The 41,459-nt window shown below is 40.1% G+C and carries 31 protein-coding genes; 10 read left to right on the top strand and 21 right to left on the bottom strand.

Annotated features, from left to right (window positions below; genetic code table 11):
* Positions 1–186 precede the first annotated feature (186 nt).
* The 3 genes from VB654_RS15240 to upp all read right to left on the bottom strand — a co-directional run bounded on the left by VB654_RS15240 (position 187) and on the right by upp (position 1,671).
* The gene (locus VB654_RS15240; RefSeq protein ID WP_323214625.1) at positions 187–465 is read right to left on the bottom strand and encodes a YggT family protein; all 279 of its coding nucleotides are present in this window, start codon (positions 463–465) and stop codon (positions 187–189) included.
* 127 nt (positions 466–592) lie between these two features.
* On the bottom strand, positions 593–943 hold the full coding sequence (locus VB654_RS15235) for a hypothetical protein (RefSeq protein ID WP_323214624.1): 351 nt from the start codon (positions 941–943) through the stop codon (positions 593–595).
* A gap of 77 nt (positions 944–1,020) precedes the next feature.
* Positions 1,021–1,671 carry a uracil phosphoribosyltransferase gene (gene upp, locus VB654_RS15230; RefSeq protein WP_323214623.1) on the bottom strand — a complete coding sequence of 217 codons (651 nt, stop codon included), beginning with the start codon at positions 1,669–1,671 and terminating at the stop codon, positions 1,021–1,023.
* Between the two features lie 454 nt (positions 1,672–2,125).
* Between upp and crtH the strand changes: the two genes are divergently transcribed.
* Entirely contained in the window at positions 2,126–3,634 is a 1,509-nt protein-coding gene (gene crtH, locus VB654_RS15225) for a carotenoid isomerase (protein ID WP_323214622.1), read from the top strand.
* Positions 3,635–3,638: 4 nt separating this feature from the next.
* On the opposite strand, the gene VB654_RS15220 is transcribed toward crtH, so the two are convergent.
* From VB654_RS15220 to VB654_RS15210, 3 genes are all read right to left on the bottom strand, one after another.
* Positions 3,639–4,886, bottom strand: a complete 1,248-nt coding sequence (locus VB654_RS15220) for a DUF1176 domain-containing protein (protein WP_323214621.1) — start codon at positions 4,884–4,886, stop codon at positions 3,639–3,641.
* An 87-nt stretch (positions 4,887–4,973) separates the two neighbouring features.
* Positions 4,974–6,143: a formate-dependent phosphoribosylglycinamide formyltransferase gene (gene purT, locus VB654_RS15215; RefSeq protein ID WP_323214620.1), complete on the bottom strand. Its 1,170-nt coding sequence runs from the start codon at positions 6,141–6,143 to the stop codon at positions 4,974–4,976.
* A gap of 55 nt (positions 6,144–6,198) precedes the next feature.
* Positions 6,199–6,750: a pyridoxamine 5'-phosphate oxidase family protein gene (locus tag VB654_RS15210; protein ID WP_323214619.1), complete on the bottom strand. Its 552-nt coding sequence runs from the start codon at positions 6,748–6,750 to the stop codon at positions 6,199–6,201.
* Positions 6,751–6,862: 112 nt separating this feature from the next.
* On the opposite strand from VB654_RS15210, the gene VB654_RS15205 reads away from it, so the two are divergent.
* Both VB654_RS15205 and VB654_RS15200 read left to right on the top strand, forming a co-directional pair.
* Positions 6,863–7,783, top strand: coding sequence for a 1-aminocyclopropane-1-carboxylate deaminase/D-cysteine desulfhydrase (locus VB654_RS15205; RefSeq protein ID WP_323214618.1), 921 nt, complete (start codon positions 6,863–6,865; stop codon positions 7,781–7,783).
* A gap of 254 nt (positions 7,784–8,037) precedes the next feature.
* On the top strand, positions 8,038–8,526 hold the full coding sequence (locus VB654_RS15200) for a hypothetical protein (RefSeq protein WP_323214617.1): 489 nt from the start codon (positions 8,038–8,040) through the stop codon (positions 8,524–8,526).
* Positions 8,527–8,712: 186 nt separating this feature from the next.
* Here VB654_RS15200 and VB654_RS15195 read toward each other — a convergent pair whose 3' ends face one another.
* Positions 8,713–10,443 (bottom strand): ShlB/FhaC/HecB family hemolysin secretion/activation protein, encoded by a 1,731-nt coding sequence (locus VB654_RS15195; RefSeq protein ID WP_323214616.1) that lies wholly within the window; start codon positions 10,441–10,443, stop codon positions 8,713–8,715.
* Between the two features lie 711 nt (positions 10,444–11,154).
* Between VB654_RS15195 and VB654_RS15190 the strand changes: the two genes are divergently transcribed.
* Both VB654_RS15190 and VB654_RS15185 read left to right on the top strand, forming a co-directional pair.
* Complete coding sequence (locus VB654_RS15190; protein ID WP_323214615.1) at positions 11,155–14,805, top strand: NB-ARC domain-containing protein; 3,651 nt, start codon at positions 11,155–11,157, stop codon at positions 14,803–14,805.
* Positions 14,806–14,844: 39 nt separating this feature from the next.
* The gene (locus VB654_RS15185) at positions 14,845–16,644 is read left to right on the top strand and encodes a serine hydrolase domain-containing protein (protein WP_323214614.1); all 1,800 of its coding nucleotides are present in this window, start codon (positions 14,845–14,847) and stop codon (positions 16,642–16,644) included.
* An 88-nt stretch (positions 16,645–16,732) separates the two neighbouring features.
* On the opposite strand, the gene VB654_RS15180 is transcribed toward VB654_RS15185, so the two are convergent.
* From VB654_RS15180 to VB654_RS15120, 13 genes are all read right to left on the bottom strand, one after another.
* Positions 16,733–17,593, bottom strand: a complete 861-nt coding sequence (locus VB654_RS15180) for a type II CAAX endopeptidase family protein (protein ID WP_323214613.1) — start codon at positions 17,591–17,593, stop codon at positions 16,733–16,735.
* Positions 17,594–17,650: 57 nt separating this feature from the next.
* Positions 17,651–18,469, bottom strand: coding sequence for a cupin-like domain-containing protein (locus VB654_RS15175; protein ID WP_323214612.1), 819 nt, complete (start codon positions 18,467–18,469; stop codon positions 17,651–17,653).
* Between the two features lie 15 nt (positions 18,470–18,484).
* Positions 18,485–20,482, bottom strand: coding sequence for a RiPP maturation radical SAM C-methyltransferase (locus tag VB654_RS15170; protein ID WP_323214611.1), 1,998 nt, complete (start codon positions 20,480–20,482; stop codon positions 18,485–18,487).
* Between the two features lie 39 nt (positions 20,483–20,521).
* Positions 20,522–21,760, bottom strand: a complete 1,239-nt coding sequence (locus tag VB654_RS15165; RefSeq protein WP_323214610.1) for a tryptophan 7-halogenase — start codon at positions 21,758–21,760, stop codon at positions 20,522–20,524.
* Between the two features lie 25 nt (positions 21,761–21,785).
* Entirely contained in the window at positions 21,786–22,715 is a 930-nt protein-coding gene (locus VB654_RS15160; protein ID WP_323214609.1) for a UPF0489 family protein, read from the bottom strand.
* 54 nt (positions 22,716–22,769) lie between these two features.
* Positions 22,770–24,257, bottom strand: coding sequence for a radical SAM family RiPP maturation amino acid epimerase (locus VB654_RS15155; protein WP_323214608.1), 1,488 nt, complete (start codon positions 24,255–24,257; stop codon positions 22,770–22,772).
* Positions 24,258–24,295: 38 nt separating this feature from the next.
* Positions 24,296–25,750: a radical SAM family RiPP maturation amino acid epimerase gene (locus tag VB654_RS15150; RefSeq protein ID WP_323214607.1), complete on the bottom strand. Its 1,455-nt coding sequence runs from the start codon at positions 25,748–25,750 to the stop codon at positions 24,296–24,298.
* Between the two features lie 177 nt (positions 25,751–25,927).
* On the bottom strand, positions 25,928–26,266 hold the full coding sequence (locus VB654_RS15145) for an NHLP leader peptide family RiPP precursor (protein WP_323214606.1): 339 nt from the start codon (positions 26,264–26,266) through the stop codon (positions 25,928–25,930).
* A gap of 523 nt (positions 26,267–26,789) precedes the next feature.
* Complete coding sequence (locus VB654_RS15140) at positions 26,790–29,723, bottom strand: NHLP bacteriocin export ABC transporter permease/ATPase subunit (protein WP_323214605.1); 2,934 nt, start codon at positions 29,721–29,723, stop codon at positions 26,790–26,792.
* 3 nt (positions 29,724–29,726) lie between these two features.
* Positions 29,727–31,940 (bottom strand): NHLP family bacteriocin export ABC transporter peptidase/permease/ATPase subunit, encoded by a 2,214-nt coding sequence (locus tag VB654_RS15135; RefSeq protein WP_323214627.1) that lies wholly within the window; start codon positions 31,938–31,940, stop codon positions 29,727–29,729.
* A gap of 6 nt (positions 31,941–31,946) precedes the next feature.
* Positions 31,947–33,569: an NHLP bacteriocin system secretion protein gene (locus VB654_RS15130; protein WP_323214604.1), complete on the bottom strand. Its 1,623-nt coding sequence runs from the start codon at positions 33,567–33,569 to the stop codon at positions 31,947–31,949.
* Between the two features lie 38 nt (positions 33,570–33,607).
* Positions 33,608–34,714, bottom strand: a complete 1,107-nt coding sequence (locus VB654_RS15125; RefSeq protein ID WP_323214603.1) for a cyclic nucleotide-binding domain-containing protein — start codon at positions 34,712–34,714, stop codon at positions 33,608–33,610.
* 41 nt (positions 34,715–34,755) lie between these two features.
* Positions 34,756–35,937 carry a DUF7005 family protein gene (locus tag VB654_RS15120; protein ID WP_323214602.1) on the bottom strand — a complete coding sequence of 394 codons (1,182 nt, stop codon included), beginning with the start codon at positions 35,935–35,937 and terminating at the stop codon, positions 34,756–34,758.
* Between the two features lie 112 nt (positions 35,938–36,049).
* Between VB654_RS15120 and VB654_RS15115 the strand changes: the two genes are divergently transcribed.
* The 3 genes from VB654_RS15115 (at position 36,050) to VB654_RS15105 (ending at position 37,740) form a co-directional block, all read left to right on the top strand.
* On the top strand, positions 36,050–36,826 hold the full coding sequence (locus VB654_RS15115; protein WP_323214601.1) for a MinD/ParA family protein: 777 nt from the start codon (positions 36,050–36,052) through the stop codon (positions 36,824–36,826).
* Positions 36,827–36,892: 66 nt separating this feature from the next.
* Positions 36,893–37,324 (top strand): GAF domain-containing protein, encoded by a 432-nt coding sequence (locus VB654_RS15110; RefSeq protein ID WP_323214600.1) that lies wholly within the window; start codon positions 36,893–36,895, stop codon positions 37,322–37,324.
* A gap of 281 nt (positions 37,325–37,605) precedes the next feature.
* Positions 37,606–37,740 (top strand): hypothetical protein, encoded by a 135-nt coding sequence (locus VB654_RS15105; protein ID WP_323214599.1) that lies wholly within the window; start codon positions 37,606–37,608, stop codon positions 37,738–37,740.
* Between the two features lie 53 nt (positions 37,741–37,793).
* Here the strand turns inward: VB654_RS15105 and VB654_RS15100 are convergent, their stop codons facing one another.
* Positions 37,794–38,603 carry a DUF928 domain-containing protein gene (locus VB654_RS15100; RefSeq protein WP_323214598.1) on the bottom strand — a complete coding sequence of 270 codons (810 nt, stop codon included), beginning with the start codon at positions 38,601–38,603 and terminating at the stop codon, positions 37,794–37,796.
* A 542-nt stretch (positions 38,604–39,145) separates the two neighbouring features.
* On the opposite strand from VB654_RS15100, the gene VB654_RS15095 reads away from it, so the two are divergent.
* On the top strand, positions 39,146–39,928 hold the full coding sequence (locus tag VB654_RS15095) for a class I SAM-dependent methyltransferase (RefSeq protein WP_323214597.1): 783 nt from the start codon (positions 39,146–39,148) through the stop codon (positions 39,926–39,928).
* A 410-nt stretch (positions 39,929–40,338) separates the two neighbouring features.
* Positions 40,339–41,459, top strand: a 1,121-nt coding sequence (locus VB654_RS15090; protein WP_323214596.1) for a CHASE2 domain-containing protein, incomplete at its 3' end; no start/stop codon positions are given.

Genomic DNA, 41,459 nt, shown 5'->3' with positions numbered 1-41,459 from the left:
TATAAAGAGTGCTGAGTTAAAAACGACCTACGATATATAGGATATTTACTGAGTGTAGCATTTCTTAATATACTTCTGATGACTCAGCACTCAGCACTTTCCAGACTCAGCACTCAGCACTCAGCACTCAGCACTCAGCACTTTCCAGACTCAGCACTCAGCACTTTCCAGACTCAGCACTCTGCCCTAAAAAGCCTGGGCAAATGAAAGGGCGGTGAGGCTTCTCAGTAAGCCACCAACTAAATTTAGTGCTACAAAGGCTAAGATAGGAGAGAAATCCATACCACCCAATGGGGGAATGATGGAACGGAAAAGATTGAGGTAAGGATCGGTTATCTGCCCCAAAGCTGCAAACGGCTGGTTATACCAATTAATTGTGGGAAACCAGGTTAATAAAACTCGAATGATTAGCAAGTAGCTGTAGAAGGTGACAAAGGTAGCTAAAGTTGTAAACAGTAAATACATGGATAAGTTAGTTTCCTGCTAAGTGTCAAAAACAGTCTTATTATTGATTTTAATTGAGTCTATGTCACAAAGTGTGCGGTTTGCCGCATTCACTACTATTAGCACCCTAGATCAAGATAAGTCACCCTCAAGAGTCTTGTGTTAGGGAGCGATCATTAACTGACTGGGTGGAACTGCCGTTGACATTTCCCAACTGCTGCCTCACTTCATCAATTGTGGCATTAAGTTGGGCAATTTTATCTTCGAGCGATCGCCTAGCTGTTTCAATTTCCATAGCTTCATTTTCGGAAGCATACATCTGTCGCCGTTTGGGAGCAACTTTTTTACTTCCTGCTTGCCCATTCGTTAGTTCGACTTCTTCTGCTGTCAATTCTTCATTCTTTCGAGAGACAATCACAGCCCCCACAATACCACCAATTATACTACCAAAAATTGTCCCTGCTAAAAAGCCACTAGCAAAACCATCACGTTGACTCATACATTACCGCCTTGAAGAAATCTTGCAACTTTTATATATATAGTTCGGCTATTTTCCTTCCCTAGCTGCATAGTAGCTTAAGTGCCAAAGATGCGATCGCCTGCATCTCCTAAACCTGGTACGATATATCCCCGATCATTGACTATTTCATCAATGGTGGCAGTGTAAACATTTAAACCAGGATATGCAGAATTCAATTTTTGTAAAGCTGGCGGTGCAGCGACTACAGAAACGATTCGTGTCAAAGTTGGGTCAATACCCCGTCGTGTTAATTCTGACATAGCAAACATAATTGACCCGCCCGTTGCTAACATCGGATCAGTGACTAAAACTCTCGTTTGAGGGTCAAATTTTTCGGGCAGTTTATTCAAATAACATGACGCTTCTAGAGTTTCTTCATTGCGGACTAAGCCTAAATGGTAAATTGAAGCTAAAGGCAACAAAGATTGCGCTCCTTCTAGCAACCCTAGCCCTGCCCGGAGAATCGGTACAACTGCCACCGGGACTTCTGGGTTAATTAAAGTAGCTGGACAGGAATCTAAGGGACTCTGTACCATTGTTTCTAGAGTCGGCAGCCACTCTCTGGCTGCTTCATAAGTCAGCCATCTTCCCAATTCAGTTATGGCACTACGAAATAATACTGAAGGTGTAGCAGCATCACGGGCAACTGCCAGCCAGTGCTTGATTAAAGGATGGGGTGGAACATAAACACGCAATTGTGGTGTCATAGCCGGAATTAGGCAACTTTTTCGATGAGAACTGAAATCTCATAATACTCCTTCCAGTGTCCTACTGACAGCTAAAATCCGTACCACCAAAATTATTGAAAACTTTTTGCATTAATAGTTGACATATATTCTCAATCAAGGCTATATTAATATTTAGTGTTCTCCTCTCTTTAAGGATCGGCAGACGGGATTAGTCAGCGGCAGCAGGCTTGTCCCTCTTTTTATTTTTAGAGTGCTGAGTGCTGAGGTATGAGTGAGTAGGGGCGGGTTCAAGCAGTGAGTCCGTGGTTCGTCGAAATCCTTAGTAAACCCGCCCGTACAAGAGTGCTGAGTTTTGAGTGTAGTGAAAATAGATAAGACCTTGAGAAATATCAAGCATAAATCACGTATATTTTTGGTATCAAAGTTATATAAAATACTAACTAAACTAATTGATTATTGAGCATCTACCTCTATGTCTCCATCCCGGAATCCTTCATTTGATGTAATTGTTATTGGCTCTGGAATTGGTGGTTTGGTGACAGCAACACAGTTAGCAGCAAAAGGCGCTCAGGTGCTAGTACTGGAAAGTTATTTAATTCCTGGAGGTAGTTCTGGGTATTTTGAACGCCAGGGCTATCGATTTGACGTGGGAGCATCAATGATTTTTGGATTTGGTGAAAAAGGTACAACCAACTTACTTACCCGCGCTCTAGACGCAGTGAATGTCAGCCAAGAAACAATTATTGATCCTGTACAGATTCACTATCATTTGCCCAAAAAATTAGACTTAAAAGTTGAGCGAGTTTATGAGAAGTTCTTGCAAAATCTTATTGCTCATTTCCCCCATGAAGAAACAGGTATTCGTCACTTTTATGGCGAGTGCTGGAAGGTGTTTAATTGCCTCAACAGCATGGATTTACTGTCATTAGAAGAACCTCGATATTTGCTGCGGACATTTTTACAGCATCCTTTAGCCTGTCTGGGTTTAGTCAAATATCTTCCTCAAAATGTTGGGGATGTGGCACGTCGCCATATCAAAGACCCAGAATTATTAAATTTTATTGATATAGAATGTTATTGCTGGTCAGTGGTCAGCGCTGACATGACTCCTATGATTAATGCCGGGATGGTCTTTTCTGATAGGCACTATGGCGGAGTTAACTATCCTAAAGGTGGGGTAGGACAAATTGCCCAAAAATTAGTAGCCGGTCTAGAAAAGGCTGGGGGTAAAATTGAGTACCAAGCTAGAGTAACCAAAATTATCATAGAACAGGGTCAGTCCGTCGGTGTGCAGTTAGCTAATGGTAAAGTTTATCTTGGTAAACGGATAGTTTCTAATGCTACACGTTGGGATACTTTTACAAAATTATTACCTATAGAGAAAATACCACATAATGAAATTAAATGGCAACAAAGCTATGAAAAGTCGCCAAGTTTTTTCAGCTTGCATATAGGAGTAGAAGCGGCAGTATTGTCTCAGGGGACAGAGTGCCATCATATAATTCTGGACGATTGGCAGCAAATGACAGCACCAGCAGGTACACTTTTTGTTTCTATTCCCACATTGCTTGACCCAGATTTAGCACCGGAGGGATATCATATTATCCATGCCTTTACACCCAACTGGATTGATGATTGGCAAGGACTGTCTGCAAGTGAGTATGAAGCAAAAAAAGAAGCAGCAGCTTGGCAAATTATCGACCGACTAGAAAAGATTTTTCCTGGTTTAGATGCTGGCTTAGATTATTTGGAAATAGGGACACCCCGCACCCATCAACGCTTTTTAGGGAGAGAGGATGGTACTTATGGACCAATTCCTCGGCGCAAGTTGCGGGGATTATTGAGTATGCCATTTAATCGCACAGCCATTCCCGGACTTTATTGTGTGGGAGACAGTACTTTTCCTGGTCAGGGATTAAACGCAGTCGCATTTTCTGGTTTTGCTTGCGCCCATCGCATAGCTGTAGATTTAGGTCTGTGACTTTCTATCTGTCACCTATGGTAATTGCAGCAATAGCTGCATGATCATGGTACTTTTGGGTTTCGTTGAATTCTTGAGCATTAGGATAGATCCCGGCAAAATCTGTAACTGTCCACTGATTCGATCTTATCCATACTCCTGGATCTGCACCCAGTCCCCGCGCAAATTTAATATACTCTCTTGATTCATTATTTAAGTTGTAAGCTAAAGTCGCCTGTCCGTAGGCTGCAACGGCTTCTTTAAGAAGAGTTCCTGGCCCTACCCCAGCAGTTGTTCTGTAGTTGGGGTTCTCAACCCTAATCATGGTAATTTTAGAGTTATTTGTGATGGGCTGTTGTCCCTCTGCGAAACCCAGCAAATACTGCACGTTTCCATCCTGACTGACTTTAATTCCTTCCCCTAAATCAACCCCCAGAAGAGTTGGTTTAAATGTTGCACCCTCACCTAAATTTTGCTTAAGTTCTCCTAAAGTCATGCCCAATTTAGCAACTCCAACACTTTGATTAGTGATCAGCTGATTCTCTGAAGGCGATCGCGCTCCTAATTCTTTACAAGCATTGGGAACTTGATCTATTAGCTGAGAACTAATTAACCTGAGTCCGTCACCATTCCAATAGTATTGAGTTTCCTCAATACAAGTACCTGCACCGGTGAATTTATAAGCATTAGACAAAATGTTAGTCTTCGGGTCAAAATCAGGAAAACCCGCAATTTCTAATTCTAGTGGCTCAATTTTTATTTCCGGTTGGGTGGTATCTACTTGCAAAAAAGTGAATGCACCTTGATAAGCAGCCATAAAACAAAGCAGCTGTACTAAATGCTGGCCCCGGTCGTTAGTATAGACCTTTGACAATTCCCGTGCTGCCTCTGCATCAAAATTAAAATTGCAAACCTGCAAACTTTTCTGACGACTAATGATCTCATTCAGGATAGTTTCTGATTTGGGTTCACTCTTGTCAGAAACTAGAGATGAGTTATCTGATGTTAACTGTGACTGAGATTTCTGTGCAGAAGTTTCACTATTAGTAGTGTTAGTTGTTTGCAAAGACTGAGATGATTTAGACTCTGTGACGGATGTACAGGACATCAGACTAGAGGCAACAATGGCAGTAAATGGAATGATAATTCTGGATATATACATGGGATAAAATTTCTTGTGTTTATGACTATCCTTAAAGTTGAGTTCAGCGCAGCGAAGAAATTCATCAGGGCTGAGAAGAAATGACTTGCCAATTCGGGTAAAAAGTTCCATAACCAACCGCCATAAAACTATTCACCATATAACCAAACCCTCCGCGCCCCTTTGCGATTACCTCCGCGTTCCTTTGCGTTAAAAAAATTAAATCATTTTCACCTGATTAGCTGCATTTTTAGCCTTCTCCCTTGCCTCTGGAATATTTTCACCCTGAGCCAAAGCCACACCCATACGTCGATAAGGATGGGCGCTAGGTTTGCCAAATAGTTTAATATCTACATTGGCGACTGATAAAGCCTTATCTACACCTGTAAAAGCCACAGTATCAGACTTTTGATCAGCTAAAATGACTGCACTAGCCGCAGATCCTAACTGTTCTATATGAGGAATGGGCAATCCTAAAATAGCACGTAAATGTAGTTCAAATTCATTTAAGTTTTGCGAAATCAATGTTACCATTCCTGTGTCATGGGGTCGGGGAGAAAGTTCAGAAAAAATCACTTCATCCTGAGTGATAAAAAATTCTACACCAAATATACCTGCTCCTCCCAAAGCATCGGTCACTTTTGTGGCTATGGCTTGAGCTTGCAGTATTTTTTCTTGACTAATACCTGCTGGTTGCCAAGATTCTTGATAATCTCCTCTTTCTTGACGATGACCAATAGGAGAACAGAAAATTGTCGGGGCATTCCACTGTTTAATAGTCAGCAAAGTTATCTCTATTTCAAAGTTAATAAATTCCTCAACAATTACCCTTTGACTATCACCTCTAGAGTTAGCGATCGCATAATTCCATGCGTCTGCAACTTCACCCACTAATTGAACAACAGATTGACCTTTACCAGAAGACGACATCACCGGTTTAACCACATTCGGAAAACCAATTTTTTCAGAAATACTCATTAATTCCTCTAGAGTAGAAGCATAACCATATTTAGCAGTTCTAATCCCTAATTCTTGATGTGCTAAATCCCTAATTCTATCACGATTCATTGTATAGTTAGTCGCTGCTGCTGTGGGGATAACTGTAATCCCACGTTGTTCAAATTCCAGTAACTTTTCTGTTCTAATCGCTTCAATCTCTGGTATAATAAAATCAGGTTTATACTTATTCACAATTGCTTCTAATTCATCAGCATTCAACATAGAAATAACTTCAGAACAATCAGCAACCTGCATGGCTGGAGCATTGGGATATCGGTCAACAGCAATTACATAATTCCCCAGACGTTGAGCAGCAATCACAAATTCTTTACCGAGTTCACCGGAACCCAACAGCATTAATTTTTGGGGTAGCTGAATTGAACTGTTCATAAATTTATCCTAATTACTTGTAGATGGTTATGGTAATAAAAACTTGTAGATTTTTTCAGGATTTATGTAGTGGCGTTGATAAACCATCAATACTGATGATATTTTTTTGCTGTTGATACTCTTGGATGCCCTGTTTACCTTTTTTACTAGCCCAATTAACTAAAGACTGCCTCTGACCTTGATATTCATAAAGTGGTACACCCATACCACAGGAAGTTTGCACCCTTTCAATATCAGCTACAATAATTTGACGAGTTCCTGGTATCTGTGGCAATAAAGAGTCAAAATCATTCCAGTCTGGTGAATCTGGCAAAACAGTGTATCCCTGACCATAAAGCCGCAAAATTCGGGGAGGTTCCTCAAAAGCGCAAAACATGAAAGTAATTCTCCCATTTTCTTGCAAATGGGCTGAGGTTTCGTTACCACTACCTGTAAGGTCGAGGTAAGCCACTCGATGAGCAGAAAGAATGCGAAAACATTCTAAGCCCTTGGGAGATAGGTTAACATGACCCGTAGCAGTCAGAGGCGCAGAACCAACAAAAAAAATGTGTTGATGAGCAATAAACTCTTGCAATTCTTCCGTAATACAGTCAAAAACTTTAGCCATAGACTATTGAGATGGTTGAGCAAATATGTTATGTTCTCAGCCTATTTCTTAACTGACAATCAAGCAAGACAACAGAATAAATATCTCTCTTCTCTGCGTGAATTTTTTCTCTATGTCCTCACTCTTTCTTCCCCCTTTTACCCAACATATAGAAAACGAAATTTCCCGCCGTGCTGGTGTGGAATTGTCTGTACTGCGCCTCGATATCATGCACCCATTAGTGAATGGTAACAAATGGTTTAAATTGAAATACAACCTCTTAGAAGCCAAACACCAAAACCTGAGAACTTTACTTACCTTTGGGGGTGCTTATTCTAACCACATATTTGCTACTGCCTCTGCGGGTAATCTCTTCGGGTTCCGCACTATTGGGGTAATTCGTGGAGAGGAAAGATTACCACTCAATCCTACGTTGAGTTTTGCCAAACAACAAGGTATGCAACTTGTCTATCTCAACCGTGAGACTTACCGACAAAAACACACCAGAGAATTACAAGAAGATTTAAAACAACGTTTTGGTGATGTTTTCATTATTCCTGAAGGTGGTAGCAACTTAAACGGCGTGCGTGGTTGTACAGAAATAGTTAAAGATGCCGGAACTTTTAATACTATCTGTGTAGCCTGTGGTACAGGTACTACATTAGCTGGGATTGCGCTTTCGCTGAATCAAGGGCAACGAGTGATTGGTTTTCCCGTGCTGAAAAAGGGGGAATTTCTCGCCCAGGACATTGAGAATTTGTTGCGGAATTATTTAGGTTCTGGGCTACCTGTACCAAATAACTCTCCAGCCCCTTGGGAATTGGTGTGTGATTATCATTTTGGTGGTTATGCCAAGGTGAATAATGAGCTGCTAAGATTCGCTAAAGAGTTTGAACAAGAACATCAAATAACACTCGATTACACATATACCTCCAAAATGTTTTATGCTGTAATGGATTTAACACAGAAGGGAATGTTCTCAAAAGGCGATCGCCTGTTATTGATACACACAGGAGGTTTACAGGGTAATATCGGCATGGAGAAGCGGCTGTAACACACATCTTCTCAGCTTGGGGATGTGTACGTATTCCACTGAAAATACATATTCAGGTATATACCCTGATCAAAGGTAAAAAAAAAATTATGTAAATTTCACTGTAAATTTAATAAATTCACATTAATAATATAGATAATAAGATACCTAAAAAGCTAATATTTAAAGTCTAAATAAGCCTTTTAAAAATTTGTTTTATTGGGATGTACTTATCAATCCAGTTTTCCTCTGACTATAGGTCAATCCATAACAAAATGAAAAATTCTCAAAATTCTCCCTCTAATTTTGAGCAGCTTTATCAAAAAATTTCCCCCGAAATTCAAAAAACCTTAACTCATGAGCAATTACAAGCTATCAAAACAGCTTGCGAATCTAATGATTATTCTAATTCTAATCGCCACGCCTTAGATATCAGAGTTTCTTTACCCATTCCCGGATTAAGGTTTTATGTAGTTTTATTAGCAGGTAAAGAACGTCGTTCAAAAAAAAGATTGCAGTACGAAAAAGGTGTATATCCTTTGCGTAATCCTGTAAATATATTATTTCTATCTGTACTTTTCATCATATTATCAACTTCTAGTATCACTATTTTTCAGTTTATATTTTCTTCAATTTCTTTTCCATCCACTATATCTCATCCTGCATCTATTCCTTGGATTGATAATCAAGTTGAATGCCAAAATACCAAAAGAATTTGGCAGGATAATAAGTGTTGGGATGCAGAACACAACCCTACATTTTAATTGATTATATGTCAAATCTTGGAAAGAAAATTCCAGTTCTTTGACAACATTTGAATGGGTTCGACCACTTTTAAAACACATTTATGGACAGGAAGCTGTTAATCCCTTATTGATGAAATCTGGTTTAGCACGTTGCAAGCAAAAAGGCATAAAGTTTTTAATCTAACTGATATTATGTAAATACATTTAAAGACGATAACTCACACTAAAATGAAAGCCATCATCCTGGGCATTTGTCCCCCGATCATCTAAATTAATTAGAGGAAGGGCATAATCTAGCCTAATATCAAGGTTTTTTAATGGTTGATACAAAATACCCATTCCTAAACCAGCCAAAAAGTTTTGCCTCTGTAAAAGATTGGGATTATCATCAGTATTCCAGACGTAAGCTAAATCAAAGAATGGCGCGATTTGTAATGTAGAATCACCTGCGGCATCTCGTTGTACTGTAATGCGGTTTTCTACAAAAAATCTCACTCCATTGTCAGCTGCACGAGCGTTTTGCCGATATCCACGCACTGACTGACCACCACCAACTACAAATTGCTGGGAAGGTAATAAAGCATTCGGTGTTAATTGAATTTCTGCTTGGGCAATTAATAAATTATCTAAATTCAAGCGCTGCACTCGCTGGATTTGTCCAAACCAACTAAAAAAGCGGCCATCAGGGATAGGATTATCATTAACTGTAGCATCAAATACACCAATACCCAAACTAAAGAGCGATCGCAATGCCCAAGCACCTTGAACATCCCGGCGGACATAATCTTGTCCAAACTTAATCACACGGGTGCGGCTATTACCGTCAGCATCGGGGCCTAAACCAAAGGGTGTCGCACCAGCAAAGGTAAAAGTTTGACCATTCTGGATAGTAAAACCTAAAGATAAAGCAAATTCTTCCCGCAGCGATCGCACTAGTGGTTGTCTATAACTAATTTCATAAAGTTGAGATTCCCCACTAATATCCAGACTCCTAACTGCATCACTGCCCTGAATGATTTGATTATTATTAATTGAGGTTCGTAGTTGTAAAGAACCATTCATCGCATTTAAAGGGACTCGATAATTCAAATCATAAATATTTGAGCCTCCCTGCACTGTGCGATAATAAGACGCAGCAATTTCATCACCAATTCCTGTCAGATTACGATAAGTAGCGCTGATACCCAATCTTTCTGAACCGATGCTAGGTGGTGAGTAATTATCAACACTAAAAACGGCATTAAAAGCATTAGCCTCTTTGGTGCGAAGTATCAGAATACTTTTACCAATACCACTGCCAGGACGTAAACTAGCTTCTAAATTTGTCAGTAGCGGGTCAGTTTGGACTAACCTTAATTGGTCTTCTAATTTGTTTGTGGATAAAGGTTGGCCTACACCCAACGCTACACGCGATCGCACATATTCAGGATTTAACCGCTCAGTTCCTTGAATTTCTATTTTTTCGATACTGCCTTCAATTACCCGAATTTCCACCACACCATTAATAATTTTTTGATCTACTAAAATCGCTCTGGAAGTGATGTAATTATTGTCTAAATAAAGTTGGGTAATGGCATCGGCAACTTCTCTTAATTCTGCCAAAGTCACAGAACGCCCTTCCACAGAATTAATTATGGGATTCAGCGTTTCAGAGGTAAAAATTGTACTCCCTGTAACCAGGATTTTTTCTACCCGAATACTTTCAGACGGTTCGGTAGGTAAAACTTCTGGAGTAGGAGTTGGCTGTAAAAATGGTTCATCTAATGATGGTAACGGTTCTGGAATTGTCCCAGGCTGGGGAAAGCGGTCTAGGTTTCTTTCACCACCTGGGTTTGGTGCTTGTGCTAGTGTTGGTAGAGTTAAAAAAAATACAAAACTTAAAACAACGTAATGAGAAAATAAAATAAAAAATCGATTATTTATGGAATTTTGCATTGTTAATTTCGATCTATAGGAATCCGGTTTGGTTTCTGTAGCTGGGGTGGTGTAGCCATATTTACTCGTAGAGGTAGGGAACGGGAAAGAAGGAATCAAGGTATACAGAGTTTTGTATGGCTTACACCACGCCAGCTATCAAAATTCAAATAAGAATCATAATATAGCGGTTACTAATCTACGGAAGCACAAATTTATCTGTGTATCCTACTGGTAGCAGCTAATACCAATTTTTTGTAGTAAAAAACCTTGTCCAACAATAACATTTAACCATGTTGCTGACTATTTTATACTTTTAAATTTGTTAATATTTTTTCTAATCTATTTTTTACCATGTTTTACCAATTAAGCCAAATACACTTCATCATTGCTAACATAGTGAGTCTGATGAAAAGTTTAAACTTTATTTGCCCCCTCAACTGAAAATCTTTGAAGAATAGCAGATATAAACCCAAAATTCAGGGTAAATTGCTGTATTTTGGAGGGTTACAACAAGTTGTGAGTGCCAAAAAATAAGTAAAAAATCTATAAATTTTTATTCCAATGATGGCAACCACAACATCACCTGTGTTTTTAAGTGTGTAAAATGATTTAAACCCCAAGTAGCAGTATTGACTGCCAATTACATCACCCACAACTTAAATCAACGTGCATTCATCAAGATGCAAGTTAACTTTAATACAATTACAATGTATAGTAAATCTATAACTTATGGATATTCAACAAGCTTTAGTCTTTGTTGACACCTTGATATTTGAGAAAACAGGTAAGCATCTAAGCGATTTGCAAAGGCGGTTGCTGCATTCGTTTTGGTCAGATCCTCACCTACGCTACCATGACATCGCTGAAACATACGGTTATTCAGTTAATTACCTCAAGCAAGATATTGGACCGAAGTTATGGCAGCTGCTATCTGAGGGCTGTGGCGAAAAAGTCAGTAAAACTAATTTTCGCTCGGCTTTAGAAAGAAAATGGCAGCAAGCAGATATAACACCAGTTTTTGAGAACAATTTACCCCTGACAACCTTTACACAGCAAGTTATCCCCAGGCAAGAGTTATCATCTCCAGATGTGATTAACACCCCTCTTAATGAGATGAAAACATACCAAGATTGGGGAGATGCGCCTGATGTTAGCGTTTTCTATAGTCGCACTCAAGAATTGGCTACTCTAGAACAATGGATAGTGGGTGATGGTTGTCGTTTGGTCGTTTTGCTAGGAATGGGAGGCATCGGCAAAACCCATCTCAGCGTCAAGTTAGCCGAACAAATTCAACATCATTTTGATTATCTGATTTGGCGATCGCTAGTTTCAGCACCTCCTTTACAACAATTAACACGGGATATCTTGAACTTTTTAAACCAAGGAGAAGAAAACAATTTACCCATCAGACTTGAAGAGCAAATCTCTACTCTGATGCAGATTTTGAAAACAAAACGGTGTTTATTAATCTTAGATAATACAGAAACGATTTTAAAAAGTGGGGTCTTAGCAGGTCAATATCAAAAAGGTTACGAAAACTACAGAACATTTTTTCAAGCTTTAGGACAACGCCAGCATAATAGTTGCTTACTCTTAACTACACGAGAGAAACCTCAAGAAATTAGCTTCATGCAAGGAGAAACATTACCTGTACGCTGTTTGAAATTAGCAGGATTAACTATGCAAGCAGGACAGCAGCTCTTGCAAGTCAAAGGATGTTTCTTAGAATCGGAATTATGCTTGCAGAAATTTATCGAAAAATATAGTGGAAATCCTTTAGCTTTAAAAATTATTTCGGCAATTGCTCAAGATTTATATAATGGAAATATTTCTGAACTGCTCAAAAGTAAATTGTTTATACCAGGAGAAATTAATGAAGTTCTAGAACAACAATTTAATCGTTTACCTGTTTCAGAAAAGAATTTTTTATACTGGTTAACTCTTGAACAAGAACAATTTGACGAAAGTGCTTTAAAAGTAGGGGAACTTCCAGAAATATCCCCTCAAAATATCAGTGAAACTATTCGTTCACTGTTACATCGTTCACTATTGGAGAAAAAAAATAAAAAGTTTTTCTTACAGCCTGTTGTCAGAGAATATTTACAAAACAAGATAATTGATGAAATTCTGGAAGAGATAGAAAGCGAAAATATACTTTTATTAAACCAATACCCTTTATTAAAATCCGAAGCAAAAGAGTATGTGAGACAAGGACAGATTCAGCTATTTATCCAACCTTTAGCGGATAGATTGTTAACTCTGTACAAAAGTCGCAATAAAATAGAAATTAAATTCCAAAATATTCTGGTAAACCTACGAGAAAACACATCTTTAGAACCGGGATATGCTGTGGGGAATATTATTAATCTTCTATGTAAATTGCAAATTGAATTGACTGGCTATGACTTCTCTGATTTAACTGTTTGGTCTAGTTGTTTACAAAAAATAAATTTACAAAATGTTAACTTTACTCGTGCTGATCTGAGCAAATCAGTGTTTGCTAAACAGTTAACTAGCATTTTATCTCTGGCCTTTAGTCACAATGGCAAATTACTGGCCACTGGAGATGTAAACGGGGAAATTCATCTATGGCAAATTGACAATGGTCAGGCAGTTCTCAGGTGTAAAGGACACGCAGGTTGGGTACATTCGATTAGTTTTAGTCCCGACGGCAAAATGCTTTGTAGCGCCAGCAGTGATCATACTGTGAAATTATGGGATGTGTTCGACGGCAGTTGTCTGAAAACACTCACAGGGCATCATCAAAGAGTGCGTTCAGTCGCCTTTAGTCCTGATGGCAAGATAATTGCCAGTGGTAGCAGCGATGCCACAATCAGATTTTGGTATACTAACAGTGGTGAATGTTTCCAGGTTCTGTCAGGACACGAAAATTTTGTTTGGTCTGTTGCGTTCTCTCCCGATGGCAGGATGATTGCTAGTGGCAGTGAAGATAAAAGTATTAAACTTTGGGATGTGAATACGGGTGAATGTTTGCAAACCCTATTAGGGCATAACCGTTGGGTGCGGGCGATCGCCTTTAGCTCTGATGGTAAACTGTTGGCAAGTGGTAGTGGCGATCGCACACTCAAAATTTGGGAAACTAGTACTGGCAAATGTTTGCAAACATTCACCGGACATACTCAAAGATTGCGATCAGTCGCCTTTAGCCCTGATGGTAAACTGGTAGCCAGTGGCAGTGGCGATCACACCGTCAGACTATGGAGTATTGCTGATGGACAATGCCTGAAAAATCTCCACGGTCATAACAGTCTTCTCACCTCAGTTACCTTTAGTCCCAATGGCACAATTCTCGCCACAGCTGGAGAAGATCGTTCTGTACGACTTTGGGAAGTCAGTACGGGTAGTTGTATCGATATTTGGCAAGGTTACGGTAGTTGGGTGCAATCAGTCGCCTTCAGTCCCGACGGCAAAACCCTAGCCAGTGGTAGTGAAGATAAAAGCGTCCGACTGTGGAATCTGGAAACCACTCAATCCTTAAACACTCCACCCCATTCAATGGTTTTAGAAGGACATCGTGGCTGGGTGTGTTCTGTCGCCTTTAGTCCTGATGGCAAACATCTGGCCAGTGGCAGCAGTGACTATAGTATAAAGCTTTGGGATGTCAATACAGGTCAATGCCTCAAGACCTTTCAAGGACATAGCCGTTGGATTGGTTCTGTAGCCTTTAGTCCCAATGGACTGACCTTAGCCAGTTGCAGTGGCGACTACACTGTTAAATTATGGGATATCATTACCGGCAACTGCTTGAAAACGTTGCAAGGACATGAGGGTTGGCTGTGGTCTGTGCAATTTAGTCCTGATGGAGTCACCTTAGCCAGTGCTTCTGAAGATAAAACCATTAAACTGTGGGATATAACCACGGGTAACTGTATAAACACCCTTGTGGGACATACTAGCTGGGTACAGGGCATCTTTTTTAGTCCTGATGGCAAACTTTTAGCAAGTGCGAGTTGTGATTGTACAATTCGTTTATGGAATGTCGCTACCGGAGAATGTTTAACAACGTTACGAGGACATAGCAGCTGGGTACAGTCAGTAGCATTTAGCCCTAATGGGGAAATTTTAGCTAGTGGTAGTTGCGACCAAACCGTGAAACTGTGGAATCTCAATACAGGTAAATGTCAGATTACAATCCCAGCTCATCAAAGTTGGGTATGGTCTGTAGCATTTAGTCCCGATGGGCAGATCCTAGTCAGTGGTGGACAAGATGAAACTATGCGACTTTGGGATATTCACACAGGAAATTGTCTCCAGACCTTGAGAACAAAACGACCCTATGAAGGAATGTGTATTCAAGGAGCGAAAGGTATAACAGATGTGCAACGAGAAGCTTTAAAATTTTTAGGCGCAGTGGATTAGATTAGACCCTCGTTATCAGTTCCCACTCACAATAAAATCATGACTTTTTATCAAGATTTAGAACCTTTTGTTGACAAGTATTTTAGTGAGCAAATGCTTCAACTAAATATTCCTGGTGCTGTCTTTGTTTTGGTGAAAGGTGATAAATTACTACTGAATAAAGGTTATGGGTTTGCTAATTTAGATAAAAAAATCGTAGTTACTCCAGATCAAACACTTTTTCGAGTTGGTTCGATTTCAAAGCTGTTGACGGCTACAGCAATTATGCAACTTGTTGAAGCTGGACAACTGAATTTATTTGAGGACATCAATAGCTATTTAAAAGAATTTAAAATTGCAGCTAAATATTCACAACCAATTACTGTAGCTAATCTCCTCACACATACAGCTGGTTTTGAAGAACATAGCATTGGTCTGGAAACTTTAAATCCATCTGAGTTAATCCCACTCGGCAAGTACTTTGCCAATCGGATACCTCCTCGTGTCATGCCTCCAGGAAAAACTATTAGCTATTCTAATCATGGCATGGGACTAGCAGGATATTTGGTAGAAGTTGTTGCTGGTATGCCTTTTGAACAATATATCCAGGAAAACATTTTCCAACCACTGGAAATGTACCATAGCAGCTTTCAACTTCCTGCTCATCTGGCTGATGATTTAGCTGTGGGGTACGAATATGAGGCAGACAATTACCAAGCCGTACCTTTTAGTTATATCAAAATTCCACCAGGCGGTTCTCTCAATGCAACAGCAACTGATATAGCACATTTTATCATGGCTCACTTGCAGAATGGTTGCTATAAAAACCGACAAATTCTGAATCAGACAACTGCCTTAGAGATGCATCAACAGCAATTCACTAATGATCCTCGTTTACCCGGTTTCACCTATGGCTTTTACGAAGATCATAAAAACAACCAACGAATTATTCAGCATGGAGGAACTGTTAGAGGTTTCGCCAGTCTATTATTCTTACTACCAGAACAGGATTTAGGGTTTTTTATTGCTGGTAACAGTTTAGAATTTAAGTTTGTTACGGATTTTGCCGACCAATTTCTAGACAAGTATTATCCTGTTTCAAAATCCTGTGTTGTTCCTCAAGCTTTACCAAATTTTGCACAGCGTTCCCAAGATTTTACAGGTTATTATCGTAATCAGGGTGAGTCCCGAAATACGATTCAGAAAATCTCAGCATTATTCTCCCAAATTCGAGTTTCAGCCAGTGAAGATAGTTTAGTTATCCCAGATTTCTCAAAAGACGAAGAATCTGATCAATGGGTGGAAGTTGAACCTCTATTATTCCAAAGGATTGATGATGACAGTTTGTTAGCTTTTAGAAAAGATAATCAAGGACGCATCACCTATTTATTTATGGGGATTAGCACTTTTGAAAAACTACGTTGGTATGAAACTAGTCCGTTTCATTTTGCTGTTTTAGGTTTTTGCGTGTTAGTTTTTCTAGGAAGTTGTATAATTTCACTAGGTTGGGGAATGTTCAATATTTCCCAAATCCCAGATATATTAGCTTTAGCGATCGCATCTTTAAATTTAATTTTTATTATTGGTTTTGTTTTAGCTTCTTCTCATCCCAATGGCTTGACTTACGGTGTCCCTAAGATAATAACTATTCTGCTAACTATTCCCATTATAACAGCAGCTTTAACTTTAGGCTTAATCATGTTTACCATCCTAAGTTGGAACAATCAAGATTTGAGCTTATGGCAGCGACTGGATTATTCTTTAATTAGTCTAGCAAGTATAACATTTACTTTTTGGTTGCGTTACTGGAATTTATGGGGATTTAAACATGACTTACGCAAAAACCCTCTCAAACCCTGATTCCTCTGTGTCCTCTGCGTCTCTGTGGTTTGTTATTCCGTAATTTGTGCGTAAGTCCTATTAAATTTTGATAGAGTTGTTGTTTAAATTAACGAAAAGATAAATTTTGAATTTTACCGCTTTTATAGTCTGAATTGAGTTTTATCCCAGCGATAATACCCGCAATTAACCAAAGACCAACTATTAATAAATACAGCAAGATTTTTTCTGGTACTTCTATCCTATCAATCACACTATCTGAGAGTAATGTATTAATTGCACCATGTCCTAAGACAGCAGGCCAAATACTTTTACTGCTTAATGTCAACCAAGCAAAAATTAAAGAAAATCCAATAGTTGTTAATGGCATAAATATCAATGCCCCCAAAATAGGATATTCGGGAAAATTATAACCCATTAATATTATCGGTAGATGCCAGTATCCCCAAACTAACCCTAAAATCACAACACCAGGAATCAAGCCAAAAACTTGAATCATCTTATTTTGTAAATAGCCTCTCCAACCTAGTTCTTCACCAATGGTAAATATACCAGTTAAACAAGCAGTAACAGTAAAGTTTAATGAAAATAAAGGAATAAAAGTAACAAGGGAAACCGGGGTTTTATCTAAAAAACTAACATTATAACCTTGCATAGAGAAAACCTTTTGTTCTCCTCCTAGCAGTTGGATAAAAACTAATAATAAAATTGTAATAATCAGAGGAATTACTAAACTATACAGCCAAAATATCGGTCGTCTGATTTTTAATCCTAAATTAGACCATCCTTCTTTAAAAATGCTAGTAAAAACTATAGCAATTACCCCAGGAAAATACATTAAAATTAAAGCTAGGTTGGAAAATTTTTCTGAAGCAATATCTGGAGCGACAACAGTGATAAATACTTGGTATAAATAAGAAATACTCAGAGTAATAACTAAATATAAGAGAATTCTGTTTTTTTGAGACATACCAGTATTCCGAATTGATAATTTTGTGCTGTCTTATTGTGATACATTTATATATTATCAAATTATGTGTGGGCGAATGTTTAAAACTTTCAGAGATAGGAAATTTACTATTTCTTTTAAATTCATTCGCCACCAGAAATTTACAGCGATATTAGTACCAATTCCCACAGGAGAATGCCACCAACCACTAGGGAGAAAAAGTATTTCTCCTGGGTTAGTAATAACTTCTAATGGTGTAATTTCGCTAAACTTAGGAAATTTCTGCAAATCTGGTTGATTAATATTTACCTGACTGCACCAAAAAAATTTGGTATACCAAGGATGAGGGTATAAGAAGGAAGATTGTTCAGGAGGAAATATGAACCAGTGTTTTTGTCCAACAATCTGGACATTGAAATTGTGAAAGAAATCGTAGTGTAAATTTACCCGATTATTTCCCTGTCCGATCCAAAGATTCTGAGATGTGAGTAACTTAGAGTCAAAATAATTAGGAATCGTAATGTCGGCTAAGATTTCGGAGAAATAGGTGGGAATATCTAAGGAACCCACAAAATATTTAGTTTTGTTTTTTTTATGAAAAATAACATCCCAAGCATTCTGCTGTTCGTTGGCTAAAATCCAATCTAAGAAAACAGCGAGTTTAATTTGTTTATGTGCGTGATAATTATCAAAGTAATCGTTTTGGGATACGCGACAAGGGACAATTGTATCACCAATATTGGTTTTTAAGTAATTAATTGTCCAAGCAGATAATGCCGGCCAGTCGTCTATTGCACCTGTAATCACGCAAGGTTTTTGGGGGGACAAAAAATTTTGTTCAAACTCTTCTTTTGTGGGTTTGTGAATTCGCGCGATCGCCACACTCCCCAAAGCCATTGTATCCATTTATTGCTAAACTTTAACTTGAAACATCTGTAAACTGCTCTGCACTTTTTGTTGAGGTTGTGATTGTTTGCGGTGGTCTTGGAGATAACTGCGAACGTCAACGCTGCCGCCTGGATAGTCTTGGGAGTCTGGCAGAGGTGAAGGTTCTTTGACGGCTAAACTCAGTAATCGATTGTTAATTTGTAATAAGATGTGGCGCGATCGCAATTCAGCCACAATAGGCTTAACCTCATCCCAACACAGACTAACTCCAGTCTTAACTTTGAGGATACGTAGCAACTCTGGTTCAGTCAAGACGCGATCGCAAGCTAAATAGATTTCGTAGGCTAAACCTTCTACAAACATTTCATTAGCGACAGCACAAGGTCTAGTGTCCACAATTCGCAATCGCTGACCGTCATCTTCTATAATATTTAATTTCGGTGGTTGTGGCGACCAAAATAACTCTCCCCAACTAGCAATACAATCTTGCAGCAATTTATGTTCGGGAATTAAACCTGTTTCTCGCCAATCAGAGGAACTAGAGATATTTCGGCCGTGACTATGATCTTCAAAGTAATAAGCTAATTGAGCAATTACCTCAGCCGAAAACGGGTAAACATAGGAGTAAGATTTATGAGGAGACAGTTGTAGTCCGTAGTCTAATGAATTTTCGTGATAGGGACTAAAGCGATCATAGCGAATGGGATAAGCAGCCGATGGCGGTTGTAAGTGAGCGATTAAAGGTAGCCATTCTACCATTTCGGCATACCATTCTCCAGACTCACCAGGAATGCCAATCAGAAAATTCCAATCCACAAGAATCCCAAACTCCCTAGCCCACTTTAATAGTTGGACATTCATTAAGGCAATGTTACCTTTTTTGAGGAGTTGCAAGGCGCGATCGTGCATATTTTCCATGCCTGGTTGAATGAATCGCACACCTGCTTGTGCCAGTTGCTGCACCTGTTCTTTGCGGAGATTGGCTTTAGTTTCGTAAAAAATAGAGTAAGGCTGTTCTAAGGATGCCAAAACGGGCAGTACAGTATCAATATGCTTGATATCAAGAATATTATCCACAACAAAGAATCTTTGCAAATGATAACGCTCTGCCAGGGTTGTAAATTCCTTAACTACACGTTCTGGAGATTTGGAACGATAAGTCATCCCAGAACCATTTAAACCACAGAAACTACAATGTTGTTTTTGTCCCCACCAACATCCGCGCGAAGTTTCTATGGGTATTCCTGGCTCAATGTATGCTGCGATCGCCAAGTTTTCTAGAGTGTGAAAATAGTCGTCGTAGTCGGGAATGGCTATTTGGTCTAGATTCTGTACAGATCCTCTGGAAACTGTGGAAAGCGTTAAGCCTTGACGATGGCTGGGAGTAATCACACCTTGAGGTAATTTGGTCGTTGGTAGCTCTCGTCCGTGGGTTAAAATTTGCTGACATAATGCTGAAAACAGTTCGTCCCCTTCCCCAGAGCAAATAAAATCCACCCAGTCAAAGGCTTGGTGAAGTGTCAGCCCCATTTCGCCCTCGCAGTTAGCACCCCCCATAATAGTGGCGATCGCTGGGTTTAATTCCCGAATCCGTCGCAGCAATGCTAAAGATGCACAGTTTTGTTGAAATGTCGAACTGCAACTCACAATGCGAGGATTTAATTCTAAAACTGCTCTCGCCACCCGATCAACAAAGGCCGCAGCGCGATCGCGCACCCATAAAAGGGCTTGTCGCATAGCTGGATGATCATAAGCAACGTCACGCAGATATTCTTGATCATCAGGTTCCCAGTCAGGAAAGGCTACTTGAGAAAAAGTCCACTCGCCCATAATTAATTCAGGACGGCTGAGACTTAATACCTGATATTTAGGCAGTCCTATTTCTTCCGCAAACCAGAGATTGGGATAAATAGCCTCAGCTTTCATTCCATTCATTTGCAAAGAGGCTTTTAATAAGCCTAAAGCAATTGAAGGACGTTCAACTGCTGCATAAGGCATGGATACCAGGCACACATCAATCATATTAAAAATGGGGGATAGGGAATGGGGACTCTTGACCAATTAAGCAGCAAAATAACCAATACCATTGCCGATTTCATAGAAACTGGCCGGTGTAATTCCTGAAAAACTGCTCCGGGGGTTGTCAAAATACATCCAATAATTAAAATTAGAGCCAGCTTGCAAAAATCTATTAAATTCGCTGATCACATAAGGATTATCTATCTTCGCTAACTCTTGCTCAAAATTTGATTTAGCAAACCGCCAAAATTCTGTGTCAAAAGGAGAACCGCCAACATAGTGCCATCCTATAAACAACACGACTTTTAAAATTGTGTTTGACAAAAATTTATTAAAGGCTTGAATTTTATTAATGTCAAATGCGCCCCTGGGTTGACCGTTTAAGTCTGCTAATTCTTGCAGAGGATAGAGAGAAGCATAAGTAATTTGAGCGTGGATCACACCCAGCGCAGTTGCTTCTAATGGTTCGATAAATGAAGCAGTATTACCAATTTTAAACAATGCGCCATCAAAGAAATCTTTACAAGCAAAATTGGGGAAATTCAGATGTTTGTCTTCTCCCATTATTTTTACATCTTCTGCTTGCAGAAATTCTTGGAAATCCGCCTCTATCTCACTGACTGAATTAATTTGATTATTATAAATGTAGCCGTAGGAAGTATGGGTAGTTAGAGGAATCACAAAAATCCAACCATAAGGTCTGGCAATAGAACGCGTTGCTTGATTATAATCAACAACTGGACCTCGCCGAATCAAAGCTGCATTTGTAGGAATTAAAGACCATTGAGATTGTTGGTCATCAAAGGTTTTAGGAAAGCCTCGACCATCAAAGGCAAAGTCAACCTCTAAGGGACTGTGATCAGCAAATTCAATATTAACTTTTACGCCATTACTTTCTACATGAATAACTTTTTGATCTATCCGTGTAGAGATGATATATTCCTGCAACAGTTCGACTAATTTAGCAGAGGATATATGATAGCCATAGGACGTTTTGGGTGGATAAAAGTTATGCATGAACTCCTTATTTTTTGTCCCCCAATTTTCAAATTTGATGCCATATTTACGGGTAACGTTGCATTTTTCCTGTAATTCTGAAAAGCCCAGTCCTGTAATATCTTCTATCCAGCCTGGAAAATGTGCCTGAGTTCCTTCACCTACGCCAATTGTGGGAATGGCTGAATCATAAATGTGATATAGTTCAAATTTTGGGAAATGTTTTGTGATATGAGCCGCAGCCATGTAGCCCGCAGTTCCTCCACCAATAATAGCAAGTTTCATAAATTTATCTCCTGTTTTTAATTAGTTAAGCTGCTACTTTTTCTTGTTGATAAATTTCAGATAATCTCATGATATCAAGGGGGTAAAGTTCCTGAAGTTTCTTGATTAAATTATCTTCAATGAATTGATATTGATCTTCTGGAGTAAATCCACTCAATCTTGACCGACAAATATCAATCAATTTAATTTCGACTTGCTTAACTTTGAGAAAGTTTATAACGTGGTCAATCCTCTCTAGAATTTTAGCTTCTGACACTTTGAGAACATTAGGAACTTTCTGCTCATCTTGCTGCGAAAACTGATTAAAAACTAAATAATATTTTCCCTCAACAACTTGCGTTTTTACACCACTTCCCAAAGTTAAGCGCATAAATTGATAAGGGTCTTGGCGAAATTCATCATATTGTTCTTTCGTTATTTCTAGTTGTCCTTGAAAGTTATGATATGAGTTATTACAGGAAAAATAATCTAAATCAATATCTAAAATCACAGATTGTTTTTCGGAAAATTTTTCGGATTCATTCACAGTAAAGGATTGGAATTTTGCCTTTTTGTACTTAGGATCAAATAGGGCTTTTGTTCCTAGAGATTGCATATCTTTTGCGGTTAAAATCTTCCCTTCTTGATCATGGGAATAAACACACATTGAAGCAGGAATGGGAGCTTGTTGATTTTGACGAATCCAATATAATTTATTAAACAATCCCTGATAAATAGCAGGAATAATAAAATTTTCAATTGTCAGTTCATTATAAGTAAAGTTATAAATTTCTTGTAAGTTACCATTTAAGGATTTGATTGGATAATTGAATCGAGGAATGCCCATATCGGAATGTTCATCAATATGCAGCAAGGTGTTTCCCGATTTTGGCATCCATTGTTTTTGAATGGCATAGTGCCAAGCAAAAAATGCTTCGTTGTGTTCTTCAAAGAGAATAACTGGAATTCCTGCCATGATTTTTAACTTTCCTCTAATTACAAATAGAAACTAATTGTTAGGCTGTTCTAATTATTCTTCTGGTTGCTCGGCTAAAATTCCTTGTGCAAACATTAAATTGAGTGCTTTTAGGGTAGTGGGGGTAGAAGTACCACAAATATTAAATAAAGAAGTAATTTGTGATACGGTTTTATCACCCTTGAGAATGACTTTGCCTAGTTGTTTGAGATAAGGATCATTGCGAAACTTCAAGGTTAAAAAGCGTGTGGAGACATGAAAGCCGTCCTCGAATTCCTCATATTTCAGGTCGCTGCGAAAACGCACGCGATCGCCTGGACGCAGAGATAAAGGCATATAAGTCTCAATCGCTTTGTCTAGAAATGTTCTTAATTCATCAACGGTGGTAAATGTGGTTTGATCATGGACTTGATAACCATTGGGAAAGCGATCGCTTGCAGGACAAGGACTGACTAATTTAACGCTGCGATCCACCATATTAAACAGAAACCCACTCACGCAAGCATTGGTTCCCGGTAAAGATTCATCAACGACTTGCTCTTTTTTCGTGGCTTGGCGTTGGTTATACTCACGCATCCGTCCAGCACTGGCTTTTTCAATCCCCGCCTCTTGATTTTGAGTCACTAACCCAACAAAGGCTAATTCTTCTGGGGTGAATGCTTCATGGAGTTTGTCAAGAATTTTCAGAGACAGAATTGAGAACCGATTTAATCTGTTCCCTTTTTCTAAAGCCAGTTTCAGTAACGATTTTGTCCGGTTAATATTTTTGAGAGGTTGGGCTGTAGTCGTTTGGGGAAATACACCCAAAATTTCGTGATAATCGCACAAAAACTTTTCATAGTCAGGGTTATCGAGGGGATCTGTTGCCCAATAACAAAAGCCTTCTCCTGCGGCTGTGCCTAGTTTCTCTTGCAACAATTCCAAAACCTTCCGCCACAACTGCGCGTTTTCTGGCGTGTAGAAGAAAATATCCTCAAGAGTAGGGGCGGAAACACTACAGAACCAGCAACCAATAGAACATCCTTGACTCAATTCAAAACTAACTGGAAAATGTCCAATGTCTTCCGAAAGCCACTGGGGAACCTGACTAGATAGGCGATTCATTTGGCGCGATCGCCAAGCTGTATAATGGCGATTATGACTAGCAGCAATTAAATTAGAATCATTGCACTGCTCGAATGCTTGGGCAAAATCACGACACCGTTCTACAAGTAAAGGCAATTTTCCTGCTGTTTGTAGTTGTTCTAGCAACTGTGGTTCCCACAAAGGTTTGATTTCTTCGGGGTCAACGTCTAAATGGTAGCGGGCGACTGCTTGCTGTGGATTATTAATAACTTGCTCTCTGAATTGAGGATCAGCTTCCCATCTTTGCATAAAGCGTTGAGCATGGGTAATTCTATGAAATTCTTGAGCAAATTCTTGATCAGATAAGTCTTTGATCCAGTGGGTTTCGGCTGCAATCTGACTGGATAGCAACTGTCTAATCTGCGCTAGACTAACTAAGCCTAGTTGTTGGATATGGGGAGGGGCAATGGTTGACATATAACTTTCTCAAAGATTAGCAATGATCGATCTGCCAGTTAGGTAATTGGCTCGTCATCAAAAACACCTTGACTGAACATGAGGTTGATAGATTTGCGGATTTGTCCGGAAGGAACACCGCAGATATTAAATAGATGTAATATTTCCGCGACGGTTTTATTTCCTGGTAATAGAATTTCTCCTAGCTGTTTAATATGGTCAGCATGGCGAAATTTATGTTTAAAAAATCTGGTGGACAGTTGAAAGCCGTCTGATAAACTTTCATATTGCAGATCAGGACGGAAACGCAAGCGATCGCTATCTTTAACTTCTATCTGCATATACTGGTCAATCGCAGCTGACATGAATAGACCCAGATCCGCAGCGTTGCTAAAGGTTCCCTGTGCGTAAATTTGATACCCTAGTGGCCAGCGATCGCTGGCATTGCAAGGACTGATCAATTTCACACTTTGATCAACCATATTAATTAGGAATCCCGTCACACAAGCCGTAGTTCCTGAGTGATCATCATTTATAGCTTTATCCTCTTTTTCCGCTTGACGTTGCGCCCGTTCTCTAGCCTTTCCAGAAATAGATTTAGGTAAGCCAGATTCGGGATTTTGCAGCACTAAACCCACAAATGCTAAATCCTCTGGTGTAAACTCTGCGTGCAGTCTTTCCAGAAGTTTCAGGGAAATGATTGAGAAGCGATTGAGCAGACAACCCTTTTCTAAAGACAGTTTCAGGAGCGATCGCGTGCGTTCCGGGTCTTTGAGAGGTTGAGCCGTAGTCGTTTGCGGAAATACACCCAAGATCGCATGAAAATCGGTTAAGAATTTTTCATAATCAGGATTATCAAGGGGGTCAGTAGCACAATAACAAAAACCCGCTCCGGCTGCGTCTCCCAAGGTTTGTTTCATCAATACCAGAATTTCTTGCCATAGTTGGGCATTTTCTGCGGTATAGAGGAAAATATCACCCAAACTCGGAGCAGCAACACCACAAAACCAACAACCCACAGAACATCCCTTGTTTAGTTCAAACGATACAGGAAAGTGTTGGGTTTCATCCCCTTGGAATACTTGACTTTTACACCGAGCTACTTGCCGTTTTCGCCAGGCTCGATAACGAAGATTGCTACTCGATCCTGCTAAATTAATGATAGATTGCGCCCACTGGGATTGAATATCATTAAACTCTTGGTATCCCTGCGGTGGTTTTGCTGACCTTGGGTTCCACAAAAACTCAACGTCATCAGAACAAACATCTAAGTTAAAAGCTTTGACAGTTGCATCAAAGTTGCTCAAAATCTTGGCTCTAAAACTGAGATCCCCTTGTCCCTTTTCAATAAAACGTTTAATTTGAGTAATTTTGAGAATTTCTTGCGTTAACTGTTGATCAGAAAGTTTTTTGAGCCAATGAGATTCTCTGTTCCCTTGTTCTAAAACATAGCGAATCCGACTAATATCAATTTCTATTGTTTTTGGCTTAGTTAATGCTGAAATTTTATTCATAATTTGTAATTTATTTTCAAGTTTTTTATAATTTGGAAAAGACCTAGTGAACTGGAATTTGATATTTATCCCAGTCCACTGGGGCAAAACTTAAACACTTTTCCATTCCTGAGAAAAAGATTCGGCAGCCTTGAGAAGAGGATTGATTATAGTCTTCTACTCAAAGCAAAAAGCTCGTTACTTCCAAGCTACAACCCAATTGCGTCTAGAACCAATAGCCCAACCACCACCTGCTACTGCTTCTAAAGCTTCGTCAGAAAGTTCACCTTCTGCGCCTACTTCTTCAGTTTTTCTGGGTAAAACCATGTAAATGGTGTTTGGCAGTTCTTCAACTACTTCAATTTTGAAGGATTCAGGAATATTTGTTCCCAATTCTTGCTCGTAAATTGTTTTAGGGTCTGCTAACAATTGTTGTCTAAAAGCTTCATCTTCGTAAGCTCTGATCACCAATTGGTTTTCAAACTCTGAGCGTTTGCTTAACGCGTCTAAAGCTTCTTGTTTTTCTTGGGCTTCCATATTGATTCTCCTAAATCATGTGAAATTTGTAACTGTGTCTATTATTAGCTAATGCCGGAGAATGTTCAATCCAGATAAGTTCAGAATAGTTCAGGAAATTTTTACTCTTTTATTCAGTTAAGTTCAGGAAAGTTATGTTTTGCGATCAATGTACTTCCAGCACACGATGATTGTACCCAAAGAATGAGTAGTTTCAAACAAAATCTTGACCTCACAATATCTTATATCTGAGTAGGTCAGCTAATTGGGATTTAGCTTAATTAACATGGGTGGGTATCTTTGTCCACTCCACAATAGTTAAATATAATTTAAATATGTAAGTAGAGCAGCAGGAATAATTCAATGTTTGTAGTAAGGACTTTAGTCCTTATTTGAGGGCTGTAGCCCTCACTACGAAACAATCTCAATATTTTTACATTACTTAATGTACTTTGACTTATTCTCGCCTACTTACTTAAACTAGATGTTTTCTATTGCTTTGAAAGCAGGATGTTGCAGAGATTTCTCTGCAACAATTCAACAACTAATCTAATTGTCGTGCTACCAAGCGACCAAATAGCCCCCCTTCTTTGACTAATTGATCATAATTCCCCACCTGCACCACGCGACCGGCTTCAACAACATAAATGCGATCAGCATTACGAATTGTGCTGAGACGGTGGGCGATCACGATGCGAGTTGCATTCATTTTATCTAAACTTTCGGTGACAATAGCTTGAGTTTGATTATCCAGAGCGCTAGTTGCCTCATCCATCAGGAGAATTTTAGGTTTTAAAACCAACGCCCTGGCAATCAGCAATCTTTGTCTTTGTCCCCCAGAAAGATTGCTTCCGCCTTCACTGATTACCGTGTGCATTCCCATAGGCATAGCTTGAATATCTGCGTCAAATCCTGCCATTCGAGCTGCTTCCCAGGCTTCATCTAAAGTGACTAAAGCTCCAGATGTAATACTCTCAAAAATTGGGGCTGAGGAAATGCGGACATTTTGCAGTACCACACCCAATTGTCGTCGTACCGATGGCATATCAAGTCCTGCTAAATCTTGTCCGTCGTAGTAAACTGTGCCACTAGAGGGAATCTCAAAGCCCAACAATAAGCGAAACAGTGTAGATTTACCACTGCCACTAGGCCCCACCATAGCGATAAATTCTCCTGGTTCGGCATGGATGCTGACATCATCAAGAGTAAGGGGCCCATCTTCTCGATACCGGAAAGTGACGTGTTCTAGAGAAATACGCCCTGTCAATCGCCCTGGATCAGCTTTGCTGGGATCGGATTCTAGGGGTGATTGTACAATTGGTTTGGCTCGTTCCCACAGTGGAACAATTCCTAAAATATCAGTCAGAGTATTGCTAATCTCTGTGGCACTACTAATAAAGACACCAAAAGCGGCATTAAAAGCCAGAAATGTTCCTGCTGTTAGTCCGCTAGGGGTTCTCTGCTCTATCGCTATCTGAATAAATAAAATTGCAAACCAAAAGATCAAAACAGAACTGACGACAGACAGCGCTTCGTTAAAAACTTCTACACTATCATTAATGCTTTTGATTCCTGATTGTAACTTTGTTCGATGGCTATACTTTTTCGCCCAAGCTGCAAATCCTCGTTCCTCTGCCGCCGCAACACGCAGTTTAGCTACGCCGTTGATGAGTTCTACGGTCAGTCCATCAATTTCTCCATCTAATTTCTCTTGTTTGCGTTGTTTGTAGACTAAGAGACGACTGGAAATGACGGTAATAATAATTACTAACAGAGTGAGAGCAACACCCACTAATGCCAGTTGCCAACTATACAAGAACATCAGCCCTAAGTTGAGGAGAGCGAAGAGTCCGGTTAAGAGTGTGCGTTGGGTAGAGCCACTCAATTGACTGCGAATCTCACTGACTGCTAAGAGACGATTGACGAGATCGCCAGATGCATACTGCCGGAAAAATGCTGGACTTAATTTGAGTATTCGATCCCATAGAGCTGGTTGCAGAGAAGCATCAGCAGCACTTTCCACTCTTAAGGTAATGATCTGCTGTGCTAACTGAAACGTGGCTTGTCCGAAAGCCGCAGCAAATAAAGCTAGTCCCAGTTGCAATAATAAAGAGCGATCGCTATCGGGAATAGCATCGTTAACTAAAATGGCGGTGGCTTGGGGAGTCACCATGCCCAGTAGCGATGCGAAAAAACCCAAAACCAAGATTACGGCTACATCTTTTTCATACCCTTTGATACCAAAACGGAAAATCTCTATGGTGCTAGTAACTATTTGCGGTAATGGTCGATAAAATACGTAGGCTTCCGGCTTGATGTTTTTCAGGGCTTCGGCATCAATGGGAGTTCGAGTTAAAGTTTCGGGATCGAAGAGAAGATAACGCTGCTTGTGATCTGGCAATAAAGCCACTGGTTGGTTAGCTTTGGTGTAGCCTAACAAAGCTTCGTGTTCCTGTTGCCACCAGTCACCTGCCAGCAAGACTCGGCGAATTCGGCATTGGGAAGCTCGCGCGATCGCCTCTAGAGGGTCTTGAACGCGATCCAGGTCTTCCGATTGTGCTGGAGGTATAATGTTAATTCCGATGAATCTACCTACAGCCCCAGCCGCGATCAGTAAGGGGGTTCCTGCTTGGAAGAATTGTGTTGTTTCCGGTTTTAATACCGAAGTTAGTTCTCCCATAGAATTTTCGAGAACCAGGCGGTTGAATTCTTGCCTTTGCTGGAAACGGCGAAATTCCGATGAAATCTGCTGTTGCTCTAAAAGATTAAAGAAGTGAAAAAAATATGCGTGTAACAGGGCAAAACTGGCGGGTAGCTGTTCGACTTGTTCTAGTTCTTGGGTGGGAGTAGTATAAACTTCCACAGAATTTTCTGCCTCCAACCAAGTACCAGCAATTAGAGGTATGGGGGGCGAAGAGCTATCTAATATCAGGTCTTCCATGCCTCGCCACTTAATTCTACCTTGTTGACACGCTACCCAGATGGTTTGTCCACTCTTACCATTGGCGAAAAGGTAAGGCGGCACTAGGGTTTGCTCTTTGAGTAATGATACATAGTGAGTTCCTTCGGCAACAATACTATTAGGTGGTGCATGGCTGGCTGTTAGCTGCTCTCTCAACCATTCGCCCAAGTGATTATACCAACCTTCGATTAAAGCGATCGCTTCTAAATTACGATCTTTAACTTGTTCTATTAACTCTGCTAATGTTAATTCCAGCAGTTCAGTTTCTTCGAGTGCTACTGCCAAAATGCCTCTGAAGTCTTCATCTTTGTGGCTTGGTGCTAAAGCAGATCCAAATAAGGCTTCTCCTGGGCCAACATTAAACAAAAAGCGGCGATTACCTTTAATCTCTGCGTTTTCCACTAAAATGCCATGCAAGACTAGAGAACCGGATTTCACAAACCAGATTGTCTGGGGGTCATTCAAGAGCAACGGTTCATTACTTTTAACGATGCGTCCTTGCTGAGCAATAGTCATAGTTTATCCTTCTTGAGTACCAACTAAGCGTGTATAGACTCCTGGGCGACTGCGTAACTCTTCGTGAGTGCCGCGCTGTACTACTTTTCCGCGAGCCAAGACAATAATTTCATCACAGTCACGAATAGTACTGAGCCTGTGAGCAACTACGACACAAGAACAACCGCGCCGACGCAAGTTTCTGTCAATAATTAACTCGGTTTCTGCATCCAGCGCACTAGTTGCCTCATCAAGAACTAATACAGACGGATTTCTCACCAAAGCACGGGCAATTTCCAATCGCTGCCGTTGTCCTCCACTTAAATTCATCCCCCCTTCACTGAGTTCGCTATTATAGCCACCAGGCATATTCAGAATCAGATCGTGAATAGCTGCATCTTCACAAGCTTTGACCAAATCCTCTTCTGGAACAGTTGAGTCCCAAAGGGTGAGATTTTCCCGCACAGTGCCGGCAAATAGAAATATTTCTTGCTCTACCATAGCTAGAGAATTAGCCAGAATAGGGCGAGTAATTTGATGACGGGGGATACCGTCAAAGAGAATTTCCCCTGACCAGGGTTGGTACAGTCCGGTGAGCAACTTAGCCACAGTAGACTTACCAGAACCACTACCACCCACCAAGGCAACTCTTTCTCCGGGTTTTAATCTCAAACTTAAATTATTAATCAGAGGATTATCTAAGCGATTGTAGCCAAAGGTGAGTCCTTGCAATTCCACATATCCTTGTAATTTAAAGGATTCTTGGCTGTAGATTGTGGGACTAAAGTTATTTTGGTCAACTTCTCGTTCGGCTTCGGGATCTACTGGGTTCTCTAAAACGTCATCCAGACGATTTAAATCAGCTTCTAAATCTTGTAGAGTGCTGCCAAAATTTACTAACTCATTCACCGGTCTGAGAAATTCCTGTGTCAGCGCTTGGTAGGCAATCAGTCCCCCAATACTGAGGGTTCCTTGCATCACCCTAAACCCGCCTGCTACTAAAATTGAGGTGACAGCCAGAGAGGTTAATACTGTAGGCAAGGCTCCTAGAACTCGCGTGGGTAATCCTAATTCCTGTTGGGCGTTGACGGTTTTGGCGTAGTAGCCGGCAAACTTAGCAAATAAGTCAAACTCTAATCCACTGGCTTTGACTGTTTCGATGCTTTGAATACCGCTAATAGCCAGTCCAGCCACCTTTCCCGTTTCTTGAGACAGTCGGAGATTGGCATCCACTCGGTTACGGGAGAGGGACTGCAAGGCCACGAAGTTAGCCGCAGCGAAGAGAATCGCAATTAAGGTCAACAATGGATCGTAGAACAACATGATCAAGGCATAAAACACCATCATGATGGAGTCTATGGCAGTGGTTGCCAAACGGCCTGAGAGGACTTCGGCTACCTTATTGTTGAGTTGAGCGCGACTACTAATTTCTCCGGCGAAACGTTGGGCATAAAACCCCACTGGTAAGCGGATGGTATGCCACAGAAACTGCCCGGACATAGTAACTGATAGCTTTAGTAGTAATCTTCGCAAATATGTGAGCCGTAAACGGGCTAATAGACCCCGCAGCAAAGCCGCTATGACCATGCCCAAGAGTAGGGGACGCAACCACTCAGTCCGATTTTCTATGATAATTTCATCGATAAATACTTGTGTAAAGGCAGGGGCGGCCAAGCGAGGAATTGTCAGCAGCAATCCGGCAACCAAACAGAAAATAATTGCTGAACGGGAAGTTTCTAAGCGAGAGGCTAAGGCAGTGAGAATCCCCTTTTTTTTGCCACCTTTTTTAAACTCTGTCCCTGGTTCCATCACGAGGATTACCCCTGTGAATCCTTGGTCGAATTCATCGAAGGAAACCTTTCTTGGCCCCGTTGCTGGATCGTTGAGATAGACGGTTTTGCCAGCAAATCCTTCCACTACTAAAAAGTGGTTGAAGTTCCAAAAAACGATAAAAGGAGGTTTAATTTGCTGTACATCTTCCAAAGATTTTTTAAATCCTTTGGCGTTTAAACCGTACAACCGAGCTGCTTTGAGAACGTTAGAAGCCTTACTACCATCTCTCGAAACACCACATTCACGCCGCAAATCTGTGAGGGGAACTATCCGACCGTGATAACCCAAAACAATGCCAAGAGCAGCTGCCCCACATTCGACTGCTTCCATTTGCAGCACTGTAGGAGTTCGGACTCGACCGCGATCGCTTGGTCTGATCAAGTTAGAAATAAATGCTATGGACATCATATACTAATAAATACCCGTAATCGACTTAAAGATCGGAATAACGTAGGCTATCGGCGCGATTTCTCCTACTTTCACCCGAACCTGTATAGTAGTTCCCGGAGATAGTTGGATGTTAGGGCCTGTGGAGGAAGACCACTGATAGCCACTTTTCGTATCAGCAGTTTCCAATTCGGCAAACACTTGTACGGGGGCATTACCACCTCTTGATACCAGAGTTTGAGCGAGATTTTCAGCCAGATTTTGGTTGCCGATCATGGTTGACATATCTTGCACTGTCACCGGGAAGGGTGTCACGGTTTGCACTTTGCCTAGAATACCCCCAAATCGTTCTCGCTTGACTAGACTGGGAGTGACTTGAACCTCCATTCCTTCCTGAATTTGCTTGCCATCTTTATCAGCAAAATAGATGACGCTCATTAATTTGGCATCAGTACCTTGGGAATTAATTGACCCCAAACGAGATCCTCCAGAAACTATTTGCCCTGGCACAACTGATAATTCCAGAATTCTGCCATCATAATCACTGATAATCTTGCTTTTTGATTCTATTTCGTTTTCTAATTGAGCTATTCTTCTTCTCACTTCTCCAATATTATTATCTCTGTTAATCTCTGCCTCTAATTGTTCTTGATCCAACTTAGCTAGTTGACTGTTAACTTCTTGAAGTTTGGTATTTAGTTCATCGATTGTATTTAGGCTTTGCTGGTATTGCCTTTCAATATCAACTTGCTTCACCTGAATTTCTTGCAGTTGAACGTTGAGTTGGTTACTTTGGTTAATACTGTCTAAATACTGTCGTTCTGTATTGACTTGTTCTAGTTCTAGTTGTTTCTGTTGGGCTTCGAGATCAGACAATTGGGCTAAACTATCAAAGTATTCTCTTTGAGCGCTTAACATCACATCTGCACTCACGATGTTTTGCTCATACAATTCGCGACGAGCTTTGAGCTGTGTTTGTAGTTCTGGCAGTAATTTATTAATTTGTTCTAGGCGCTCATTCAGACCCTCTTTTTTTTGTTGAATAGAATCAAAACTTCTTTGACGTAAGCTTGGTAAAACTTCTTGGTCGTTAATCAGTCTGCTTTGAATTACCTCACGACTTTGTGCCAGTAGTTGCAGGTTTTGTTGGCGTAACCTGGGGATGATTGATTCCCGTTCTAAGGTAGCTTTGAGACTAGCTTGTTGTTTGGCTAGATTTGTTCTTTGTGAGGTGAGACTTCTTTTGAGGGCTGAGTTGCTGTCCTGTGCTTGAGTCAATAACTCTTGCAGCTTTTTCTGTTCTTGTTGGAGTTGCTGTTCTAGTCCGGGTTGGCTAACCAGTCCAATAATGTCTCCTTTTTTGATCTGATCTCCAGATTTAATATTGAGTTGGGCGACTGTCCCATCACTAGGTGCTTGAAATTGAATAACGCTGCGAGGATAGAGCAACACACCCTGGCCATTGACTGTCAGAGGCAGCCGACCAACCACACTCCAAACTGCGGCTACGGCGACCAAAGACCCCAATCCAGCTAGGGGTAACCAAGCTTTGGGGTCAACCACATTCATAAGTTGGTCGAGCCGTTCTGGTGAAGATAGGCGTTCTAGGGATTCTTCACGAAATAGTTTTTTTGATGAATCTGACATAACAATTAACCCATTGATTATTTATGCTTGCTGAAGGTTTAACTGACCTTTAATCGTTTAAGCATCCAGTCAAATCTGGCTCCGCCCAGAGTCAAATTATCCATGACCTCCAAATCAATTTCATCTTCGTAAACTGCATCTAGTTCTAAACTTTGACCGATTTCATAACGACTGCGCCCGTAACCTAAGCGGCTAATTAGTCCTTGCAATCTCCCCGAAATCAGCATGGAAACAACACGATAAAAGCGGGCAGATATACCCACATCTTGCTGTAATTTGACTAGCAGTTGTTGTTCGGGAATTGTCAGTAAAATGGAATTTTCTAAGGCTCTCAAGGTGTAGGTTGACATAGGATTATCTAAAGTCATCGCTTCTCCTAGAATTTCTCCCCTGTAGAGACGAATGATCTCAGTGTCTAAGGATTCATCTGTTTGTTCATCGCTTTCTAAGGCAGTGAACAGGCTGACGAGCCTATTGGGTTGTTCTTCTTTGACGAGGACAGCTATTGCTCCTTGCAGGATGATATAAAGGTTTTCGATCTGTTCGCCATTTCGGATCAGAAGTTCTTCGGCTGAGATTCGCATCAATCTGCCCACACCTAACATCCAATCAACGTCACTATCACTGAGTTCTCCAAAAATTAGCGGTACATCCTCTAGAGGGGGAATTTGTCCCTTATGTTGACGCACAAAATATTGGATCAGTCGCCCAAAACGCTCTGATAATAAAGTGGCAATTCCTTGGTAAAGTCGGGACGCAAAACCAAAGTCCTCTGCTATTTGCTCTTGAATTACTTCATAAGGAATGGCAAGCAAGACTGAGTCTTCGGCAGCTTTAACAGTCATCGCGGCTGGGGTTAGCTCGACTGGAGACATTTTTCCTACGACTTCTCCAGGAAAAAAGCGGGTAATTTCCTGTTCTAAATCTTGGTCTTCCTCCAAGGCCGCAAACACACGCCCTAACCTACCACCTTGATTTTGGCTAATACTTCCTGTTAGTTCGCCGCTAATGAGCAGGTATAAAAAATCAGGCGATCGCGCCTGATCAATTAACACATCTCCTGCCTGAATATTTTCCATTTGACCGTTTTGCTTCAGCCATTGGATATCGCTATTACTTAACTGTTTGAGAAAAAGGTCGATCATAATTTCACCTATTTAATTATCAAGGTCTAAAGGGTTTGATCTCACCCGGTTGTGATTTCATCCCATTGGGAAATCAATTGCTTTGCATTCTTCATGGCTGTTTCGATGAGGGATATTCCTTGCACAGATGCTAATTCTTCCAGCCTTAGCGTTGTCAAAGCCATGAATATCGCCATTTCTTCTGGTCTAATTTTTGTGGAGTTATGAGACTTTTGCTCAAATTTTTCGAGATTTTCTGCTGCTGTTTTTACTAGCCTTTGTAAAACTTTAAATGCCCCCGGAGAAAGTGGCGGTTCGCCCCGATAATTTTCTAATCTGCCTCCTTGACGATAGGTAGGAAAAGCTTCTAAACCAACAAAATGTAAAAACCAATCCGCCCGATAATTGCCGATGGCACTGACGATCCCGCGATAATCTGCAATTAACTCGTCGAAGATGTTATTTCGCATCGAGCCGAACCAACGGCGCGTTACATAATGGGTGCATTCGTGTTCTAAACGAATTTTACCAGAGAGTTCTAACCATTGTTCTTCGTCTAGTCCTAACTGACTCGCTTTAACGTTGCTATATGTGCCTTGACTCAGCAAAATAAAGCGATCGCGATACAGTTCTGGACGCTTAATTAACCGTTGAAACTCTACTGCCCAATCTCCTGAGTTATTTTGATTTTGATTTTGGTCAAGCCATTGTTGTTGATATTGCCACACTCTATGCCAATTGTTATAACCTTCTACAATGCAAGCTCCCATTGATTCTGGGATTGGCTTGGGTTCGTTGCGTTTGGTTAGGGCTTGGACTAAGCTAATAAAATCAGCACGATTACCTGCAACTATAACGGGAATTCCACCAGCTAAGGTTTGATAAATATACAGTTGCAGTTGTTCTGGCTGCAACAAATTTAATCCTGTGGACATTTTCATCTGTTCAGTAGGTTTCCCTTTGCGAGTTGCGTCTCGATATTCTGGGGTTTCGCTGATACCAGCAACAACAGGAAACTGTAACTGCACCAAGTGCGGCTTTAAAGTTGCATAAGCCCCAATAATATGAGACTCTTGGACATATTGCTTCCAGGTAGCAAGATAGGATTCAGAATCGTTTTGGAATAGGTTTTCTAGCCGAGGGGGAGTAAAAATATTTTGATTGTAATTCAGCAATTCCAGAGTTTCTGACTCATTAGCTCCATAAGCTGCCAAGGTATCGGCACACAATTGTAAAGAATTCATTGCTACCGCAAAGGCCAAAAAAAGGTATGTAAGGAATCATAATAAATCAAAAAGCTGTTGTAAAATATACTCTATATGTATTATTTTTGTTACATTCTCCATAATTAACACTATGTCAAAAATTATTTCTATTCACTCTTATCGTGGCGGTACTGGTAAATCTAATACCACAGCCAATCTTGCGGCCTTAGTGGCACGTGAAGGAAATCGCGTTGGTATTATCGATACTGACCTTCCTTCCCCTGGAATTCATATTCTTTTTGGTTTGGGAGTGAAGCAAGGTGAGCGTACCCTGAATGATTTTTTATGGGGGAAATGTAAAATTAAAGATGCTGCCTATGATGTTAGTTATGTTTTAGAAGAATACGAAACTCCAAATAACAAACTTTACTTAGTTCCTGCAAGCGTCAAGGTCAATGAAATTTCTCGGATATTAAGAGAAGGTTTCGATCCAGAACTGTTATTTGCAGGATATCAGCAGCTAATTAAGGATTTAAAATTAGATTATTTATTCATTGATACCCATCCTGGTCTTAGTGAAGAAACATTACTTTCTTTAGCAGTTTCCCAGATTGTGCTGTTGATATTGCGACCAGATAGACAAGATTTTCAGGGAACAGTTGTAACTGTAGACGTGGCGCGACGATTGAAAGTCCCTCAGATGTTTCTCATAGTCAATAAAGCCTTACCAGAATACGACTTTGAACAAATGCGCCAACAAATCAAAGCAACATACAAATTACCAGTATTGGGTATTCTACCGGACTCTCCCGATATGCTACGTTTAGCTAGTGAAGGGATCTTTACCATTAAATACAGAAACCATCCCATCACTGAAGTTCTACAAAAAATGGCGAAACAAATTACTAACAAAACAGTTACGATTTAAATTAATAGCTACAGAATATCTGAGCAGCAAAGGTGTCTTATTTAATCTATGTTCCTGAAACAGCCAATGAGCGACGTTAATCTTGCTTATCAAAGCGGGGATGCAATTATCAGTCAAGATACTCAAGGTGATCAGCGATTTCATGGTTCTGTGTCCATTTTCATCAATGGGATTCAAAATTGTATGTGTGTCCCACTGAAAAATTATAAAGAAACTATTGGGGTGTTATACGTTGATAATTTATCTCCTCTTGTCCGTTATACTGAGGAAGATTTAGATTTTTTAAGTGCTTTGGCTAATCAAGCAGCAGCAGCTATTCATTTGTCTTGGGAATTTCATAAACGAGAGCAAAAACTTAAACAACAAGTATTGAAATTGCAAATTCAAATTGACCAATCAAAAAGAGAAAGTGAAGTTGCTGAGATTATCGGCGGCGATTATTTCCAAAATTTGCAGCAACGTGCCGAGCAACTGAGAAACAATAATAATTCTATTTGAAATCTGCATTTTTAAGGAAAAAGTCGCACCCCGTAACCGTTGCCGCATTGCTTGTGTTTTGGAATCCATTACGGCGATCGCTATATAGTGCGGTGATCTGTGCGAGTTAATGGTATGAATCCTAAACCTGATCTTCTCAGTTCTAGTGCGATCGCTACTATGTTTGAACCTCGCATGACTATAAGTCACGGTGTGCGGCTTGCAGAAATCAAGGCTCAAGTGTCAACCTAAAGTAGTAAGATTAGCCTGAATCACCTGTAAAAATGAAACACGATTTTCCTATGTTAACAACACTCTATCTCATGGAACAATCCTTCGATCTCAAGGAAGCGTTTCGTTACAGCGCTGGCTTGGTCATAGTTTGTTTTGTCATGCTAATTTTATTGTGGTTGCCAGATATTTTAAAGGAAAAGTGAATTGAGAAGCTCAGACTCCAGCCGCAGGTAAGTACACAACACTTCTTGATTGCTTACTCTTGGGGTTCTTTGCTCTCCATTTCTTGCAGTTGAATTAAAGGTTGGTTGGTAAGATTCTCTAACCCTACTGATTGCAAAAGTTCTTTCCAATCACTAATCAAAGTTATATCACTGGGATTTTCTGCTCGTAAGTTAGCTAAAGTTTTGAGGGTGTCATGCCAATAACCGTTGTCTGCATAAATCAAGACACGCTGCTTATCAGTTGCTGACTCTAATTGTTCCCCGATCTCAGCATTTGGTTCAACTCGTTCTATCCAACCACTAGCAACGGGATCACCACTGCGATCGCCTCCTGTGGGGTCACAAAGTAAGGTTAAGCGCCAGCGATATTTTTGTCCTACTTCTAACCCAGCAAAGTCTGTGGGTAGGGTATAGCTGATCACACCCTTGCTGGCAGTTAAATTTAATTGTTTCTCTAAAAGTATTTCGTCTCCTGCCTCATTCCGCAGTAAAAACAGCGCTGTTTCGGCAGTTGTTTCCGGTACATTTACAAAAAACGTCGGACGATTATTTAGTGTTAATTCAACGGGAATTTCTCTAGCTTTCATGCTGTCAGGTTTGGCTGGCACAACAGCACTAATCCCTTGGGGGCTACATTGTCCACGTGCGGCTCCGGCTTCTAAATTTCGGGAACCCCTAACATTAGGTACTTTGAATCTCAACAAAGAACGACGGCGCGGAGCAAATTGTCTTCGTTGTGCAGTTATCACTGGAGATACTGCTGTCGCTGTTAAGGTGGTTTGCAGAAAGTTTGTAGATAAGATTAAGCCGAGTGTGAGTAAAAAGATTTTTTTGTTGAACATAGTTTTTGCCCCTATTTAACCTGCTACAGTAACTAACTACATTTGCGATCTGAGAAGGAGTTGCTCGCAATCATTAAAAAATTAATTTGCATTTAATACAATTAAAAGATTACTACCTTCTAGGGGTAATGACATATATATCATCATGAAAGTTCCAAACTTTGTCAACTTTATAGCAGCGAATTCGTAAGGATTTTCACGAGTATTCGCGATGGCGTTCCAGTAAATTGATCTCATCAGTAACGATTTTTACGTAAGCTCACTATAGTTTTCTGAGGAGAGGTATTTAACGCAGCCGAGTATATTTACCACTTTTAGGCAGATCATTCACCCAGAATGACGGTATGATCTATCTGGAATTGACATTATAGCCAGTTCCCAAACTCCATATTTGAATTTTGAAAAATAAATCTTAAAAATATATCCAGCATTTTAAAATTTTATAAAGATTCAGATAATATTCTTTCTTAGCCAGATGCGCTGACACTGCATTTCTATCCATCATAATTGCTATAATTGATTATCCTCTCTAGGAAAATACTTTGCCTAATAAAATCAACACTAACCTCAATTTTGGAGAAGATTGTATTGATCCATTTGATGAAAGCGATGATAATTTATGGGTAAAGATTGAGCATTTAGGACGTTACTTATTTGCTACCGATTACCTCCGCCAATTTAAGTTAAACTGTATTGCTGATATTGCTTGTGGTGTGGGCTATGGAATACACGAACTAGAAAAAATTGCTGATTTAGTAGTTGGTGTAGACGGAAATTTAGAAATGCTAAAACAGGCAGCACTAAAGTGTAATAATTCTCACACTCAATTAATTCAACATAACTTAGAACAACCTGGTTTATTCGCCAATCAAAACCAGCCAAATATTGATGCAATTGTTAGTTTTGAAACTTTGGAACATTTGATGAATCCTAGCATTATTTTAGAGGAGTTTGTGCAACTTTTGTCACCAGGGGGATTTCTGATTTGCTCGGTTCCTAATGTTTTATACGAACCTCGTGATCATGCTGGATTGCCCACAAATTCTTGTCATAAACAATTTTTTAGCTATCAATCTCTGTCTCGATTACTAGAACAAAATGGGTTGAGAGTGAATTATCGAGTCGGTCAGTCTTGGTCAAATATTTTATTTAAACGGGAAACTCAATTGTTACGAAATCGCTCAATTCAACAACGATTTGGAGAATATTCTGGTTTGAGTTTGCCCACAATTATTCGTCACCTATCTTATCTCATTGCTTACCCAACAGTGGAAGATGTAGATGGTTCCTACTCATTAATTATTGTCGGGCAAAAAGTTAAGTAACTTCCAGCTTTTGTTTCCTGTTTCGACCTGAAAATGTGCCAACTAGGAACTCGGCCTTGATTACCTACTAGAGACAGAGCCTGAAAATTTGTCTATCTAGACTGACATCTCGGTAGATAAAGTATAATCTAAATGTAAAACAACCGCATAAATGTTGTAGAATTACTGAATAATCTGAGAAAACTACTAATTAGCAGTAACCCAAGTATATTGTTTTGTTAAGTTCAAATACTCATTAGGGTGAATTTTACTGTAAAATCCCTCACAATTACCATTGTCTATCTTGAGAAGTTGTAAAAATTAAGGTTCTTCAATACCTATTGCCACTGAAATATTCACAAAGCATAGGTTAATTGGGTGAGCGAAATATTGCTAATAATTCACACTTTAGCTGACGAAAAGGAGCTAATATGCCAATCAGAAATATAGTTTCGAGACTCCACAATTTATCCAAAACAGCGTTGAATGTTGGGGGTACTGTAGTTTTAAGCAGTCTGGTAGTTACTGGGTTAGTAGTGGGACTGCGAGAACTCAAAGGCTTACAAGGAATGGAGTTATCTGCTTTTGATTATTTGATGCGATCGCGCCCTGATGAAGCACCTGATGACCGCTTTTTAATTGTAGGCATTGATGATACAGACCTCCAGACTCGCAAGGAATACCCGATTACAGATGCTACACTGGCGCAAGTTTTGACGAAACTGGAGGCAGAGGAACCGCGAGTTATTGGCATAGATATTTTAAGGGATATTCAACAAGGTACAGTTGCGGGTCGTGTGGAGTTAGTCAAGTTATTAACTGACAATGAAAAGATGATTGCTGCTTGTGCATTGAGTAGCACAGATTCGCCGGGAATTGCTGCTGCACCAGGGGTTACAGAAGAAAGAGTGGGAGTTGCTGATTTTCCTGTGGATGCTGGAGGAACTGTGCGCCAAGGCATGATCCTTGCTATTCCCCAAGCCTCGGAACTGCCAGCTGTCAGCCAACATATCTGCAATTACGTTGATCCAGAAAACCAATTACCATCTTTGAGTTTTCAAATGGTAGTTCGATATTTAAACGCGATAGAAATTGAACCAGAACTGACAGAATTTGGTGAGTTAAAATTTGGCTCTACAGTTCTCAGACGCTTGACAACAAATTCAGGTGGTTATCATGATATTGATCCAGGAAATTACCAAATTCTGTTGAACTATCGTTCGGCTAGGAACGCATTCAGGCAAGTATCACTCAGCGATGTTTTAGCAGATAAAGTTAATCCTGATTGGATTAAAGACAAAATTGTAATGATTGGTTACACAGCACCAATTGTTAAAGATACATTTTACACACCTTTTAGTGCAGGGGCTGAAGATAGCCAAAAAATGCCCGGAGTGATAATTCATGCCCAAAATGCGAGTCAAATAATCAGCGCTGTTTTAGACCAAAGACCATTTTTATGGTATTGGAATCGATGGCAAGAAGGTTTGTGGATATTTGCCTGGTCGTTGGTGGGAGGAGTTTTAGCAAATCAGATTCGTAAACCTTGGCT

Origin of the sequence: Nodularia sp. UHCC 0506 (assembly GCF_034931045.1) — a bacterium.
Classification (GTDB): Bacteria; Cyanobacteriota; Cyanobacteriia; order Cyanobacteriales; family Nostocaceae; genus Nodularia.
Note: the sequence above shows the minus strand (reverse complement) of the source record. Positions and strands in the feature narration are given on the sequence as shown.

Bases quoted from the DNA above. Each gene is read 5' to 3' on its own strand.
- VB654_RS15175 (WP_323214612.1), bottom strand. From the start codon at position 18,469: ATGGCTTTGGGGAGTGTGGCGATCGCGCGAATTCACAAACCCACAAAA.
- VB654_RS15165 (WP_323214610.1), bottom strand. From the start codon at position 21,760: ATGAAACTTGCTATTATTGGTGGAGGAACTGCGGGCTACATGGCTGCG.
- VB654_RS15170 (WP_323214611.1), bottom strand. From the start codon at position 20,482: ATGATTGATGTGTGCCTGGTATCCATGCCTTATGCAGCAGTTGAACGT.
- upp (WP_323214623.1), bottom strand. From the start codon at position 1,671: ATGACACCACAATTGCGTGTTTATGTTCCACCCCATCCTTTAATCAAG.
- VB654_RS15220 (WP_323214621.1), bottom strand. From the start codon at position 4,886: ATGGAACTTTTTACCCGAATTGGCAAGTCATTTCTTCTCAGCCCTGAT.
- crtH (WP_323214622.1), top strand. From the start codon at position 2,126: ATGTCTCCATCCCGGAATCCTTCATTTGATGTAATTGTTATTGGCTCT.
- VB654_RS15190 (WP_323214615.1), top strand. From the start codon at position 11,155: ATGGATATTCAACAAGCTTTAGTCTTTGTTGACACCTTGATATTTGAG.
- VB654_RS15210 (WP_323214619.1), bottom strand. From the start codon at position 6,750: ATGGCTAAAGTTTTTGACTGTATTACGGAAGAATTGCAAGAGTTTATT.
- purT (WP_323214620.1), bottom strand. From the start codon at position 6,143: ATGAACAGTTCAATTCAGCTACCCCAAAAATTAATGCTGTTGGGTTCC.
- VB654_RS15195 (WP_323214616.1), bottom strand. From the start codon at position 10,443: ATGCAAAATTCCATAAATAATCGATTTTTTATTTTATTTTCTCATTAC.
- VB654_RS15180 (WP_323214613.1), bottom strand. From the start codon at position 17,593: ATGTCTCAAAAAAACAGAATTCTCTTATATTTAGTTATTACTCTGAGT.
- VB654_RS15125 (WP_323214603.1), bottom strand. From the start codon at position 34,714: ATGATCGACCTTTTTCTCAAACAGTTAAGTAATAGCGATATCCAATGG.
- VB654_RS15145 (WP_323214606.1), bottom strand. From the start codon at position 26,266: ATGGAAGCCCAAGAAAAACAAGAAGCTTTAGACGCGTTAAGCAAACGC.
- VB654_RS15205 (WP_323214618.1), top strand. From the start codon at position 6,863: ATGTCCTCACTCTTTCTTCCCCCTTTTACCCAACATATAGAAAACGAA.
- VB654_RS15130 (WP_323214604.1), bottom strand. From the start codon at position 33,569: ATGTCAGATTCATCAAAAAAACTATTTCGTGAAGAATCCCTAGAACGC.
- VB654_RS15160 (WP_323214609.1), bottom strand. From the start codon at position 22,715: ATGGCAGGAATTCCAGTTATTCTCTTTGAAGAACACAACGAAGCATTT.
- VB654_RS15115 (WP_323214601.1), top strand. From the start codon at position 36,050: ATGTCAAAAATTATTTCTATTCACTCTTATCGTGGCGGTACTGGTAAA.
- VB654_RS15200 (WP_323214617.1), top strand. From the start codon at position 8,038: ATGAAAAATTCTCAAAATTCTCCCTCTAATTTTGAGCAGCTTTATCAA.
- VB654_RS15185 (WP_323214614.1), top strand. From the start codon at position 14,845: ATGACTTTTTATCAAGATTTAGAACCTTTTGTTGACAAGTATTTTAGT.
- VB654_RS15135 (WP_323214627.1), bottom strand. From the start codon at position 31,940: ATGTCCATAGCATTTATTTCTAACTTGATCAGACCAAGCGATCGCGGT.
- VB654_RS15120 (WP_323214602.1), bottom strand. From the start codon at position 35,937: ATGAATTCTTTACAATTGTGTGCCGATACCTTGGCAGCTTATGGAGCT.
- VB654_RS15100 (WP_323214598.1), bottom strand. From the start codon at position 38,603: ATGTTCAACAAAAAAATCTTTTTACTCACACTCGGCTTAATCTTATCT.
- VB654_RS15140 (WP_323214605.1), bottom strand. From the start codon at position 29,723: ATGACTATTGCTCAGCAAGGACGCATCGTTAAAAGTAATGAACCGTTG.
- VB654_RS15155 (WP_323214608.1), bottom strand. From the start codon at position 24,257: ATGTCAACCATTGCCCCTCCCCATATCCAACAACTAGGCTTAGTTAGT.
- VB654_RS15110 (WP_323214600.1), top strand. From the start codon at position 36,893: ATGAGCGACGTTAATCTTGCTTATCAAAGCGGGGATGCAATTATCAGT.
- VB654_RS15235 (WP_323214624.1), bottom strand. From the start codon at position 943: ATGAGTCAACGTGATGGTTTTGCTAGTGGCTTTTTAGCAGGGACAATT.
- VB654_RS15150 (WP_323214607.1), bottom strand. From the start codon at position 25,750: ATGAATAAAATTTCAGCATTAACTAAGCCAAAAACAATAGAAATTGAT.
- VB654_RS15240 (WP_323214625.1), bottom strand. From the start codon at position 465: ATGTATTTACTGTTTACAACTTTAGCTACCTTTGTCACCTTCTACAGC.
- VB654_RS15105 (WP_323214599.1), top strand. From the start codon at position 37,606: ATGTTAACAACACTCTATCTCATGGAACAATCCTTCGATCTCAAGGAA.